The sequence below is a fragment of the Bradyrhizobium niftali genome (genome assembly GCF_004571025.1).
Classification (GTDB): Bacteria; Pseudomonadota; Alphaproteobacteria; order Rhizobiales; family Xanthobacteraceae; genus Bradyrhizobium; species Bradyrhizobium niftali.
This window is the reverse complement of sequence record NZ_SPQT01000030.1, coordinates 57171-111662: the sequence shown is the minus strand read 5'-3', so window position 1 is coordinate 111662 and position 54492 is coordinate 57171. Positions and strand designations below refer to the sequence as shown.

Here is a 54492-nt window from a genome sequence, read left to right as displayed (position 1 = left end):
CCCGGCTTCATCGAACCGGCCTTGGCAACCGCCGTCGAAAAGGTGCCCTCCGGCGCCCGCTGGATTCACGAAATCAAGTTCGACGGCTACCGCGTGCAAGTCCATCTGGCCAACGAGGAGGTCAAGGTGTTCACGCGACGTGGACACGACTGGACCAACCGCTTCAAAAAGGTCGCCGAGGACGCCTGGCACATCAAGGCGGGATCGGCCATCGTCGACGGGGAGATCGTGGTGCCCGCAGCCGACGGCACCACCGATTTCTCGGTCCTGCAGAACGAGCTCAAGGGCAAGTCGACCAGCATCGTCCTCGTCGCGTTTGACCTCCTCTATCTGAACGGCCGCGACCTCCGGAAGCTGTCGCTGGTTGCGCGCAAGGCCGAGCTCAAGAAGATTATCGCCGGCACCAACGTGCAGTTCAGCGAGAGCTTCGAAATCGAGGGGCGGTCCATGTTCGAGCACGCCTGCAAACTCGGCCTCGAGGGCGTGGTCTCCAAGGTACGGGACAGCGCCTACGCCAGTGGCCGCGGCAACAATTGGGTCAAGAAGACCTGCGCGCAGCGGGAGACCCTGGCGATCGCCGGCTTCGCGCTCGACGAAGGCAAGTGGGACGGCATCTATCTCGGGCGGCACAAGGGAGCCGACCTGGTCTACGCCGGCAAGGTCGACCATGGCTTCGACAAGGTCTCTGCCGCCGAGTTGCAGAAACGGCTGAAGCCTCTGATTCGAAAGACGCAGCCCTATGCGAAGCGCATCGCACACAAAGGCATTTGGGTCGAGCCCAAGCTGCTCGCCGAGATCGAGTACCGCGCCAAATCGGCCGAAGGAAAAGTCCGCCACCCGTTTTTCAAGGGGCTGAGGGAGGACTTGTGATAGGCCTCGATGTCCAACCGGCGGCGACCACTTCCTTCGATCACGATCGTCTCTCGCGATCGCTTCGCTCCGATTTAAGTCGGGGGCAATCTCGTAGAACGCCGGCCCACCTAGGAGGTGAGGCAATGAGGCTAAACGGGAGATCGTGGCAATCGTTCCTCACTGCTTAATTTGCTCAGGCTCGCTTTAAAGGGAGGGAATATGGGGTCACTCCCCGTCTTCGCGCCCTAGCAACCAATTCGAATCTTACAGGTTGTCGCCGGCACATTCACCGCCGGAGAACAAAAAATGAGACGTCTTACCGTATTAGCCGCAACCTTGCTGATGCTCGGAGCCGTGCCCGCAGGCGCGCAGTCGCAGCCCGCACAAAGCGGGCCGGGCAACAACGCCGTCAACAGCTCGGACCAGAACAACTCGAACAAGCCGGTCGAGGGCCGCAACAGCTTCACCGAGGGACAGGCAAAATCGCGGATCGAGGGCGCTGGATATTCCAACGTCTCCGGACTGCACAAGGACGATCAGGGCGTCTGGCGCGGCAAGGCCGACAAGGCCGGCACCAAGACCGACGTCAGCCTGGACTTTCAGGGCAACGTGAACCCCGCCAAGTAAGGAATCATGCAAATGACAACGACCATCTCTCGACTTTACGACACTTATGCCGATGCCGAGCGCGCCGTGACCCGTCTCGAAGGAGCCGGCGTGCCGCACTCCGACATCAGCATCGTCGCCAACAATTCGGACAATTGGTTCGGCTCACGGTCCGGAAAGGTCGACCGTGACCGCGACGGCGTCGACGATCGCGCCGAAGGCGCCGGCACCGGTGCCGGCATCGGCGCCGGTCTCGGCGGCGCGGCAGGCCTCTTGGCCGGCCTCGGCCTGCTTGCGATCCCCGGCCTCGGGCCTGTCGTGGCGGCGGGTTGGCTCGCCTCGATGGCCGTCGGCGCCGCAGCCGGCGCGGCCACGGGCGGAATCGTCGGTGCCCTGACCGAAGCCGGCGTCTCCCGCGAAGACGCCTCGCGGTATGCCGAGGGCGTCCGCCGCGGCGGGACGCTGGTGACTGCAAAGGTGCCCGACCAGGACCGCGCGCGCCTCGATGCGCTGCTCAACGAGAGAGCGGTGAACCTGCAGGAGCGCAGCGCGGCCTGGCAGAAGTCCGGCTGGACCGACTTCGATGCCGCAAGCCCACCCTTGTCGCCGGAGGACATCGGCCGCGAGCGCGAGCTTTACGGCGCGGCCGTGCGGCGATAAGGCTCCTCAGCCTCGACAAGACAAAGGCCCCGCGATGCGGGGCCTTTTTGATGTGGACCAGTACACCTTGCTATGCACGGGGCTTCGACGAACGCAGGCTAAGATGATGTCGGCTTCCGGCCCGTCGCTCCCGCTGGCGTGGTGCCGCGGAGAGTCCGGCTTCGACAAGATCGCCTCGATAGTTTGCTTTAGCACTTGGAGCTCGCACGGTTTGTGCAGCACTCGTTTGCGCTTGAACTGCTCCGGCACGCCGCCCGATCCGTAACCGCTCAGGAAGAAGAATGGTCGCTTCCTAGCCGCGATTGCGGGCCTCCGCGACTGGCTCGACATTGAGGCCCTGCAAATTGATGTCGAGAATATCCAGGTCGTATTCCTCGATTTCGGCAAGCTGTTGCGCTTTGTCCCTTTGCCCCGCTGTCAGCGCGGTGAAGCGGACTAGATTTGCTCGCGTTGAGTTCTTCGCATTTTGACCCGTTGCCGAAGAAACTGCAGTTCTAAGTCGCGCAGCCACTTCTCGATGTCCATGTCCCACCTCCACAGTGGCGACGTAGGATAACTCCTTGATCGACGCTTTAGCACGGCCGTGCCGGAGCATACCACGATGTCAGGACAGAGTGGCCCTGCCCGGAGAATTACTTCCCGTCGATCGACAGCCGAAAGATCCTTTCCGTATTGTCATTCAGCTCGAGCCGAAGCCGCTGGAAGCGGCGGCGTCAAGATTGTCGCGCGTCAGACCTGCCGACAGAACGGGACCCCCAGGATCGTCCAGCGCCACGTTTCAGTTGGCTAGACTGGCGTTTCCCGCCGAGCTTGAGAAAAGACCGCGCGTGTGCAGATTATTTAGTTAACGTCATGGACGTCGGCTCCTGGCCGATATTGTTGCAAAAGTCGTTTTTCGCCGATGACCAAAATTCTGCGGGCCGTGGGCGCGCCTTTCGCGTACAAGATGCGAGGGACCTCACGGCCTCACGCAAAATTCACAGGCGACTTCGGTAACGCGATTGAGGTCATACCAATCAGCGGTCGCTCGCTGCGTAGTGTTTTCGCGAAAAATCTTGAGCCCTGCAACTTTCGACTTTTGCAACACAATCGGCCCGTGGCTGACCTCAGCTTATGGCGCCGCGAGGTCTGCTTTCCGATGGTGACCCGAACAGGGTATGCAAACTGGGCCAAGGTAGCCTTTGACCCACAACTGACCTCACGGCGATCCATGTTGCGACCGGCTTGCAATCACCCCACGGTTGCGATTAAAAATTACGATAGTTCGGGTTTATAAGTAGACATCCTAGATCATGGGGATGCCTAGGGAACTTTGGCTAACGGGTTCGTAGTCTGGTTCAATAAGTTTAAGGGTTACGGCTTCATAAGGCCCGACGGCGGAGGCAAGGATGTATTCGTTCATATGTCCGCCGTCGAGGAAGCCGGCATTTCGACGTTGATTGAAGGGCAAAGAGTGAGCTACGAGCTCGCTTCCGTTGCAGGCAAGGTAATAGCCAGTCAGCTCCGAGTCGGTATCCAGGAATCTAAACCGGAATCTAGTCAGCTGATCAGCCGATAGACCGTCGCGGCTTTCTTCCGCGCGGTCGCCGGCCATTTCCGAAGTTGCGGGTAGACCGGACCTGACTGGCTACCGCCGAAACCGGCGCTTTTGACCCGATTCGGACATTCGGGCTGCGTTTGCCGAAATGCGTCGCGCAATCGGCGGTGGAAGGGGAGCAGGAACCATCTGTTCTTCGACCGATTGATACTGAGCTAATCAGGTCCGCTTGCGCGAATACGGGGCGGAAGGTGTGTGGAAACGGTGCAAAACGATACGCCGTCCGAGGTCCTGTTGAGCATCAGTGAGGATCGGCGTCATCGAGGAGATCGCAGAGCTCCTCAGCCAGCTATCACGTGGGCACAGCATCATCCTGGTCGAACAGCACATCGAATTGGCTCTCCGCATCGCGGACCGCGCCTATGTGCTCGACCGCGGTCATTTCGTCCTCAGCGGCTCGTCTGCCGAAATCCGCGGCCACCCGCTGCTGCCCCGGTATCTCGCTCCTTAGACCTGCCGAACGACACAATCCGGGCGCTCGCGAGGGCTTGCTGAGCGCAAAGCGATTATCGATCGCGAGCATGATCTGCCGATCACCATGCAGGCGGGAATTTTGCAGCCAACCGGACCTTGGTCCTATCCTGGGAGGTGCGGCTGCCTGTGAAGACACGTCCCAGCTCTTCGTAGTTGGCAGCACTCTCCCTCCACAAGCTCAACCATGACAAGTAGGTCGGCATCGAACTCGTCGCCTTCTACAGGCCATCTCGCTTAGGCACTACAAACGCGGCGGAGGCTATCATCCTCCGCCGCGCGCGCTCGGACTTTCGATCGCCACCGCCGCTGATATGCTCTCTGGCACGCGCTGTAGGACGGGATGCGAATTTTAGAACGCGCAGTTTCGGGAGTCTCGACCAACAAGGTCAAATTGTTTGGACTTGCAACTAATCCCTTGCCTTGCCCGTTTCCAAGCATCGGAGTCTGGCTAATGACAATTTTCGGACGAAAACCTCGTTCTCCCCGCAGAAGGACCAATCAAGAAGCGTGGATGGCAATCGACGGCGCTTTCGCGGCGAGGAGATGTTCGGTGTTGGACATATCCAAAGACGGCGCGAAAATCAGGGTTGAGGATCCAGCGTTCGTTAGGCCCGTGTTTCAACTTAAACTCTCGCGCGCGGACCAGGGTAAGCGGTGCAAGGTTTCTTGGCAAAAAGGTCTCCTGATCGGCGTCGAGTTCTGTTGAGTGACTATGAGGTGATATACCCGCATGCAAACACTCGAGACGACTAATCCAAAGGTGGCGAGGCGCTGCCGCTATGACCAACATCGTGGCCAAAAAACAACCTTGAAGATAAGGGGATCGCTCGTCACGGGGTTGGTCCGGTCGGTCATGGAAGTTAAATCCCCCAGCAATCCCACACGCTGGATCATCACCGTTCTTGCCAAACCGAGGATTGCGCCTAGCGGATCAAATCCACCATTCGCGGCAGTGTTTAGTCGAGGAATATGATGGGAGCGTTGAACCATTTTATCTGAAAAGTTACAGCAGTCGTGCCAGACCTTGCCGCCCTCGTTGGCCTTTTCCCGCGAAGGCGACGGCCCGGCTTCAACGGCGCCCATCGCCGTTGGCGACCACCAACAGAAGCAGTGATTGGTAAGCGCCGAGATCTTCGATGCGTCGCTTCAGGCTGATGTGCAACTCCTGCTCTCGACTGCGCCCAGCCACGTTCCATCGACGAACGACAAGTCAGATCACCTGTATTGTGATCGGCGTAGGCGGTTTTCTCGGCACTGGCGAGAAAGATGTCATCGTGCCCTTCACCGCGGTCAAGACCGCCAAGAAGAACGACAAGTGGTGGCTGACCCTAGACGAAACCAAAGATGATCTGAAAGGCGCACCGGGCTTCAAGTACTGGCCTCGGACTTGAAAACGCCGACTGCCGAGACCAAGCCCTCGACTTCCGACAATAGGACGACGGGAAATGCGGCAACCTCGGCTACGGCATCGCCTCACCGCCGAGTAGCGCACCCAGATGACCTCAGCGATCAAGCAAGAGAAGGTCGAGGAAGTAACAACGTGAATTTCAATCTCTCAATCGGAACGGCTGTCCCAGCCGATGTCCACAGAGCTGACGTTGATCTCGCCAAGCACGTAGCTATCACTCCCGTCCGCCTGAACGGGTCCCAGCATGAAATCGGCGTCCCAGATCGCGGGCAGGTCGTCTCGCGCGATCCAGCAACGAGGTCAGCTGCGGCGTCCACTCGTCTTCCATCAGCCGACGCAGCCGCTGGAAGCGCGGGTCTGCGTTGGACGAGTAGAGACGCGGTCCGGCCTCGGCGCGCGCGGCCGGCGAGTCGACCAGGGCCTTGACCTTGTGGTGACCGAAGCCGGCGCGCGGTCGCCTGCCATATAGCAACGCACCACGCCCTCGCTCAGGCCAGGCTGAAACGTCTGGTCGATCACGCTGCCATTCTCGAAATACTCCGCACAGCGACGGAGAAAATCATCCAGCGTCAGTTCCTCAGGGGTGTCCTTGGTCGCGTCCAGCACCGTGATCATCGGGGAAGTCGGCAACCTTTCGACCTTCCAGACGCCCTGGCCACCGTTACAGCGGTTGCGCTTGATCACCGCGGACCGGCGGTGAGTCGCGTCGGCAACTCGGCACGCATCGCTGCGGCGATCTGATAGAGCGCCGTGTCGCATCCCCAACCCATCGAGCGGGTTTGATAGAGCCTGTCCCCATCTTTAGGATGACGTCCGGATGAGCGCTCACCCACACGCCCCGGTTGGCGACGTCAAAGAGATTGCTGCACGGACAAAATCTGACTGAAGCCCACCAACGCGTGGCTCTGGTCCCGATTGGCCGGGTAAATGTGTCGTGTGCGCGCGTTTTAGTCCGTCGAGTTGCAGGGAGGCGCGGGGCTACTTCTTCAACAGTATCCCTATCGTTCGCGCCATTCGCCTCACTGATCCTGCGTGACGGCCCAGCTCGGCTGCTATCTTCGATACGCCAGCGCGTGCCCGGGCCAGTCTGACCAATCGTCGGACTTCCTGCTCGTCCCATTGTTTTGGCTTCGGTGTTTTCATGGTGCGGCGCTCATGCCGCGCTAGTTAACCAGCGAGCCTGCTAGCCGACACTTGGGAAATTTACGGGTGGTGCCTGCCCCACGAGGCTCGGCGGTGCGGCGGCTTTTGGCGCGCGCAAGATGGGCGTGCGCGGCGTCCCGATTATCGCGCGAACTCTATTGGGAATAGGACCGGTGTCGTTGGCGTAGGAGGCCCGGTATCAAGGGGAGATCGGACGTGCCGTATGAGCGCCGGGCCGCCGCTTTTGACCCGAAGGCGACTATGCCTAGACGAAATAGATACTCACAATCGCCACCGCGATGAGCAAGGCGCCACCGAGAACGGCAACGGCAAGACAGATGCGTGCTGGGACCGAGTAAGGGTCGAAATGAGGTTGTTTGATCACGACTCCCTCCCTTGCTGGGCAGGTGGGAATGCAACCGGCTTTCTAACCAAGCTCCGACCGATCAGTTTTGTCGTCGTTCCTCATCCGCGAGTGTATGACGCGCAGCGACCCTGCTCCGCTGATCGCGCGGTAGGGCCGCCTGCCTCTCCGGGCTGGGGCTGGAAGGGGCTAAGCCAGCCCGGTTGGCGAGCTCAATATATGCCGATGAAAGGGGAGCATGACTGCCCAAAAGGGGCAGCCCAAAAGGGGCACTCCGTTGGAGCCCAGAGGACCGATCTTAGCGGACTGTGCGCCGTAGCGATGAATCGACAGAACGGACCTCGCGCAATGTCCGCGTCTGCGCCGTTGTTGGCACATCGGCGAAGTGGCGGCATCGTTCCACCCGGTCCGCTCGCCGAGGCATCGCGGACGAGCTTTGCTCAGGGCTGAGTCCTTCGCATTTTGACCCACAGCGGTCGTGCCTAGGCCGCCGCAGGATCGGCAGTTTCAGTTCGAGCGCTACCGTTCGCGTGACGATCAGTACTTCGCGACGACCGGGCCACCGAAGCGGTAGTTTAGACGAACAAGGCCGATGTCGACGTCCTGACTAATACGGGCTGCTCCTGCAAAAACGCCCGCCGGAAGACCAGCGTTCCCGACGAAGAAAAAGCTCACATCGCGATGGCCCATGAACAGGTGGTCGTATTCGACGCCGACAGACCAGTTCGGCGCGAAGCCAAATTCAAGGCCGGCTCCCACCGCACCACCCCAGCGAGTTTCATTTCCGTTGACGATGGTCAGCCCGCTTGGAATATCGAACACTCTGTATTTGTCGCTAGCGACTGCGGCGCCGCCTTTCACGTAAAGCAGCACATTATTCCAGGCATAGCCAACCTGGCCTGTGAACAGGCCGAACGCATCGACCTTGGTTTCATCCTGGATGCCTGCGACGGCAAGGTTGGCGTTGGACCCTTTGAAATCGGCCCAGTTGCCCTGCGCTTCCACGCCGAACACCCAGTTCGCCCTCTGCCAGCGGTAGCCGATCTGACCGCCGACCGTGCCTCCGGTTGCATCGTGGCACCCAAGGGCAACAGGCGGCGCGATGGGCACGCCACCGGCGTTATTCTGATCCCAGCACTTGTGGGCGGAGCCGCCGCCGCCATTGATGCCGATGTAGAGGCCGCTCCAGTCGTAGATCGGAGCGACCACCGGAGGCGGCGCCTTGGTGTAGGGCCGTGCCGCCAGATCGGCGGCCGAGGCAGGAATGGCGAGTGCGATGAGGGCAACCGTGCTCAGCAAGATTTTCTTCATTGTGTGTCGACTCAGGTTTCAAATCCCTTGCGCCCCAGTTACAACCTACCATTGTTCTCCTCAGTGTCTGTCACCCGCGCGCTACATCACCGGAGAAACTGAGGGATTCGACAACCTGACATTGTTTCCGCCGCCGCCGGCTTGTTGCACAGCGGTCGCCTTTTGGCCCTTCGCGACGGTTTGGTCGGCGCCCGGCCATGTCCGAAGTTGCGGGTAGACCGGACCTGACCGGCCACCGTCGACACCGGCGCTGCCTGCCTGGTTGAGGGGAATTGCCCTAATTTGAATCTAGCGGCGACCTAATTCACTAACGACGCGTTAAATTCCTGGGGCATGTGAGCAATACTGACCAGCGCCGAACGCAGCGGAGGTTCCACAGTGATTCATCACCGCCCACCACGGCAATTACCGGTGACTGAGAGTTCTGTAACGCTCCCGCCTGATCAAGGCGTGCAACATGCTCCACCATCCCCGAACGCTATGTCCAACGTGTCGAACAGAAGCGGTGCTGGCTCGGATTACGCCCGGCCACTTTGGCTTCGATATCCGGACATTTGAGTGCCCCGCGTGCAAGGACGTCCACCAGCTTGTGGCCGATCTGGTTGATCCGATGAAATCCCCACGAACAACCGGCTGGCTTCACGGTCAACTGCACGCGCCGACGTAGCGGCTGCACCTTATGGGGCCGGGTTTTCGTATGAGGGCCTTGAATACACGGGCACGGTGCCAATCTCACGTCCGTCATCGCTAATTATGGCGATGCGACGCTCAGGATCATCTTCGGGCTTATCAAGTGAAACGCCGATGGCCAGCGTCGCCGCCCTGGTGATTGCAGCGATATCGTCGTCGCAAACAAAGCCCGATGAATCAAAAAGCCTGTGGCCATCCTCAACATCAAAAAAGTAGCGGGGCATTGGCAACCTCCAGATTGCCAAGTTGTTGGAGATGGCATCGTTCCGATTGAGGCCTTATCAGTTGGCGCCTCTTTCGTAACCCGACTAAACCCGCCATGTCGCTTGATGACCCTAGGTGGGCGCGGCCTTTTGGCTTAATGCAATTGGCCCACATGCAAGAGAAACCGCCCGCAGGCTGCCTTGCAGTCCTTGCGGCCGGGCCAAAATAGCTTCGGGATCAAACTTTGTCAGGCCGGTCTGATCGCAAGCTAACCACCATCGAATGAGGGGCGCTCACAATTAAAGTGTCGGTCCTGAAATGAATGCAACTGCGCCTTCCGGACGGCGCCAACTTTTGCGACCCGGAACTCGGACGCGCGCCGTCCAAGTAAATATTTTCGAGCCGCTACAGCGTCCTCATTTCGTCTTCTGCGTTATTTCAGTGCAATGCCTCAGACGGACGCTGATAAATTCTTGAACAATGCTGAAGAATGCCTTCGCCAAGCAGAGAGGGCGATCGGCGACCGTGATCGAGATGAGTGGTGGCGACTTCTCCTAGATTTACTTACGGCGCGCCATTGCGGGGGGCGTCTTCCTTCAACAACTCTGCCAGGGGTGAGATTGTTCGTGACGCCGAGGCAGGGACGCTGTCCAGGATTGCCGCCCTCTGGTTCCTGCGCAGACCGCGTGTGCGGTGCACAACCTCTGCCCCGGTGCCTCCGTCTTTGGCGTACCACGGCGAGGTCGAAAAGCCCCTCAGCCTAGCCTGGGCTTCATTCGGATAGCGCTAGGAACGCTGAATTTTCTGATGCGTTGTTCGTTATCCACGATTGAAGGGAGAGAGTTATGGATCGCGAGCACGTAAAGGGTGTCGCCGACAAAGCCAAGGGCGCGATTAAGGAAGGCGCTGGCAAGCTGAGCGGCGACAAGGACCTGCAAAGGGAAGGCAAGGCCGACAAGGCCAAGGGCGCTGTGCACAATGTCGCAGGTGATGTTAAGGATGCGGCGAGGGACGCAGCAGACGCCGTGAAGAAGTGACTTCATTTACGTGGACTGACACTCGCCGCTCTTTCGGGGCGGCGCTTTTGTTGGAAGAAAGGGCGCGCACTATGTAGCGGCTTTATCTTCTCCGCCCCACGATCTTGAGCACGTAGTTTGGCAACGGCCGTTGCAGCGCCTTCGCCTTCGCCTGGTCCTACCGCATGCGCATCCAAACGTCGCCCCGATTAAGGGATTGGTTGCTGGTCACTGTCACTATTTACATATTGATCGCATTAAGCGGCAGCGCATTCTGAAACAGTATACGACGGCATGCCCGGTTGCGGTCTCTTGTAGGAGAGGCCCAATGTTTAAGGGCTTTATTGGTCTTCTTGTTGCGCTGATCAGTACAGCGCAGGTGGATCAATATCTAACCCACGGTGGGTACACCGAGGCGGCCATGGCTATGCTGCGGCAAATCAAGCATGCGTCGGTTTTTTAAAGATGTCATCGGGGGCAACCTTGAGGCGCGTGACGGAAGGCATTACATGGGCTGATCTCGCGCGGATGAGCAACGCGCCATTGCAGTACTGGGAGCCGGACTTTCAATCGAGCTGTGTGACCCCCTTGCTCTCCTGACCTTAAGGCGGCTCGGCCTGGTCGTGGGGCTCATTTGACCGCTGCTGCGCACGAGTTGCGAAGAGCCGAAGTTTTAGGCGAACTCGGGAAGCGTGATCGCTGAAGATATGAATGAGCCTCGGAAGGTATTGGAGATGTCAGGGGCTGTTGAGCTGATCGTGGAGGGTTATGTCTCGCTTTCAGGACCACGAGTCTCTCGATGAGCTTCGGATGCAACACCGGACACTTATTGCAGACCTCAACGCGTGCACCGGGATCGACTGCACGAGCACTGTCCGGCAGATCGAGAAAGACATGGTTGTGATTGAGACTGGGCTGGCGCGGTTGGATAGCGCGAAGACGAGATAATCAACCCGCTGCTGGCGTTCAGACTGCCCCACCGATCTTCTTTCCTCGCAGCCATCGATCTTGGTCCATGAATGGCAACGGCGTTCGCAGCGCCTCGCTCAATCCGACGACCCTTGGGTTGAGAGGGATCGGCTCTCGACGGCGCGCGCCGAGCTATTTGGTTGCGGTGAAGAGTTGATGAGCATCCATTCATGGAACAGCCCAGTTTCCAAGCCGTTGGTCGGGAGGGGTTATCTGAGGAGGAAACGAAAATGAAATCGATGATTGTTGCAGTTTCGGTCATCGCCCTTATAGGGACCGCGCCGACCGTGTTTGCTCAAGGTGTATCGAGCAAGACGCCAGGCCATGAGATGCAAACCAAGGGCTAGCATACGCCCCGGGACACGAGATGCAAGCCATGGGCTCGAAGAAAGGTCATCCTGGTGCGTCGGGTTATGCCCCTGGTCAAACCACTGGCGCGAACACGAAGCGTAGCTACTGACGACAGTCTCACAATTGCCGATAGCAAGAGCCGCCGGGGTCTCAACCCGGCGGCTTTTTACGTTCTGAGCGACGAGGCTGTGACGACGAATGTTACGGCGGCTTCGTGGCGATGATGCTGCTGTAGAGCTTGGACATGGAACGTGAGCGGTACGAAGAACGCTGCGGCCGCCGCAGAGTAGATAGTCGTCGTGGGTTGCCGGCCTGCAACTCGATCAAAGGTTCAATTCAGGAGCGCCTCTAGCCTGTCTGTTGGATCGAGGCATGTTTGCAAGGGTGAAGTGTTGCACGCGGCCTCGGCCCACCAGTCGGGACGACTGACCATACGCAAAAGCTCGCTCGAAGTCTTCCAAGGTTGGGAAATGACGTGGACGGGTGCGGCCACCAGTTGGAAGTCTACGAGTTGTCTCCTCGGAAGGCGCCCCGATTTCGCGGGGATTTTGCTTACTAGGGAAGCTTAGCGGTCCTGGATCCGAACTGCCGGCTGAGGAGCGCCTGATGACCGTTTATCCGCCAATAGCGGCGCAGATGAAGGTCACAGAAGGGGCCCAGAAGGAGGCGCTGTTTCCGCACTACTCCTCTCCTCAGCGCATTGAGAATTTCATCAAACTCCCGCGATTAAGGATGTCGGCCGCAAGTGTCAGCGCGCGGAACTAACCGGCGCGAGAAAGCTGTCCTGCGCGCCGGGCTTGGCGACGGGAAAAGCCGGGAACGGGCTGGCGCGACGCAGGATTTCGATCGCCTCACGGTCGAGCACGTTATTGCCGGAAGACTTCGTCACCGAATTCGACTCAATGGGCCTCGTTGCGCGCCATTGGGCGCCTTCGATGCCCTAGGCTCATGCTGCAGCTAGGTCTGATCCCGGCCCCGACGGCCGAAGCCGCCACCTCCCAAAACGCGCGTACGCGTCTCGCGCGGCTCAGCCATCTTCACCTCGTCTCGCTGGGCAACAAGCTGTTCCACCTTCGCCTGCATCCGTGTCAGGAGCGCTTCAGCCGAAGCCGTCCCTATCCCGGCCCGTTGAAGCTGGAGGATTTCCTTGCGTTGTCGACCAATCTGCGTGCGCATGCGCTCGATTTCCGAGCGGAGATATTCGAGTGTGGGCATGACCAAACCTGGGATTTTGCCCAATAGAACGACACGCGAACCCAGAGTCAATCGGGTTCGGGTATCAGAAAAAAACGCCGCCCTACCTTGCGTGCTATCGTCGAGAACTATCATGCCCCGGCAGATGCGCTTGAGCAGGATGAGATGTCGGAGACGTCTGGCTCAGCAGATGACGCCCCTCCAAGAGGCCGGTCCCCACGGCTAGCTTGCGATCGAAGTACCAGACAAACTAAGTGTCAAATTCGAATCAAGCGAACTGCCGCTGGACCAGTAAACTGTCGCTTGACGTCTCCACTCGTGGCTGCAGCGAAAAAGCTTCGTCAGCCGGCACCTCTTCAGTCAGTACTTTGAAGCGCGCAAGTCTCGTGGGGCCGAACGCAGTTGAGATTGCCACGTCCGCGGCATCCCGACCGCGCGCAATCACCACTCGACCAATGCGGGCGTGGTTGTGCCGCGCGTCGAAAGTGTACCACCGTCCGCCGATGTAAGCTTCAAACCAGGCGCTAAAATCCATGGGCGCCGGATCAGGCGGAACGCCGATATCACCGAGATAACCGGTACAATATCGCGCTGGAATGTTCATGCATCGACACAGTGCCACAGCCAAATGCGCGAAATCTCGGCACACCCCTACTCGCTCCTGGTGGCCCTCAGAGGCCGTGCGATCACTCCGGGCAAAGTGGTACCCAAACTGAATGCGGTCGTGCACATAGTCGCAGATGGCCTGGACGCGCTGCCAGCCGCCGTCGATCTGACCAAACGTCGACCAGGCAACGTCTGTTAGCTTCTGCGTATCGCAGTACCGGCTGCCCAACAAATACATCAACGCCTCATCCGGCAACCCGTGGACGGGGTCTTGAGCAGCATTCGGCGCGGCCGCATCGGGCAGACCGCTATCCGCGACAGTGAATTCGTTGCGAATCTCGATCAGGCCGGTCGGTGCAACAAGGCGAGTGCAAATATTGCCGAAGACGTCCGTGTAATTTTTGGCCAGCACCTTCGGTGACACCTGGAGAGTATGGTCAGTCAGGATATCTGCATGTCGCGAAGGATGGACGGTGAGCATGAGCACCATCGGAACATCCTGAAAGCACTCGAACGCGATATCGTAGCCTGCCCGGATCTTCAAAGCCGTCTCCCTGCCCGTCGCCGTTGACCGTGACAGACAAAGCGCGCCCAGCCCTGATTTGTTCCTCGCTCTACTTCGGCTATGCTGCTGAAATGAAGGACAGTTGTGCGGGACGAATAAATCGATTTCCGCTTGCGGACTACGGGCAAGACCGGGTCTTATCGTGCGGTTCCGAGCGCATGCGATGACCATTTACACCGTCCACCACAGCACTGCTTATCGCTACCCCAGGCCAGTAAAGCTTGGCCAGCATCAAATGCTTTTTCGTCCGCGAGACAGTTTCGATCAGCGGCTGCTCGACTGCCAACTTGCGATAAAGCCGGATCCCATCGAGATCCGTTGGATACACGACGTGTTCGGCAATTGCCTAACGTTGGTTGACTTCAATATCTTGGCAGAGGATCTGGAGTTTGAAACCACGATCCGTCTCGAGCATACCCCGGAAAATGCTCCAGACTTTCGGATCGAGGAATACGCTCGGGAGCATCCGTTCGCTTATGACGACAATGAGCTGCCGGATTTAGACCCATACATCCGTCGCCATTATCCAGCGGATACAGCCGTCCCCGAGTGGCTTTCCAAGTTCGTGCCGCTCGGCGTTAATCGCCCTACGGGGCAGTTGCTCATGACGCTCAACGAGGCTATCGCGGAGGGATTTTCCTACCAGCGCCGCACAATGCGAGGCACCCAAACACCTGCGGAAACCATAGGTCTTCAACGGGGGACTTGCCGCGACTTCGCGCTGCTGATGATGGAAGCCGCGCGCTCGCTCGGGTTCGCCGCTCGCTTCATCACTGGATACGTCTATGTGCCCGATCGCGATGGACCAACCCGGCTCGGAGGCGGATCGACGCACGCCTGGTGTTCAATCTATGTGCCGGGTTCGGGCTGGGTCGAGTTCGATCCGACCAACGGCATAGTAGGGAATCGGGACCTTATCAGGGTTGGCGTTGCTCGGACCCCGGCTCAAGCTATCCCCCTTTCAGGCAGCTATTGGGGCGATGCCGGCGATGATGCCAGCATGGAAGTCACCGTCAATGTGAAGTCGGAGCCGATCGCCGAAGCCGAGATCGCATCCAACGCAATGCCTTAATCTCACCGCAGATATTGAGAGACGTCCTTAGCCCGCGAGGCCAGCTCGCCCTCGCTTGGTTGCGCTCAATGAAGGCCGGTGGAGATCGACGAGACGGTGACAGGTGATACACGGACATTCTACACTCTTGTTGGCATTGCTCCTCTCGACGAAGAGCAACCTAAAGACTAATCGCGTTGCTAGCTTATACGCCGAAAAGGCGCGGCTTTCTCCTTCGCCGCAACGCCAGCCAACCGGCCGACCACGTTTAGCTTTTTTTGCCGTATCTCCTCGGGCTCTACCTACAGCGAGCAGGCGCTAGGGCTTTCGTAATGCTGCCTCGATCGCCAGGACGCCTCGCGCGCTTCTCGCCGAACATGTGCCAGCGCGCATATGTCTCGGTGGCTTAATCAGAAGCCCTAGCGATGTAACGGCGTCCTCTTTGCAGCCGCGGCACCAAGGAGCCTCCTATGTGCCAGGCAATGGAGGGATCCCGATCAAGACCGAGCGAACTCGGACCGCACAATCGGGAGACCTTTGTTCTGGAGGAATAATCTCAAAGCCCACATATCAGCTGAAGCCCCGCGGATCATGTCGGCTAGCTAGGGAACGGGCCGCTTCCTCCTGCACCTGACGCATGCTAGAGAGTTCCATTCCTTCTTCGTCCTCGGCAACGTCGTGACCGTCGCGATTCCAGCAATGAAACTCGTCACCGAACGCCCCTTCGCCGATCCGGAAGTCGCCGCTCGCCAGCTCGTTCAACTGGCTTCGAGCATCGAGCCGGTACAGGACAGCCGGGTCCACATCGAGAAGATCAACTATCCCTTCCTCTACACGCTCAAGGGAAGCGGCGCGGAGTTCGGCGCCGGCATCAGGTGCGCTGTCGAGAAAGGCTGGCTCGAGCTGCACGAAAGCGGGACCTACGTGCGGCTGCTGAGTCACGGCGAGGATCTGCTCCGTCAATAGATCAGCGTGAAGGACAACCACGCCGCGAGTGACGCGCAGAGACAAATTCCAAGATAAGGCAATGCAGGAATCTGGGGTTGCAATCGGCGCGCCTTAGGAACCCACGCGCGGGACGCGGCTTGATAAATGCTGGCTCGCCGCCTGAGCTGGCGGAGCGGCCCCGGCGTCCCCCCTGCATTAGCCCCCAAGCCGGGGCCGTCTCTCTGTTTGATTTTCCTCAGGTGTTTCCGTGACCAAAACGAATGGTTTGATTGTGCGAGCCTCCGGCAGAAAACTGGATCAGCTGCGTGGTGACGCCTCCCGCATTGCAAAGGGGAACAAGGTCGATTGGTGGATCGAGCAAGCTGACAAGGGCACGCGCTTTTGCTTCGAGGATGCTGAAGCGAAAAAGAGCTTTGCCTCGATTTGCGAAAATTTCGCCGTCCCGTGTGTTGAGGCGTAGCGAAACAAAGGCCGGCCAGAGTGAACCGGCGGGCCCGGCTTCATCCTTCCAGCATGCCAACCGCCAGACGCTTCCGGTTGCGATGGGCGCCGGCGCATGGCTAAGGATCTTTGGAGCCCCCTCCGCGTTAAGGCAACGAACCCCGGGGTGAGGAGATTTTCCGATGTCCGCCGTCCCTCTGGACGTTCAACGAAGGTTCGAACAGCGGTGGTCCGCGAGGTTTCTCTGCCCGAAGCAACCAACCAGAGCACAAGAACAGCGGCCTGAAAACAGGCCCCAGGTTGCCGCGCCCGCAAAAGCCAAAAGAAAAGCCCGCTTGGCTAAGGCAACAGGACCGATGTCTGCACCGGCCGCGTGAGCGCGGGGTTCGAAGCCCCGCGCCCAAAAAAGAAAGTCCGCCGACCTTGTGAGCCGGCGGGAGTTAACTGAGATATTGGCGACCGGCGGGCACCGATCGCTCGATTTGCTTAGCAGAGTCGCTAGCCCGGCGCGAACCGGCGGGCCTGTGAGGCGCTAAACAGCCTCACCAGATTATGGATGCGAGCGGGACCAAAGCCACCGCTGCCATCGACCAGACGACCACATGGTATAGCCATAGCCGACCGCGCGTCATGGAGCGCCTCCCCATGTAGCAGGTGCCCGGCGGCAACAGCGTCATTGAGATAGATCAATGGCGGCTACCGCATGAAAACAGCGATCGCGGCGAGGATTATCGGCACCGTCCCGAGCACAACCACTAGGACGCGAAAGACAAGGTCATTCCCCATTGGGAAAATCTAGCAAACGAAAGCCCCGCGAGGATGTGCAGTCTGTGCCACCTCTTCTAGAAGCGGTAGCGGGATGCGGCAAAAGCAAACCAAGACACCGCAGCGAATAGATCAGATCGAGTGGCACGGGCGTTGCTGATATCAACGTGGCTGGGATTGCTGGACCCAGTTTAGTACAGGGCGCCGCCGAGACGGCGTATTTCGAGCTCGGCGGCGTATCTTTTAGGGACTAGCGGCACAACCGCCGACGGGCATAGTACGGAATTTTTTGATGATGGTCTGCTTGCCCACAATCGTGGTCATCTCGCCCGACGGGGAAAGGTCATACTGGGTTGCATCGGTCAAACCTGAGAAGGCGACCGAAGCGGTCGCGCGGGTCGTCGGCGACGGGCACAACATGAGGCTCTTGCAGCACCGCCTGCGCGTGAAATCAGATGCGCTTCCACCAGGCGAAGTCCGCCGGCTCAGGCTCTGACTAGAAAACCTACCCACTAAGGGCATTCATCTGCCTCAAAAGATCTGCGTTCCGGGTTCCACTGCTGGTCTATTGATCGGGACGCCCACATTGGCGGAGTGAGATCGAACGCTCTCGCTACCGTCCCTTGGAGGGGAGTTGTGCGGATGACCCGGTTCTTCTTCCACATTCACAACGACATTTCCGTCTTCGATGACGTCGGACTTGAGCTTCCGGACATCGAATCTGCGGAAGCAGCCGCGATCGAATTGAGCGGAAAAATTCTCAACGATGGAGCGGACGGTCTGTTGTGGCAGAACAACACATGGCGCGTCGAGGTTTCTGACACTCCCGGGATCCTCGGGCGGACTTTCCTGATCGTTCAGTTTTCGATCACGCGCACAGCGATCCGGAGCGGGGCGGCCTCGCCATTTGTAACCGCGTTGGCGGGGCCGCCGCCCACAGACGGACATCAAGACCGCACGAGAGCATTCCGGGAAAATGAGAACAAGGGCCGCAGGCGCCGCCTATGACAGCTCCTGCGGCCCGTGCCGCGACGTTCCGCACGATCGGCGCGGCACGCCAAGATGCTAACACAGGCCCGCCAGCGCGAACCGGTGGGTCGCCAATTACGTTGAACCGAATAGCCGCGTCGGCCGACCAATCGATCGGTGTCCAGCGGATCGCCTTATAATGAGGTGCCCGATGTCAAAGGCAACAGAATTTGCCGACCGCGCCCGCGCGTTTGAAAAGCGAGCTGAGACGGCGATCGATCGTTCCTCACGACAACACTATGGTGAGATGGCGGCTCACTACCGCGTACTTTCCGTCGAGCATCTCGAAGCTGAACAGCTGCAAAAGCGCTCCCCGGCTGAATTCGCGCGGCAGGCGATGAGGAGCAGCCCTCCCTCGTTTTACAATGCCGATAGGCCGACCTACATGCGCGCTATGGCGGCGGGCGTAGTGCTCTGCGTCGCTTTTGTCGCGATCAGCTTTTCACTGCGACCGCAGCCGGCTGATGATCGCGTGCTGGTAAAGGCGGACCGCCTGGTGCGGACCGCCGGCGATCTGCCTAAGGCGAAATAGTCTCCGATTTGGCGGGCGATTTTGCCAGGCAGGCGTTCAGCAGAACAATTGGCGAAACCAGAACGTGTATTCAATTTTGACACACGAGATCAAACCGAGCACGGCCGACGTCCACGCGCCTCTTCTTTGTGCGCGTTGCCCAACAAATCTGCTAGCTGCGAAACGTCAAGCGGCGTTGGCTATAGTGGGTCCTTGGCGTGACACCTAGACGCCCCGGCGCTAGCCTCAGGCCATCCACCTGCGGCAGCCCCTGTCGTAAATCGGCAGGGGTTGCTCTATTGGTGACAGGCCCCCAGCGTGAACCCGCGCCGGCAAACTCCCCGCCTGTCTGGTGGTCTAGGCCGGGAATAGACGGGGAGTTGGTTGGCCACTATACGCCGAACGTTCGTAGCCATTGGCTTGCCGGTGCGCTCGTTGATTCCAACTTCGAACCCGACGTGTACGCCAACTTGGAGCTTCGTCGTGCCACGCGGAAGCGCCGAGGCATGGCAAAAGATGTCGTACCCATCGACGCGCAGAAATCCGAACCCGCGTTCGTCGTTCCAGCTTTTTACTTCGCCGATTTTGGTCACGACACCGACACCTGCACGTAACCGGTGATCGCGCTGACCTTCACTATGACGCGTGGGTCCCTCTTGAGTAGCTGCTCGGGAAACTGCAAGACAAAATGTTGGTTCCTATCATGGGCGCTCTGCCAAACATGCCGCGATTTGCGGAGCCCGAGGCGCCGCCACTGCCTAAAGGGGGTTAGAAGCTCGTCAGCGAATGCGCATCAGGCGGCAGGCGTCACTGACCGCGTCGGTGCCAAGCAGGTTTTGCATTGCCTTGTTGATCTGCTTCTGGTGCTCGGCGTCGCGAATGTCAGCGACCCTAAAATAGATATGCATGCGCCGATGCGGCGTCGTTCTGGTGGTTGCAGGGATGATCTGCTTTCCTTGAGGATGGCATCGACGCGCTCGGCATCGACGGCATCTCCGACTTCAACGCCCTACATTTGCGCAAGCACGACGAGGAGGTACACCTCGCCGTCGGCGGCGAGGATCTGCGGCCGCTGCCGCTGTCGATGCGCAAGAATGGCGACGGCTAGCACTACGGAAATAAGCGTTCCACCGCTGGAACCACTCCCACCGCAATATTGTTTCCCTAAAATCATTGGAGAAACATCATGATTTACAAATATCTTGCAATAGCCTTCCTGGCCACCGCGTCGATGACCGGCTCGGCGGCGGCTCAAACAGCTACAGCAACGGCAACCAGTGCTACCACGCACAAGGAGGGTGAGTGGCGCGCGTCCAAGCTCGCCGGCGTCGATGTGTACAATGAAGCAAACGAGAAGATCGGCGACATCCATGACGTGATTTTGGATAGGTCAGGCAAGGTGGCCAATGTCATTCTGGGTGTGGGCGGCGTTCTCGGCCTGGGCGAGCATTACGTGGCGGTCGCCTTCGATAAGCTGAAGTGGGTTGACCAACCCGTGACCTCAACAACTGCGTCAACAACGTCCCCACCAGCGAATGCGCCTGCAACCACTTCCGCTCCAGACAGCACCACGCGAACCACCACCGGTGCCGCAACCACCACCACGACAACCACCACAACCAGCGCCAGTACGCGTTGGTATCCCGATCACGCGGTGTATAACGCCACCAAGGACGAATTGAAGGCCATGCCGGAGTTTAAGTACTAACTTTGGTGCGGGAATGCGCCTGATACGGCTACTGATCGCTCGTTACTGAGACAAAGGGCCTGCCGGTTCACGCTGGCGGGCCGTTCTGACCGGCTCGGGCGTTTATGGGCGCCGGCAGTCGCCGAGTGCGCCCACGGGGATGAGCAAAATTGCTCAGACTTGGTCTGCCACAAGCGTTAACAACCTCCATCACCGTCCGGCTCATGGCTTCTATCGGTGACGAGAACGCCAGTTGCGCTCCGCCGAACCGAACATTGGAGCACTCATGTTCAAGCAATCCTCGATATTTCAATACCGCTTAGAGGACGAGGCAGTTGACTTGCGCAAGCAGGCTGAGGGTATGCCTCATGGCATTCGACGCGACGAACTTCTACGGATGGCCAGCCGGATCGATAACTCGGTTACCGTCAATAAGTGGCTGGATTCACCCGGTCTGCGCGCTCCGACATAAGCCTCCCAGCGCAGAGAGGCCGCCTCATGTGTGGATGTATATGGACCTGCGGCGCCTGCTGCCGCGGACCACGTCCGCGCAGGCCGACGGGCAAGATACCAAGATCGGCGTCCTATTGGACACCGAGACGACCGGTCTCGATCAAGCTATCCGCCGATTGAAAGCGAAGCCGCGAAAAGGCGGGTCGCAATGACTCGATTGCCGACCGAAAAGGCGATTTCCCGTTAGCAAGAACCGCTGAATTCCGGTACACTTTGGTGGTACACACAATCGTTCGGCTTGTCCGGAAGCTCCTGATTTTGCAGCGGTTCTCGATCGGTTAGGAGGGGTGGCTGAGAGTCCCACTCTCTCCGCCATCGAGGCTCAGAAGCAGTTCTGTCCTTCGCAGCTATCGCCGACGGCGACTGTATTCGTCGCGCGAAGTCACGCCGACTGTTACGTTCGACTGCACAACAATTTCGATCGGAAATGTAGCCGGCCTATTGGGTATTCGTGCCTCGGCTAGTCCTTTTCTGTTGCTACGGGAACGAAACTAGATTCCTGCACCGGTGAAAGAGGGGCCACGACGGGGACTCTCGGCAAGTCATCGTTAATCTGAATACGTGGCTCGCTCCGGATCGGAAGCTTACCACCTGCCTCATAGTAGGCTTGCAGTAGCTTCTCACTCCAGAGCTTCATTGCTTCGCGCTTCAAGTCCATGTGCTGAGCCGTAAGGTAATAGTCGAGCGTCGTCTTCGACATCCGGCGCCAGTCGATTTCTCGGTCGCTCGGCAGTACATGACCGAGCATCGCGGATGAGGCTGCCGCGGGAAGCGTCTTGCGATGCTGCGCGAAGAAGTTCGTCGTTATCGACCGGATCAGGTGAGGCCAGAAGTCCGGCAGGTCCTTGAGCAGGTCGGTCTTGTTCTTACCGCTCTTTTTTCGGCCACGTAGCGCGCGCAGGTGGGCGTTGAGGCTGTTCGGATAGATACCTGGATCGGGATTCTCCGGATGGCCGCGGCGAGCCTTTCGTCTGGTCGACGCAAAGACCCATTGGGTTGCCCTCTTGAAACCCCGTTTTTGCGTTACCACTGCTTCCCAATCCCACATGCAACAGCAAGCGATGTGAATGCCGATTGGCGGGATAGGGAGCATGAACGGATGTTTGGCCTTTGCAAACTCGGGCGGCCATTCGGCTACGCCCCAGGGTTGGTCGGGGGTGGAGTAGGGATTCCATTCATCGGGCCATGTGAGGGACGAGCGGCTCAGCCTCGTTGCCGTGAACCGGCGGTTGGCGCTCAATGCCAGCCACCAGATGCCGTAACGCACACCTGGCGAGATTTTCTCGTTGCCTTCGCGCCCGGCGCAGTAATTTTCGTGAACGACAAGCAGCTCGGCCAAATGTTTAATGGTCAGGGCGTCCTTAGCCGCGGTCAGCGCTTGATGGCGGATTTCGATCTTCTTGATCTCCTTGCCGTCGGGTTGCGGCGGCTTCATCGTCGCCCACCACGCATGCGTTTCGCCGAGCCCGCTTTCCAGGGTCTTTTGTCCCTGCGCCCAGGTCAGCGCCGCTTTCACGTAGACCATGGTTTTGACGCAGGCGGAGTAACTACGTCGCTGGATGTCGTCGATGAGCTTGCGTAAATGGAGCGGCCCGATATCGGAAAGCTTGAGCTTCTGCCAGCTTTGTAACTCGGGCTTGTTGAAGTGCCGCCGGACCTCATCCTGGGTGGCGTGGACCGGGGGCTTGATGCGATTGCCGACCTTGCGCGGATGCGAGAGCATCTCCTGGTACTCACGATCGAGATCGGCCCAGGTCCAGGCTCCGCCGCTCCGCGGTATCGCACCGCGTGGTTTCATGCCGTAATAGATCTGTCCGGCCTTCGTGCGTGCCTTGTCCGGCGAGAGATAGTTAGGATCGTTCGGCCGGACGCTTCCGATCCGCTCGGTCCGCCCCTTGGCGCGTACGAACCAGCCGAGCGCTCGACCGCGTTGACGCAGCAAGAGGTAATGCAGGTCCTCGTCGAAATAGTCGCAGACGAATTTCGAATCCTTGGCGAGCGATGCGCGCGCGATCGCCTGTTTCACGAGCTGCGCATCCAGTTTGACCCGCTTTGTCTCGTATTTCTCGGTGCCCTGCATCGGAGCCCTTCCGAATTCCCGTAGCAAATTCGTAGCGATCCCCGTTCCGCCGAAGTCGATTTCTCGGCCTGCAAGGTGCTGGTTAGACTCGCATTTTCGGGCTAAAATTGGGTAAATGCTACCAAACGGGGGGCGGAAAGGACTCATACCGTTGGAGGCCGGGAATCATAATCCTGGGGTCGGGGGTTCGAGTCCCTCCCCCGCTACCAGATCCAGCGTAACCCTTTGATTTCCCGGACTTGGCCGATCGATGTCTCGACGCGAGGGATATCTCATTGATACATCCGGAACGCTCGCTGATCAAATTTCACTGCTAGATTGATCGCACGGCTGCGACATAACCTGTTTCAATCATAAAGGCGGACCAGGCGAGGCCAGAGATTTCGCCGTGGACGTCAACGCGCTGATCGAGTGGCTGAGCAAGTCGTAGGTCTTCCAATCCGGCGAGATCTCCGGACCATGCCTTCAAGGCGCGCGTTCCTTGAGTGCAATCAGACGACCGGCGATGCCAGATAACCGACATCGCCTTTCGCTACATGAAGAAGCGAAACTGATAGGGTGTCGAACCCAGCCCGTCCATCCGCTTCACGACGCGTGCGAGCACTTTCGCGTAAGCCATCGTCACCGGCAGCATGTCGTACAGCGCGTCGTTGTTCCAATCCATCTTCGCGAGAGCGAGAGCCGAACGCGCCGTTTCGTCCCAACTACCATGACCCGCGTGGCGGATCAGACGGATCGGGCGCGGCGTGCTACGACCCCCTTGGTAGTATGAGCGTTCGGCAACGCCCTTCACGTCGCCGTGCATCCAAAGCAGGCACTCCCGATCCCCAAGCGGGATCAGCGTGCCGCGCTCGACCGGATAGCCGTTGGGCTTTCCCTTGGCGCCGCCCTGCCGGTCGCGTTCGATCCTGACGCCGCGCCAGCCCACGTCCTCAACGACCTGTACCAGGTCGACCGCCTCGCACAGATGCCGCGCCTCCATGCAGCCGTCGATCTCGTCCTTCTTGAACTCGGTCGTCTTGTGCACCGTGACCCTTCGAGGCGTGCGGCCCGAGTGCCTTCGCCGGTACAGGTCTAGCGATCGGCTCATCACACGGAACATCTCGGTTCGAGACATGAACGGGTTTTCGCGCTGGACGTCGATTTCGTGGGCGTCATAGGCGACGAATTCGAGACCGGCGCCTTCCGCATCGAAGACCTGACTGCAGCAGGTGACAAAGCGCGGCCGGTCCGATTCGGTCGGACGCACAGCGTAGGAGAGACCGATATAGGCGGCCTCCGGATCGGTATCCGCGAGCTTCCAGGGGACGCCGCCCGCCTTCGCGTAGATCGCGAGCCCGATGCGCCACATGACGCTCGCGCGATCCGGATAGGCGAGCGCGCGGTCTTCGCGCACCAATTGGATCGGAATGCGTCGCGCTGCGGTCGCGGCCTTGAGGTGGTCGTGGAGATCGAAATCGTCACCGGCGGCCCCCACGAAGCCCGCAGCCCAGCTTTGCGGTATATAGATGAAGACGATGTCGAACGCGTCGCGACGCGCTTCGAGAGATTGGATTGCGCGGAGCAGCCTATCGGCCAGCACGACGTGGGGCGTGGCCGAGTCCTTCATCTCGGCCTCAAGCCGATCGTCCACCTCGACGTGGCAATCCTTGACGGCGCCTCGCATATCGAGATTGAACGCCTTACGGAAGCCGGGCCAGGCCGGCAGGTAGTCCTTGCGCTCGGTCGGCTTGAACTCGGCCGCGAGTTCTTTCATGAAGCCGTAGAGTCGCGCCCCCTGCCGCGCCGGCGCGATCGTCGCGATCCGAATGGGATCTGGCACGAGGCCGGACGAATAGGGGCCGAACCGCAACAGCCCGCGCAGAGGATGCAGGTCGACGTCGAACGTTCGCTCGGGATGGAACGCGAGCTCGGCTTCCGGGATGAAAATGTGAGGCGATATTTCGCTCGTCATGGGCGGGCTCTTCCTGAGTAGGCCGTCGTATCGCCGAGCCTGAAAGCTGCATCCACGCCCGCGCTGATGCCCAGCGCCAAGACGTCACGCTGCGGGGAGGCGAACAGTGTCGACCAGAATGAAAGAAGGGCGTTGAGCGTCTGATTGTAGCGCCTTACCGTGCGCTCGCGGGCAAAATCGGTCGCCGCGGTTCTGTTCGCCTGCGTGATTCCTTCGAACACGGTGCGCGGCTCGAGCAGAAGCCAGAGCCGTTCGTCGGCCCAATCCAGTCGGATGCCCAAGCCTTCCCGCCAGCTCAGTTCGGGATGCCTCGCTACCGTTCCGCCAAGGCTTCCAGCCAGACTCTTCAGCGGCCCCACTTCGCGTCGTCGATGGATGATGGCGTCAGAAGATCGCTGCTCCGGCGACGGTCGGCGTTCATCGCATGCGCACGAGTCAGCGCGCGGGTCAGGGCCTCGCGGAGCAGACCGCGCTCCTGGCTTTCGTAGCGCAGTCGGCGGACTTCGATCGCATGCAGGTCGAAGCTTTCGATGTCGTACGCCGAAAGTACGGCCCGCACGTCGTGGTCGGAGCCGAAAGCGAGCACTCCGGCTCGCGACCGCGTCGCGAGCACCGGCAGGTCGGCGGCTTCGATCGCCGACCTTACCTCCGCCACGCCGCCGATGCCGCAAACGAAACGACGACAAACGGTCGGCGTTTCGATCAATTCTAGCGCATTGAGGCGGACGACCGGAAAACCGCGGTTGCCGGTCGGACGCCGTGCGGAAGACCAGATCCGTCGCTCCGAAGCGAGTTCGTCCAATGCCTTGGTGTCCAGATCCTCCGCGAGGCGAACGAGGTCGCGCAAGACCTCGTCGAAATTCTCGATCGGCACCAGTCCGCCATCGACGCTTTTGCTGGCGGCGGCGACCAAGAGCCGTTGGACACGCGGCAACGGCGGGTCCTCGCCGCGATGGAGCCAGAAGAGACCGGTCGGAAAAGGGGTGTCGCGTTCGAGAGCTGCTTCCAGCGTGTCCATGATGGAATCGTCTCGGCCGCTGTAGCCGGCGACGATCAGGCCCCACCGGCCGCAACTGTCGATCAACAACGCCCTGAGCTTCGCATCTTGTTCGCGCAGTTCGTCTCCAGTGTTTTTCAGCCTGCGCGATCGGAAGTCGCCGTGCAATTTGACTTCGACGGGCCAACGCCCCTCGTCGATGACTTGGCGTCCAAGACTTCCAGTCTCGATCGCCACCGTCGTCAACTGGCCCGTTCTGCCATAGACCTTCGCACAGCCGTCGGCGATCAAAGGGTCGAAGTTAGTCGTCCAGGCGAGGCGAGCACGTCCACCCCGCATCATCGTCGCAAGAGCGACATGACCGTAGGAAGGCTTGGCGCCGCTGATCTTCGACGCGATATAGGTTCGACGGTCCGCCTCGCTCGGATAGACGGCTTCGAAGAGCGCCGCGTATTCTTCGGGAGCGCCGGGCCGCGGCAGATTTCCGATGCCATCGATGAACGATTGGAGTTCGCGCCGGACGGCCGGGTTGGCGAGGTCGGCGACCATCTTCGGGGAAACGCGCCGCTGACTTATGTAAAGCTGCTGCTTGAACTCCCAGATCATGTCCCACGCCGTCGGAATGCCGGCGGCCGCCGAACCACCCGCTCCGAGCAACCACATCAGGTTTCCGCCCCGTTGCGAGAAGCGGCGCGCAAAATCGTCCGCAGCAACGGTTGGAAAGGTCGAATCGGCTGACATGCGGATATTCTAGTTGTGGGAGTTACGTTATACGACTTAGGCTTGGCCTTCGGTCATTCTGCCCACCGGAATCTTTCAGTCGCCCTCGTCACATCGGCTTTGCGCGGAGCCGTACGCCTTCGCCCGTCTGGTCGTTCGCGAAGGTAAACTCGATGTCGCATTCGACTTCGAGGTAGTGCCGCAGTGTATCCAGCACGGCTTTGCGGCGAGGATCGAGCCGGTCCGAGGGCGCTGCCGTCTCGAAGGTTGCGATTGCCTTCCGCGACACGCCCGCCTTCCGCCCCAATTCGGTCTGGCTCAATCCGAGCAGCGCGCGGGCTGCTCGGAGTAGAGAAGGGGTGAGCGGGTGGTCATCCATCGAGCCGTTGCTTCTATGAGGCAGAATCTATGAGTTCTTCTGTTCAGGTTTCCGATGGGGCGAGTCGGACAACCCATGGCCGACGAGTAGAATCCTCCGTCTCCCGTTAACCGCACGTTAAGGTTAACAAAAACTTTCTGGGGTTTCGGGGACAATTTGTCCCCAAAATCCAGAATCTGTGCTATTCGTCCCCGCGCAATCAACGGGGACAACGATCGATGGTGGACTACCAGAAGCATCTTCGCAGCGCCGCCTGGCGAGAGAGCCGTCGCCGTGCGCTCGCGGCCGCAGGCCATCGCTGCCTGCTCTGCCCGGCAACCGAGGAACTCGAGGCGCATCACCGCACCTACGAAAACCTCGGCGACGAGCGCAAGGGCGATCTGACCGTGCTGTGCCGTGAATGCCACGAGGTGGTGACGAGCATGCTGCGCGCGCGCAAGTACGCGAACAAGCCGGCGTCGTACGCCGACATCGTCCGCAGCATCGCGGAGACGACGCCGCTCTTCGATCCCACCGACGGCGAGGTCTGATCATGGCGGTGGAGAAGATCACGCTGCGCCTGGTCGGCGTCGGCCCGATGCTGATGCACTCCAGTCGCCTGGCGGACCCACTCGATCCGCAGGCGAAGGCTTTGAGCAAGGTCACGTCGAAGCGGCACAAGGTCGACGCCGATCATCATCGGATCGCCGAGCTCGAGTTCTTCGGCTCGATGTGGCTCCACGAGGGCCGGCCGTGCCTGCCGCCCGCTGCGATCAAGGGCGCGCTCGTCAACGGCGCCAAGACGGTGCGCAAGGGCAAGGCGGCCAAGGCTGCCTTCGTCGCCGAAGGTCCTGCAATCCTCGAATACGATGGTCCGAAGACGGTCCCCGAGCTGTGGGAAGACCCGCGTTTCCGCCATCGGCAGATGGTGCGCATCGGAGACTCGCTGGTGGCGCGCACCCGTCCGTGCTTCGACGGCTGGAGCGCGATCGTGCGCGGCTCCTTCATCACGACCATCCTCAACCGCGAGGACGTCGTTGGCTATTTCCGGATGGCTGGCCCCTACGGGATCGGCGACTACCGGCCCGATTTCGGTCGCTTCTTGATCGAGGAGTCGCAGCTCGAATAGTTCTTGGCTTGGCTCGACCCCGCGACGCTAGGCGTGGTCCGGCACGTTGTGACGTGTTGGGTCGTGTCCCGGCGAGGCAGGGCAGGGCCCCCCAAGGGCCCTCCCTCGCCTAACCTTTTTCGAATTCCGCTTTTCGGCATCACGCGCGGTATTCCGCGCGAACGACGGAGATTGCCCGATGAACGAACGCGAACGCCCGCGCGGCGAGACGTTGCCGCCGGTGCTGTTCTACTGGCGGACGAAGACCGCCGAATCCTTCGACGAACGTGCACGCGCGGAGGTTGCGCCTTCGTCGCCGGTATCTCGGCGACGATGCCGGAGTGGCGGGCGGCTATCCGCGGCGACCCGGCCGCGGCCGTCGGTCTCGTCGTCGGGCGGCGCATTCCCGAGCACATCGGCCTGCGCGTCGATCTCAGCATGACGGTACTGCTGGCCTGCGCCTTCGTCGACCCCGCCGCGGCGCTGGTGTTGTCGCACACGTTGGCTCGCATGCCGCTTGAGCCGCGCCAGCGGGCGCGCCTCTCGGCCTCCTGGTCGATGCACAAGATCTGGCTCGGCAGCCGCCGTGCCGGTGCGCGCGAGCCCAAGACGCCGCCCGGCCTGAACGGGAACGCATCATGATCCTGCAGCCGATGAGCGATCTGCATTCCGATTTCCCCGGCTTCAAGGGTTATCCGGCGCCGGTGTCCGGGGCTTCCGTGATCGTCGTCGCCGGCGACACGCGGCAGGGTCTCGCCACCGCCCTGCGGGAATTGCGCGCGGCCTATCCGCCGCCGCTCGAAGTCGTCGTCGTGGCCGGCAACCACGAGTTCTGGGCGCGCCCGGCATTGCCCGCGGCGATCGACGAAGGTCGTCGCGTCGCCGCCGACCTTGGGCTGCACTACTTGGAGAACGAGGTCGCGATCATTGGCGGCGCGACGGGCGTTCGCTTCGCCGGCTGCACGCTGTGGTCCGACTACGGGTTGTTCGGCGAGGTGTCACGCGCGGCGGCGATGCGCGCAGCCCTCGAAGGCATGCGTGACCACAAGCGCATCAAGTGGAGCTCGAATCCTTGGGCGCGTTTCCGCCCACAGGAGGCGCGCGCGTTGCATCAGATGTCTCTGACATTTCTCGAGGCCGTCCTCGCGACGCACCACCCCGGCCCGACCGTCCTGGTGACGCACTTCGCACCGACGATCGACGCCGTGTCGCCGTCGCATCGCGACAGCCTGCTGGCCGCGTCGTCCTGCACCGCCCTGGTGCCGCTAGTTGATCGCTTCGGGCCGGCAGCCTGGATTTCGGGCCACACGCACTTCGCCTACCGCATGACCCGCGGTCGCACGCTGATGATTTCGAACCCTCACGGCTATCCGGACGAGCGCCTCGGGTTCGATCCTCTTCTGACCATCGAGGTCTAGACATGAACGGGACGACGAGCATGACGCATGTCTTGGACGCGCACGACGGCGGCACGCCTTCCTTCGAGGGCGCCGGCATCGGACCCATCGAGCTGCGGGTGTACGGCGAGGCTTGACGCGAGGGGCTGCGCTTCCGGCGGGACGCGAGCGGCGGCCCCGATCGCCAGTCGCGCGCCCGATCGCCCGGGTTTGGCGGGCTCCCGCGCATGTTGTCCGAGGTGGACGACGACGACACGGGCTTCGAGGAGAGCGCGAGCCGCGAAGGATGCCCTCCGAGCGCGACGCGGATCGCCGCGGCGCTGTTGCTCGCACGCGCCTTCGACAACTCGCCGGCCGGGGCGCAGGACCTCGTCTCCGGTAGCGGCCCCGTCGTCGTCGACGTCGCCGACAGCGGGGCGCTCGATGCACTGAAGGGCACGTGGCGCCGGATGTTCTTCGACGATACGTTTAAGATGATCGACCTCGTCAGGACCGCTCCCGGCCGCCGCGCCGGCCTCGACGGCGCGTACATCGAGCTAAAGGAGCCGCTCAAGAGTGCGGCGAAGGCGCGGCTCGAACGGGTCGCGGCCGACATGTGCGTACGCGCTGCCGTTCGTCGCCTTCTCGCCCAACGGCCGCACCTATCTGCCGACGGTCGTCAACGATGCGGCGAAGCACCGGATCGAGCTGGCGCTGCTCGACTCCGCGACGGTCTCGCGCACGATCCGCGCCGTCACCGGTGTCAGGACGACGGTGGAGGTGCCGGCCGAAGCGCTCCGCGATCTCGGCGTAGCCGACCTCGCGGCCGCGGTCCGCTTCGACCGGACGCCGGAGGCGTGCGTCGACGAGCTGCGCCGTCTCGCTGCCAAGAAGAGGGCCGCCCGCCCGTCGCGCGGACTCTTCCTCTCCGAGATTCACGGCATGGCGGCGGCTTGTTCTTGGGCCGGCCACGCGATCGCGGATCTCGCAGCCTGGCGACGGGGTGGTCCTTGGGACGCTGTTTCGAACGCCGTGATGCTCGCCGGCCCGCCCGGCGTCGGCAAGACGCTTTTCGCGGAGGCCTTCGCGCGCAGTGCGCTGGGTGAGGATTCGAAATCCGGCATCCCGCTCATCGTCTGCTCGTTTTATGCCTGGCAGGCCGAGGGGGCGCTGAACGATTTTCTGGCAGCCATGCGCCGCGACTTCGCCCTCGCTCGCGCGAAAGCGCCATGCGTGATTCTGCTGGATGAATGCGACAATTTTGTCGCACGCCGCGGGCTCAAGGATTCCTCATCGGCGTATTTTCGAAGCTGCGTAACGGCTCTCAACGAGGAACTGGACGGCGTCCGTCAGAGAGAGGGCGTTTTCCTGATCGGCTGCACCAATGAAGTCGAGGCCGTCGATCCCGCACTGCTCCGCGCGGGGCGCTTCGAGAACGTGGTGCGGATCGGCCTGCCCGATCCGGGCGAGCTCGAGAAGATCTTCCGGGTTCGGTTGAAGGGCGATCTCGTCGGCGCGGACATCTCCACCATCGTGATGACGGCGGCCGGCATGACCGGTGCCGACGCGGAGCGCGCGGTGAAGGACGCGCGCCGCGTGGCGCGGCGCGAGAACCGCGAGGTCAGGCTCGAGGACCTCCGTCTTGCTGTTGTCGGCGACCACGACATCTCTGACAAGCTGCGCTGGAGGACGTCGGCCCACGAAGCAGGCCACGCGCTGGTCGACGTGCTCCGCTTCGGCGCCGACGGCGTCGTCGCCAACACCACGCGCACAGGCCGGCGACTTGGGATGTCGATGCGCATCACCCGCCAGGTCTTCGAGGGCACAGCGAGCGACTATCGGTCACGCATCGAGGTCTTGCTCGCCGGCCGTGTCGCGGAGGAAGTCCTGCTTGGTGAGGCGTCCCACGGCGCCCAAGAAGATCTTGCGGAGGCTACCAGGCTGAGCTGCGCGATGTTAGGTGGACTTGGTCTGGCGGGGCCGTCGCCCTTGACGCACCTCGGCGACCCGCGCCGTGCGGAGGAGTTTCTCCGCTACGCCGACATCCGGGCGGCGGTCGGCATCGAGCTCGCCGAGGCGGATCGCACCTGCCGTGAACTGCTGGAAGCAAACCGGACCGTGTTGATTGCGGCCGCGCGCCGGCTGTTCGAGCGGGGGAGCCTCGCCGGCGCCGAGATCGCCGCGTTGCTTGAGGCCGAGCGTTCCGCGGCTGCAAACGTGCAGGCGGCTCGGGGCGAACACGATGCATCAGCGTCGGGCGAGCAGGGCGGCACGGTGATTGCTTTTCCGAAGCTCAGTCCCGATTAGATTCACGATCATGGCGGCGGTCGCGCATGAGCGAGCTAAGATCGAGGCTGAGGACGAATATGGCGCGTTGGATATGGCGCCACGCGCTTGATGCGGCTCTGCCTCAGGCCCTCCGCCGCTGCACTCTCGCGAGCTTTGCAACGGCTTAGCTTGCCGAACACTTTCAGCCGGGCCCTAGAATTTCGGGCGGTGCTCGATTCCGTATTCCTCCAACAGGGCCAAGGCCGCCTGGAGACGCTCGTCTCGAGCGGCGAGTTCGCTCTCCAGCTTGGCGACCGTCGCCCGCTCTTCGGAAATGCGGTGGAGGGCCTTCTGCTTCAGCGCCTCGATGCGCTGATGCATCTGCATCACGACGTCGTTCACGCGGGCCTCCGCCGCCGCCTCCGTCTTCGCGACCCGGTCGTCGATGATCTGCTTCGCCTGCGCCTTCGCCTTCTCGAGATCGGCCATGAGGTTGGCGCGCGTGCTCGCCAAGTACTTGGCCTGGCGCTGCTGCTCCAACCACTCCTCGCGGTTCGAGCGCTGCCGGCGCGGACCCAGCCTGGTGAGCCCGCAATGCGCAGCGACGTTCACGTAGTAGTCATCCTGCAGCGCCTTCATGGCGGCCTTGTAGGCCTTCTTCTGCTCGCGCTTTGTTTCGCCCCGTGCCTTCGACGCCGCGTTCGCCTCATAGCCGGGATGCACGCTCTGGATCTGGAGCAGGCCGTTCTGCTGGAGGTCCGGGATCACGACCCAGTGAAGATGCGGGTGCGGCTCATCCAAGTGCTCGACGATGCACTGGAGCTTTTCGCCCCACTTGCTGGCGAGCCACGCGATCGTCAGGGCGCGCCAGTGTTCGTATTCGGCCATTTTCTGGGGGTTGTCCTCGACCTCGGCGACGGTGTCGGGCCAGCTCGCGACGCCGACCGCGACGACCGGGCTGTCGCAGCGCAGCTTGTGCCCGCGCTCGTTGACCGCTTGATCGGCACGGGCTGATGCCAATGCAAACGCCTCGATCGGAGACCGGCCAAACAGCACCCGCGGCTCTCGGGGCTCTGCCACGTGGCTGCATGCATGCGGTGCCCGAACCATCTCGTCGCGGATATCGAACAGAGACGGATTTCGCTTCTTGGATCGCAGCTTGTGGGCGCCGCGGCGGGCGTATACGTTCTCGCGGAAAAACTGGTAACCCATGGTGAGTGTGCTCCATTTGGTCCCCACCATGGTCGAAGCGGCAGCAAGAGGGAAGCGAAGCCAAATCCACCGATCCGCGAACATCTAGTCGGTTCACTAGATGTCGTTGGCTGCCCTCCCTGATGCTCCCGTGCACCCCAATTCGATTCAGGCGTCCCCCTCGAGCGGCAAGCCGGCCGGACCCTCGCTCGGGTTGCTCGGTCCGTTCGTCTGGAGCCGCTGACGCAGGGCAGGGCGGCTGACAGCGCCGGGAAGGGCGCCCTGCTGTACCAGCAGATCCTCAATCGCGACGACGAGGAGGTCATTCAGTCGGCACCCCCGGGTAGCCGCTAAAATGCGGAGCGCGCTATGAAGATTCGGCCTTATCGTGACGGTCGTTCGCAACGTTTCGCCGCTGGAACCCGGAGAACCGTCGGGCTGCGAATAAGTCAGAGCATTGCGAAGATGCCGGGTTCCTGCATCCAGCGCTTCCTTGGGGTTACGGCTCATTGATGATCTCCAGCCGGCGCAGGATCCAATCGGTGACGATCTGCACCTCGGCGGCTGCCCGGCCCTCCGGCTCGTATTCAACGACGCCCAGACCGACCGCGATCGCGTCCTGATAGGCGAAGCGATAGGCGAGCTGTCCCTGCACAACGGTGCCCAACAGGCGGTGGTTGTCGATCCATTGAGCGAGGCGGGCACTCAGGGTCGGCGGTGTCTGGGACAGGAGGATCGCGAACGGGATGTCATGCTCAAGGAACAGGCCCCTCAGGCGCATCGCGACCGACGTCGCCAGCATGGTGGGCTGGGTGACGATCAGAGCAAGATCGGTTGCCTTGACCGCCTCTGCGATCGTCTTGCCGTCGTGCGCCGGCGTATCGACAACCGCGAGATCGAAGAGGTGACGATGGCGTGCGAGCCATGGTGCAAGTTCGCCAGAGCCTAGGGGGAACACGCGTGGCCAGCGCCTTCTCCGCAATCCCCTCCACAACTGCAACGACCCTTGCGGGTCGGTCTCCAACAAGGCGACGATCATGACGCGGGACCGTTCGTCGGAAGCGCTTGCGATCAAGCGCTCACGATCCCGCAGATGGATCTAGGCCGTGCTTCTCTCGCCATTTCGGCCCGCGGCCCCGAATATAGCGCGCTTCTGGGCGATATCGCATTGGCGCGGCGTCATTCCCGAGAAGAAACCGGAATATCGCCAAAGCTGCTCTTCGAACCAGGCTCTTCGGATCTCCGGCGCAGGATGAATTATCTTCTATCTCCATCGCCACCATGGGCGAATGTTGGTTTGGAAGATGAACGCGAAGGCATGTGAATTCGAATAAGAGCCAGCCAAATGCGAGGAGCCAGAGAGACAGGAGCCTGGTACCGACCACGTGCTGACTGGTGCAGTCACGCAACCATCCCCGGTGACGCGGAAATCTCCGAACTCAGCGTACCTCGGTCCTCGATTCCTATGTTGTCCTTATATTCGAGAGTTGGTTCCTCTATCGAATTCGTGCGTTGACTGGTCAACGGTATGGCCCCCGCCATTCTGATGTCGACGGCCGCATTACGGACGTGTGAAAAACGTCGTTGGAGTCCCTATGTACGCGTTCGTGGTCGATCAGGTCCTTGGGATCAACGGTCTGATCAACCTGTCAAACATCGTGTTCCTTGTGGCGTTCTCGGCGCGGGGCGTCCTCACGCTTCGTGTCCTGGCGATCGTCGGAGAGGGACTGACTTTGCCCTATTACTATCTTCAGGACGACAAATTATGGCCGCCGATCTTCTGGGGCGCGGCGTTCATGATGGTCAACGCGATTCGGGTCGTGGCGATATTTTTGGAGCGGCGGCCGGTCGTTCTCAGTGACAGGGAAGAACGGCTCTACCAAGTCGCGTTCAGCTCGATCGACAAACGGGAATTTTTGAGGTTGGTCAGCCTTGCCCGGTGGGCCGACTGCTCACCAGGCGAGGTTATCCTCAAAAAGGGGCAGCACATATCCGAGACCATCGTCGTCATTGCCGGTGACCTCGAAGCCATTCTCGGCAACGACACCAGAATGGCGCTTCGGCCCGGTCAACTCATCGGGGACGTGAGCGCCTACAGCGGCTTGGCCAGTCCGGTGGACGTCGTGGCCCGCGGCCCCGGAACGGTTGCAAGCTTGGACCTCCAGCATATGAGAGAATTCACCGCGAGCAGACCAGAGCTCCGCGCCAACCTCCTGCGGATTGTGAGCGCGGACCTTGCCGCCAAATTGCGTGACGTCACCACCGTCGGTCTGGGGCTCGCTGCGGAAAGACTTGCGTCGAAGTGACCTAGACTAGACGGCGTAGGCGGGCGCATCCCGTGTCGTGCGGCGATCCTATGCGGCTCATATGAGCAGGGAGTAGAAGCGCTCTCGAAATTATATCGCCTCCGGCAGATATTAGCCGAGCGCGTTGCGCAAAAGATCACGGTTTTGCCCAGTGGGCGAGACCTATTCCATCGGTGAAAACGGCGTGTAGTGCATTGGACCGCTAAACGTCGAAACCGGCACACGATCCTGCCGCGCCATCGCGGTCTCCCGTCAGGCGGGAGGCGATGCGCGGCAATCCGCTCTGCGCAGTTCCGCTCGCGGTGCTGTCGGATACGAACCAACGGCCTATCTTCTCGGCCGCGCGGCGGCCGCCACCACCACCCGTGGCTTCGGAGTCCGCGTCGAAAGCGCCGCCAATGCCGCCGAGCCCGCCGCCGGCCGAGCTGCGGCTCGTGCTGGTCGGAACCGTCGTCGGCAGCGATCAGAGCGTCGGGATCTTCGTCGATCAGACGACCAAGGCCACGCTGCGCCTGAAGCTCGACGGAGACTATCAGGGCTGGCGACTTCGCTCGGTGCATCGCGGCGAGGTGACGATGGCGCGCGGCGAGCTGACCGAGACGCTGACACCCCCGAAAGCAGCCGAGGCCGCGCCCGCATCCCGGCCCGCGGTTGCGGAAAGTGCGGCGGGCCGAGGCAGCTCGCACACGCCTCAGTATGACTGAGTGAGCCAATCCCATCGATGTCGCCATCGAGGATCGGATGCGCGGCAGAATCCACCATCCGACCAGTTTCCGTGTTCAGGCGGACGATCGGAGGAAATATCGCGGATTTGACCCATGTGGGGAAAGGCGGTAGCGGTCTCCCGCTACCAAATCCAGCGTAACCCCTTGATTTCCCAGACTTGGCCGATCGATGTTTCGCCATGTAAGGCGTTCTTCAAGAGAGTTGACGCTCCCTCGTTGTGAGCGGCGCTCCCCAGCCGAAAGCAAGCAACGTTGATCGGCGCGTGCGTGATCCGCATTTGCGTCCATCCTTTGCCGCAGCAGGTTTGCAGTTATCGTTCCGGCAGAGCCGTGAGCTCTCGGGGCGGCTTGATGCGCCAGAACGGATATGCCGCCAGTTCGTTCGATTGTTGCCCGAACATATCGACCCGTCTGCTGGTAAACTCCGTAATGACGCCGAAAAATTCAGTTGGTGACCTGATCGTCGCAAGTCTCAGGCCGAATTCAAAGGCAAATTGCGCGTTGGCCCCGGCTATCTCAAGAAGCTTCGCTTGATACGCCTGCATGTTTGCCGTCGCCAAAGCAAAGCCTTTCGTTGAATCGCTATCGGTCATGCTCTGACTGAGGTCATCTGGTAAGGCATCCACCCGAGGCTCAATGATAGGAACCTCGTAGTTAGGATCATCATGAAGCTCAGGCGGGCTTCTAACAATGGCCTGCTTGTTCCGTTGGGCCCGCGCGGCCATTTTCGGATTGCGGGCGCGCTTTGGCGCTGTCGCCGGTTTGCGTTTGCTCATCTGACGCTCCAAGAAATGGGGAGGCGACCACAACGGTCATTTCTGAGAGAACAACAGGCTTTGTGACGTGGTGTTCCAAACCGTGCGTTGTTGGAGTCCCGCATGAACTGAGATCATTGCACGTTCTGCGATGCCGCCGATGATTTTAGGTAGCAACTCCAACCAACGAACGTCTAACTGGCGATCTTCCTGACCTATGTTCAACGGGCCGAACGTTGCCGAGAGGATGATCCCAAACGCCCGGTGATCTAAGCGACCTGTTTCTCGCCCGTCGCGCCCCGCGCTGGCGGATAGAGGCCGGCTTCGGCGACGCCAAGCTGATCAGGAAACTCGGCGATGTGCTCGAGGACAACCTGAGCGCCCAGTGAAGCCAGATTACCCACCGAGCGAATGCTCGAGGAAGAAGCGCAGCATTTCCCTCGTCGCATCCGGCCCTTGCGGATCAGTGTAGGACCCGGCGGGGCTGCCGCCTGACCACGCGTGTCCGGCGCCATCGATGTTCCAGTGTTCGGAAATCGCCCGACCGGCCCCGTCGATCAGGATGGTGCGAGTATAGGCATGGCCGTGGGGTACGCGTCCGCGAAGTACCTTCGTCGTCGGCCTCGTTGCCCTGGCGGACTGCTCGATAATCTGATCGCCATTCTTCGGATGCACCGTAGTGTCGCGATCGCCATGGAAAACGATGGTCGGTACAGAAGTTTTGCCGTCCGCAACTGCCTTGGAGCCGCCTCCCTGCCGCATGGCTGCGAACGCGGAGGGAAGATCGCTCGCGGCTCCACACGCGAGGCCTGAATGAATACCGACGGCCGCGTACAGGTCGCTATACGTTGCGCCCATGATGGCGGCAGCGGCCCCGCCGGCCGACAGACCCGCGACGTATACGCGCTTCGGATCGATCACATGGTTGCGCATGATCTGGCGGGTAATGCCGGCGATCATCGAGGGCTCGCCCCCGCCGCGGCGCTGGTCGCCCGTGCGAAACCAGTTCCAGCACTTCGACTGGTTGGCTCCGCTCGGCTGCTCAGGATAGACCACGAAGCAATTCTGCTCTTCTGCCAGGAAGTTCATTCGGGTGCCGGCCGCGAAATCGTCCGGCGACTGGGTGCAGCCGTGAAGCATGACGATCAGGGGAAGCCGTTGTCCCTGACAGCGGCTTGGGATGAACAGCTTGTAGGTCCGGCTTCCTGCGGCGTTACTGAAGGTACCGGCGATAAACCGTGTGCCCTCGGGCACGATGTCCGATGGGGACAGAGGAGCGCGCGTGATCGGACTTCGCAGGCCGAGCCCGGAAAAATCCCGCATGCCGTCGAGCGGTAGGGAGCGTCTGCGTCCCTGTGCAGAGCGGATCGGCGCAATCTGCGGAGCTTCCCGCTCCTCGACGACGTTGGCCGTGGCGTCGATGGTAAGCGGATCGAGCTGCGGGAGCCGAGCCTGAGAGGCGCTGCGAGACTCCGGCGTTGGAGCGCTACCGCCCTGGAGCATGCGCTGCAGCAGCGCGGTGGCCTCGACCAGTTGGCCGGCACGCGTGAGGCGGGTTGCTTCGCGGACTATGTCTTGATTCAGCATCGTTCACCTCGTTCTGTCGGCGAGAGCGGCCTTGACCGCGGGAGTGGCGTGAAGGGCCCCCAGCACCGAGACCGACGCGATTGTGGCGCGAGCCAACTCGGGAGTGACGTCCTGGGCGATGGTGGCTAAGCCCAAAACATTGATCTGCAGCATCTCGCCGGCGCGCCGCGCCGCTTCGAGATCCTCGCGAGTGTAGTTGCGCAGGCCGAGGTCCAGGTTCTTCCGGGCCGTGGACTGTCTGACGACCTCTACGTGTCGCTCGAGCTGGTTCCGGATTGCTGTCCGGATGAAATCGGTCCGGTTCGAATAGAACCCTTCCTGCACCATAAGATCGACATGACCGAGGTCGACGTAGCCAAGGTTGATCGTGATCTTCTCGGTGTCGGGGGACTTGGATCGCAGCTCGTGCACATTAGCGGCCATAGAGAACCATCCATCCATCTGCCATCCCACTGGATGGTATAGGGATGTTATCTAGATGCTCCGGGACGCCTTTCAAGGGGGGATGGTGCCATCCAATGACCTTGGACGAGCAGCTCGCGCAAGGCGGGGCGTCACGTCGAGAGCGGTCACCGCATCGTGGAGGGCAAGAAATTCCTGGCGAAACTCGCCTCCGATCATCGCAAGCCCAATGGCCAGCTCGTTCAAAGGCTTCAAACGAAAACAGGTCCGTCGTGCTCCCACGCCGGGGCACACCAAAATCGAGAGCACCGTCCGGTACCGGGGAATTGAGGTCGATGATGCACTCGCAATAGCAGAGCAGGTCGATGTCCGAACTATCATCGGCGTCTTGACCGCGTTTTTCAACTTTTCGGACTAGCGCTCGCCTTTCTGCGCGATGTGGTCCGGGAGACCCCACTGCCGTCGCTCCTCGTCGCCTTCATGCTTGGCTATCTGATAGCGCGTCGTTAGCTGGGGAGATCGCGGTCGAGCGCAAGAACGTCGAGCAGGGGCGAAGAGCCTCCTGAAAGCAGCGTGCACAGCAGTTCCGCCGCGAGGAAGCTAAAGGTAATCCCGTTGCCGCCATAGCCGAAAGCGGCAAGGATATTCCTGTAGCCGGGCACAGCGCCAATTAGCGGCAACCCGTCACGGGTGGTATCGAACGCGCCGGACCAGTTGAAGGCCAGCTCGGTGGATGCGCGGGGCCAAAGCGCATTCAAGCGCTCCTTGAGCGCTTTTACCTTTGCCGGCGTCGCGGCAGCGCGAGCTTCAGGATCGATGATTGCATCATCGTCCTCGCCGCCAAAGATGGCGCGGCCATCCGGCGTAGTGCGCGCATAGTGATAATTGCGGGTCGCTTCCCAGATCAGCGCTTGCTCGGGCCACAGAGCGTTCGGCTGCCGTCGGGTCGCGATTGCCCAGCTGGAGGCCGGCTGGTGCGATGTGGAGCCTACGATACCCGGCATCACATAGCCGGTCGCGAGCACCACGTGGTGCGCTTCGATCGAAAGCCCGTTTTCCAGGCCGACGGTCACAGTTGACGCCGCGCTGTCGTACGTAACCGCGTTGGCCTTCAGGAGGCGGGCGCCGCGCTGAAGAGAGACCTCAAGCAGGCCACGTGTGAGCTGTACCGGATCGGCGTCGGCTGCGTCCCTTGACAAAAGGGCGCCCGCCCGCGCGATTCCAAACCGGTTGAGCAGCTCGGCATGATCGAGAAACAGTGTCGGCAGATCAGCGCGGCTCCTCAGCGCATATTCATCCCGAACAACCTTCGGGCTGTCATCGACGGCCAGATAGAGAGAAAGGCGTGGCCGCATCTGGCACGCAATTCCGTGACGTGCGACCAGGGACAAAAGGCCCTGCGCGGCATGGTGGCTGGCCCGATAGCAGCGGACGGCTTTCTCGAAGTTATAGAGCTGCGCGAGTTCAAAGAGAGGACGGTCGGTCTCCCAGAGCAGCATCGCGGTGCTCGCAACTGTACTGCCGAGGCTGGGAAGCTCGCGATCGATGATGACCACCTGATAGCCTTGTCGTGTCAGGCGTTCGGCCACCAGAGCGCCGGTTATGCCGGCGCCGATGACCAGAGCCTGGCAACGAAAGCTGTCGGCGATAGCCTCCATTGGTGGCGGAGGCAGGGCTGCCCAAGGTGTGCGGGAGCTGCGCAAATCATCTTGCTCGATGTCTTCGTCCTTGAAGATGAAACTCTCCTGAGCATGGAACCAGTTTCGCTAGACTTTCACGGGTCGCAAGGCAGCCACGGCTGGCGCATTGATCGGTTGTCCGTTTGGCGCAAAGATCGAGCCGTGGCATGGACAGTCCCAGCAGGTCTCGAAGCTGTTCCAGTGCAGATGACAACCAATATGCGTGCAGCTTGCCGAATGAAGGTGCAGTTCGCCGGCCATGTCCCTGTAGGCGGCAATCTTTTCGAAGCCCCGCCGTAGGATGGCGCCCCCACCCGGCTCAATCTTATCAAGGGAGGCAATTTCACCCGGTGCCACATACTCGGCAAGGTTTTGTAGGATGGTCAGGTTCTCGCGCAGGAAATTCCTGGCGGCCGCAAGTGGTGTGCGGCCAGGCGCATATACGGCACTCCAGGGGTTGTGCTCGCCGAGAATGAGGGACGTGTTCAGCATCGCGCCCATCACGCCATGGGTCAGCCCCTGACCCGAATCCCCCATCGCGAGGTAGATGCGTTCGCTGCCAGGCTCGCAGCCGATGAAGCCGGCATAGTCAATGGTGTCGAGAACCTGGCCGGACCAGCGGTGTGTGATCCTGCCAAGGGCAGGGATCAATTCGCGCGCCCAGCTCTCCAATTTGGCAAAGCGCTTCTCGGCGTCATTTGCTTCGCCGCTCTTGTGGTCTTCGCCGCCGATAAGGACGACGTCATGCTCGTCGGAACCTGGTTGCAGCCGCACATAGTGATAGGGATCCTCGGTATCCCAATAAAGCGCGTCGGGGAATTCGCTCCGTGCGATCGCGAAAGCAAGCACGTAGGTGCGGTAGGGAGCGACTTTGGAATGCAGTTGATAGCGGTCGGCAATTGAGGCGTTGGTCGCGATCACGGCGTTACCGGCCGTGATCTGTCCTTGTGCGGTTCGCAGCGTAACCGCGCCATCCCCTTGCGCAACCTCTTCGACCGGACTGTTAGCGAAGAAGCGGACGCCGTGGGTCTGGCAAACTGCGGCTACGCCGGCGAGATATTTGAGCGGGTGGAAGGTCGCCTGGCGCGGATAGCGAAGCACATGACGGTTCTCACATCCCTTGAGTGGAACGCCGACCAGCCGATGGACGGGCGCACCGACTTCGCGCACCGCTTCCAGCTCCTCATCGAGCACATCGGCCGGCATGCCGTGGCCCTGAAAGAGATACCCATCGAGACGCCGAAAGTCACAGGCGATGGTTTCGCTCGCCTGAATTTCCTCGATGCGGTCGACGGCCGCCGCCTGACTTTCGTAGAACAGCTTTGCGATTTCCGGGCCACGCAGCTTCCTGAATTCACTCATCAAATCATCGCAAAGCGGCGCAAGATGCGCCGAGGTGCGCGCCGTCATGCCGCTCGCGATGCCCTTACGGTCGATGACAATCACCGACCGATCAAGCTTGGAGAGCTCGTAGGCGGTCGACAGGCCGGCAATCCCCGAGCCGACAACAGCTACATCGCAATGCACATCACCTTTGAGCGTACTCGCCTCCGGCAATATCTCGGTATCCATCCATAGCGAGGTGCTGACCATGCAAGACTCCGCAAAAAAGCAAAACACCGGCTTGATGCTAGAGTTCCTTCTTGCCACGCGGCCGGCCGCCGCAACCCCGTTCCCGTGCAGCGAGATTCGTCAATCCCGAAGACGCGAGGGGTGGTCCTTGGGCGGACCCGCGGAGGAACAAGGTTCGCAAGCGCGCGTTCCCATGCTTTAAGAACGAGGAGCGAAGCCATGGGATTCTTCACGAAAGACATCAAGACAATGGATGACCTGCTGCTACACGGTTTGCAGGACATTTATTACGCCGAGCAGCAGATCATAAAGGCGCTCCCGAAAATGATCGAGAAGGCCACCAACCGCGATCTGGTAGCTGGCCTCAAGAACCATTTGGAAGAAACCAACAAGCAGATCGAGCGTCTCGAAAAGGCTTTTGAGAAGCTAGGCAAGGGGCCGAGCGGCACGCAATGTCCCGCTATCGATGGTCTGATCAAGGAAGCGAATGAGACGGCTGGCGAGATCGAAGATAAAACGGTGCTTGACGCGGCGATCGTCGCGAACGCGCAGGCCGTCGAGCATTACGAGATATGCCGTTACGGTACGCTGCTTGCCTGGGCGGAAGAACTTGGCCACGACGATATCGTGCGCTTTTTGACCACAAATCTTAACGAAGAGAAGGCGGCGAATACCAAGCTCAATACCGTCGCACTGCGCAAGGGCGTGAACAAGAAAGCGTCCACCGCCGCGTGATGTCAGCAGGGGGCCTGACCGACGCGACTTCGTCGGGCCCGTCCCCGTTGCCGGTGCGAAATGCGTGATTGACTGTTGCGATGACCGATCTGACGAAATTGCCAAGTTGGGCCGACGACGATAATATCTTCGCCGTCGTCGAAACGCCGCGGGGCAGCTCGTGCAAACTTGATTTCGATCCCAAGCTTGGTGTTTTTGCTCTGGCGAAGCCGCTGATGGCAGGTCTGATCTATCCCTACGATGGGGCTTCATTCCCTCGACCAAAGCCGAGGACGGCGATCCGCTTGATGTGCTGATCTTGCATGACGCGCAGACCTATCCGGGCGTCGTGCTCCGCTGTCGCCCGGTCGGCATTCTCGAAGTCGAGCAAAAAAGCAAAGGCAAGAAAGAGCGAAACGACCGGGTGTTCGCCGTGCCTGACCGATCGCCGCTCGAAACGGATCTCAAGGATATTCGCAAGCTGCCGTCCCATGCGCGCGACGACCTTGAACAGTTCTTTCGAGCGACGAATGCGCTTGAGAACAAGGAGCTAAAGTTTCTCGGATGGCATGGTCCACGCCGGGCGGCTAAGGCAATCCGACGTCTGGCTCGTTAAAGGTGTAGGCTTGTTAGAGGTGTGGGCTTGCTGAACACAGTCGGATGCTTGTCGCAATCAGGGCTCGTTCGAACCCTTTGGGTGGTTCGCTTCTTTGGAAACGCGGAGCGCCGCGGCGCGCCTTTCATAGTCCTCAGCCAGCGCCTCGATCTTCGCGGCTGCATCTCGATCATTTATGGACGCAGCCAAACGCCGCAACGCCTCCTCAAGTAAGCGGGTACGTTCGTCCGGCATTTCTGCTTACCATGCAAACCCGCGACATGTTTCAGATCTTGAAGCGTAGTCGAAGTCGCCGCGAACGAACTCAGACCAAGAGCGCGGACCATCAGAGCCGACCTTGCAATTTTTTTGATCGAAACTCCTTTCACGTTGCTCGCGCCCCTCCGATAACGGAAAAAATAGGCGATGGTTGCTATCGGTGGGCGTGGGGGCGATGGGAGCTCGCCGCCAGGGCAGCGTCACTTGAAAGTGTCGAGCTCGAGCTCATGGAAGCCAAACCTTCCGAGACGCGGACGGGGATCGAGATGCCCCTTGTAGGCCGTCGGCTGCAGCGCCTGCGCCCCGCTTCTTGCCTGCCGAAGGTCCGGCCGAAGCCAACGCCTGCAGCGCCGTCGAGCCGCACGCGAACGGGCCAGAGCGAAGGCGCCCCGACCTTCTTGAGCCTTTACTCTGCCGAGCCCGCGACGACCGGGAAAAACTAGAAACTTTCCGAACTCTCTTGAGTTGCCAGCGATTGGTGCGGTCGCCGGAGGTGAAGATGGTCGACGAAGTCGCCTTGAAGAGGGCCGCGGAGACCGCCTGGACGGTGTACCGGGCGAGGCACTCCGACGTCGATCCACAGGACAGCCGTCGCTGCCTGCTCGAGCGCCACCTACAAAGGAGAGGGGAAGAGCGAGAGAGCGATTCCGAAGCACTCGCCAGCTACGGAATAGCCTACCTGCACGGGCTTCCCCAAGACGAGTGTTGATGGGGATGAAGATGCTCGTCGCGCGCGTGGTTCGCGGGAGCATAAGGCCCAGTTGGACGCTGCTTGCGATTTCATCCCTTGTTTCCGCGGGTATCGTGACGATCCTGCGGCTCATGTTCGGGGCCTAGCCGATGCGGATTGCCCAGCTCGCCCCGTTGGCCGAGAGCGTTCCTCCAAAGCTTTATGGGGGCACGGAGCGGGTGATCGCCTGGTTGGTGGACGAGCTGGTCGGCCTCGGACACGACGTCACCCTGTTCGCGAGCGGAGATTCGAAGACGAAAGGAAAGCTGCGCCCGGTGTGGCCGCGCGCACTGCGCCTGGGCCGGAGGGGCGCGGACCCGAACGCCGCCTGTGCGTTGCTGATAGAAGCCATTGCCGAGCGCGCGAGCGACTTCGACGTGATCCACTCCCACGTCGATTGGTTGCCACTTCCCGTGCTCAGCCGGACCCGGGTGCCTTTCCTCACGACGATGCACGGCCGCCTCGACTTTCCCGGTCTATCGAAGGTGATCGGGGCCTTTCCGAACGCGGGCTTTGTTTCGATTTCCGACAACCAGCGTCGGCCGCTTCCGGATGCGAACTGGATCGCGACGATTCGGCACGGCCTGCCCAAGGATCTGTTACGGCCCTTTTACGACCATGGTTCGTACCTGGCTTTTCTCGGCCGGCTGACGGCGGACAAGGGACCGGAAGCCGCCATACGTATCGCGCGGGCCGCGCGGATGCCGCTGCGGATCGCCGCCAAGATACCTCGCGCGGAGACGGCCTACTTCAAGCAGAAGCTCGAACCGAACATCGATGGCGAAGAGGTCCGGCTTGTTGGCGAGGTGGACGAAGTCAGGAAGCAGCTCTTCCTCGCCGGGGCCGCCGCGCTGCTGTTTCCGATCAATTGGCCGGAGCCTTTCGGGCTCGTCATGATCGAAGCGATGGCGTGCGGGACGCCCGTCATCGCCTACCGCTCGGGCTCGGTGCCGGAAGTGGTGGAAGACGGCGTGACCGGCTTTATCGTCGAGAACGAGGAGCAGGCGATCGCGGCGGTGAACGACCTGGGCCGGCTGGACAGAAGAGCAGTCCGCGCCCGGTTCGAGGAGCGCTTCGCCGCGAGCCGGATGGCGGGGGAGTACGAGATCCGATATCGCGAGTTGGTCGCTCGCGGAGGTCGCGCAGCTGAGAGTGTTCAGATGCCTGGAGGAGACGAAGGATTCGCGAAGGGGGCAGCACAGTCTTCTCGACCCATCGGAACGGCTTCGGACTCCGATCGTTGAGTTAGCGATCGAGGAGACACGCATGAAAACCATTATTTCCGCGACGGCAGCTTTCGTTCTGCTCGCAGCGACGGCGGCTCTTGCGGATGAGGCGTATCCTCCGCAGCCGCAGGTCCAGCCGGCAAGCGATTCCGGGAAGGAAGCGGGAGACTGTTCGAAGCAGGTTTGGCCGCATTTCTCGGAAGCTTGCCTCCGCTCCGACGGTAAGCGCATTCCCGTCCGGCTTGTAACCACCGAACGTCGGTAGCCCACGCCGGGGCCGCCGCGCTTATCGAATCCTTCGCGAGAGCACCGTTCTGAGCAGAGTCAATTCAGGAACAAGTGGCAGCCCCGGGCGTTGGCGCCGGCATCTGTACGGATGTTGGCTCACGTTGGAGGAGATAATCGATGAAAAGCTTTCTTGCCGTCGTTCTGCTTGGCACTGCTGTGATCGGCGGCGCTGCGTACGCGCAATCCACTCAGCCGGCCGAGCGCGCCGCGCCGGCGGCTACCCACCCAGCCGATGCGAAGATCGCGCTCAAGGGAAATTGGCGCGCCTCGAAGCTCATGGGCCTGAACGTCTACAACGAGGCCAACGAGAAGCTCGGCGACATCAACGAGCTGCTCGTCGACAAGAGTGGCAAGATCAACGCGGTGGTGATCGGCATCGGCGGTTTTTTGGGGATGGGCGAACACGACATCGCCGTCTCGATGGATAAGCTGAAGTTCGTCGAAGAGCCGGTCCGGACCAGCTCGACCAGCACCTCGACCACGTCGCGCGACACCACCACCGGCGCCGCAGCGACAACCACCACGAACCGCAGCGCTAACGATTGGGTCCCTGACCACGCCGTCATGAGCGGCAACAAGGAGCAATTGAAGGCGCTCCCGCAGTTCAAATACTCGGACTACAACTAAATAGGACGAGAGTTCACGGAGATGAGGGCCCCGTCACGGGGCCCTTTTTTGTCCGCCGTGAGCCACCGACGGTTGTCGGGAAAAAAACCCGCTCGGATCATCGGGCGGGTCGCTCACGCGCGCAGTCGTTCAGTGCATGTAAATTAAGAAATAGCCGAGGGCGGCAACAACGAGGACGACGGCACGAACGGCCCACAAAATGAGTACGGGCATTTACTCCTCCAACTGCTGCCCGAACGCTTTTCGACGGGCCGCCTGAGGCCCGCGATATTTACTGTTCGGTGCACACCTTGGTGGTCTTCAACGCGGATTCGGCCTCGACCTTGGTCTTGTAGACGCCGTTGCCCACCACTGTCGTGGTCGTGGTGGTCGGCTTGGTGTCGACGACAGTACACTTCTTGGTGGTCGCGTCGCGCACGATGTAGAACTCGGCGGCGCTGGCGGCCTGCGTGCCGAGAGCGAAAGCGGCAAGCGCGCCGCACACGATCAGCTTCTTCATGGTGTGTCCTCCTCAAATGATTCGTAAGTAGTCGCTGCCAACGGCGTGGTTTGACCGAAGTTCCGTTTGTTAGCGGTTGCAGCGCCCCACCGCCATTTCGGTACAACCGCGATCTCGGTCTACCGGAAGAAATTCACGTCCCGACGCCACGAGAGTTGCCGAGTTTTCCCGAAAAGGAACCGCGCGCCGCATCGGAGGTTGATCGACATCCGCATTTAGGAGGTTCAGATGAACAAGCGTTTATTCTTGGCTACGACGGCCGCTGTCGCGATCGCGACTTCGGCTCTTGCGCAATCTTCTCCAAGCACGTCGAACTCCAATCCGTCAGCTACGCAGCGTCAGCCGGATTCCACCTCGACGACGCCGTCCTCTTCAACACCTTCGGGATCCGCGCAGACCAATCCTTCGACCAATTCGGCCCAGACGCAGTCTCCGTCATCGACCGGCCAGAGCGCTGCAGGCCAAACGACCAATTCCGGTACGGGCACCAACACCACGCAGGCGCCCACCTCGAACAACTCGACCAATCAGGCGCAGACCAGCCAGCCCTCCAACCAGACCAATGTGCCTTCGAACCAGACGCAGACCAACCCGCCTACGGACAACAGGGCGCAGAGCGCGAACCCGCCAGCTTCGGGCGCCAGTCAGGCGCAGTCTCCGACGGGTAGTAACTCGACGAACACGGCCCAGCAGCCGAGCACCCAGCAGAATACGGCCGATCGTTCGTCGAACACGAACGTGAATGCCTCGGTGAACATCAATGATCAGCAGCGGACGCGGATCAGCACGTCGATTTCGCACCTCAACGTGCAGCCCCTCAATAACGTGAATTTCTCGTTGGCCGTGGGCACTGCCGTGCCGCGGGATGTCCGTCTGCAGCCGCTGCCGGCGGAGGTCGTCGAGATCGTGCCCCAGTACCGGGGCTATAACTTCGTCCTGGTGAAGGACGAGATCGTGATCGTGGAGCCCTCCAGCTACAAGATCGTCGCGGTCCTGCCGTACTCGGGCCGGTCCACGGCGGCCGCTCCGGCGCGCACCGAGCGAAAGACCACGTTCAGCGATCGTGATCGCGAGGTGATCCGCAAGCACGTCAAGGCGCGTCCCGTCGAGCGCGAGCGGCAAACGACCGGCAGCACAGTGCGAACCGAGATCCGCCGGGGCGAGCGCCTGCCGGACGGCGTGGAAATCGATGCCTTCCCCGACGAGGTCTATCGCGAGGCGCCGAGCCTGCGGGAGTACCGATACATTCACCGGGATAGCCGAACCTACATCGTCGAACCGCAGGAACGTCGCATCATCGAAGAGATCGACTGACCTCGCCAAGGAAGGAGAACATTCATGAAGACCATTGCACTGGGAATGCTCGCCGCCTGCCTTTTGGGATCGGCTGCGATCGCGGCACCGCTCAGCCCAACTGCGGTGGGGCCGACCGAGATCTCCGGGGTGGACCAGGTCCGGCTCGTCTGCAACGAGTTCGGCCGTTGCTTCCGAACTCGCGGCCCCCGCTATTTCGGCGGAGATGACGGGTACGTAGTGCGCCGCAGTTACGGCTACTACGGCGGCCCCGGCTACTACGATCGCGGCTACGGCTACTACGGCGGCGGGCCGAGCATCGGCTTCAGCTTCGGCACCCGTAGCTGGTGACCAAGAAAGGGCTGCTCTCCGAGCGGCCCTTTCGATACGGTCGACATTGCGGTGATCGGATGTCCGCTCTTGCGAAGCTGCTGGGACAGAAAGAGCAATTGCTGGCGCGGCTTGAAGCCGGACCCGGCGCGAACGAGCGCGCCGAAATCCAGGCGCTCCTCGCCAAGATCGATACGGCGCTGAAGCTTCTCGGGTCCAGGAGCGCCCCGGGAGCAGAGCCGACGGACTAAGGCCGGGAAGTTTCGAATCAGCCGCCAAGACAGCCAGGCCAGATGCTGCAAGCTCGCTGGATGCGCTTAGCGTCCCCTGATCCACGCACTCGCACGTTCCGGCGACACAGCGCTCGCAAAGCTTGACGGCGAGCGGTCTCCGCGGCTATTCCTGCGGCGGTTGCCCGTTAGAGGCGGACACGCCTCCGTCCACCGCTACGTTAGCGCCGGTCATGAAGCTTGCGTCTTGACTCGCGAGGAACGCGATCACGGCGGCGACTTCCTCCGGTTCGCAAACGCGGCCCAACGGGATCCGCTCGGCGAACTTCGCGAGCAGCTCCTTGTCGCCCATCATGTCTTCGGTCATGCCCGTGCGCGTGAGACTCGGGCAGACCGCGTTCACGCGGACGCCCTTCTTGCCAAGGTCGAGCGCGAGCGCGCGCGTCAGATTGACGACGGCGCCCTTCGCAGCGTTGTAGGGGCTCATGCCCCAGTCACCACCGGTCCCGGAGACCGATGCCGTGTTCACGATCGAGCCCCTGGTCTTCTCGAGGTGGGGCAGTGCCGCGCGGCAGCCGTAGAACACCCCGTCGACGTCGCTCGACATCACCGTCCGCCATTCCTCGTCAGTGATGGAAGCAGGGTCGCCCCCTACATGAACGCCGGCGTTATTCACGATGACGTCCAACCGGCCGAAACGGTCCACGACCGCCGTGACCATTCCGTCGACGGCGCGCGACTCCGACACATCGACGGCGCAGGCCATCACCTGATCGGCCGGCAAACTTTTGGCGACCTTTTCGAGCGTGTCTTTGTTGCGGTCGACCAGGACCACCTTCGCGCCCTCTGCAACGAAGCGGCGTGCTGTCGCTTCTCCGATGCCGGAAGCGGATCCCGTGACGATGACGACCTTGCCTTTGAACCTATCCGCCATTGGGCAACTCCTGGGTGGTCAGTGCGACCGCGATTTGCGCGCAATCTAGGCGGCGCGCCGCTTTCTGGTCCGCGCGGCCTTCTTGGCCGATCGCGACCGTTCCGCAGGGGGGCGCTTGGCAGACGCAGCACCGCCCAAGCGGCCGCCCTTCTTCGACGGCGAATGGTCTTCTTTGGTCCCGCGGCCGGAGCCGCTCTTCTTCCCGCCATGGGTTTCCTTGTTCACGGTCGCCCAGGCGCGTCGTTCGGCCTCCTTCTCCGGAACGCCGCGGTGTTCATAGCCCTCCTCGATGTGTTCGGCTTGGCGTTTTTGTTTGTCGGTGTAACTGGACTTGTCGCCCCGGGGCATGAGGTCCCTCCATCGATTGGAAATATTCGGTTCAAGATCGGAAAAGCCTGTAGGTTCCATCGCGCTGAGGCTGTCCGGCGGCTCGAGCAGCCTAGAAGCGGGACCCGGAGGGCCGGGGAATCCCAAGCCCCGCAACCATAACAGCACGTGAGTGCGCATGCCGCTCGACGCACCTCCAACTCTGCTCTCGCTTCGCCAGTTCGCCGTAGCCTATCTCGACTTCGCGTGCGGCCCAAAAGCGCGCCCGCAACAAAGGGCCTCGACCGCCGGCAAGGCTAGAAGCCGGAATAGTAGTCGTTCACCGCTCTCGCTCGCGTTGGGTCGTCCCAATTCCAGTCGTTATCGTTGCCGTAATGGGGCGCTCCTCGTAGCCTGTCGGCGCTGAGATTGGTCCGATACCCGCCAAGGTTCGTGTCGTACTTCAGTGACTGCCATGGCAGCGGGTAGTGGTCGTCGCCGATGCCCAAGAACCCGCCGAAGCCGAGAACGGCATACGACACCCGCCCGCTTACCTTGTCGATCATCACGCGCTCGATCGACCCGATTTTCTGGTCGCCCGCGCCATATACCGCCGTGCCTTCGACCTTGTCGCTGCCGATCAGCGTTCCCGTTTCACGCCTTTCCGTTTCCATAGCCGTCCTCCTCTTCGGTCAGGATCGATACGAGACAACGGAGCGTGGCCCTCACTCGTTCCTGACTGGTCTCCACTCGCAGGAGGGTGAGGAACGGGCCGTCGCTGCGACGATTGACTTGGAAGCAAATTCGGTGAGCCGTCATGAACGCCATGCTCATCGGCGACGCTCTCGCCTCCTCCGGAGCCCCAGGCGAATGGAAGCCTCGGCGAAAGGAACCATCGCGGGAGCCATCGTCGGCGGCGTCGCGGGCCCATGCCCGGCCACGGCAAGCTTGGCGCTGCAGCCGGTTGCGCCATCGGCATCACGAGGCGAACAAGTCCGATTCGGGGCGGCTGGTCCCGGTTGGTCCGCCGACGGGAAGCTGCCTCGGGGAAAAATCTCGTGGCCCGTGACCTCTCGACGCCACGGCGTGGCAATCGACCCTTCGGCAACGGACTGAATCACGTTCGGCGAGACCATCGGCCGCGCGATGTGTCGGTCGCGCCCGACGCTTCGTCCTGCTGCTTCGTCGCCGGCCCGACTTCTTCAACGCAATGCGCCGACATCCCGCGTGCGCATGCCCTCTAAGGATCAGGCTTCTTGGAACGTAATTGGCTTCGCCGCTTTTCCTGGTGTGAAGGGATGCTGCCGGCTCGTTGCCTATGTCTCGGTGGGGGTCTGCGAAGGAGGAGCTTTGATGAAAGCGACAGCTCTGGCGATGGCCATTTTCGCTGTCTCGGCCGCTTCGGTTTCGGGGCAGCCCATAAGGTGGACGACCTACCGCATTCCACAGACGGGCACGTCGGTCGACTTCCCTTCTTCGATCTTCACCGAAGAAGCGGGCCGGCCGGACGGTTACGGGCAACGCTTTCGAACTGCCGACGGCCGCGCCGACCTCACGATACAGGCTGCTCCCAACGTCGGGAGCGATTCGCCCGCTGTTTTCCTCGCGAAGAAAGGACCGCCTTCGCGCATTCAGTACAAGAGAGTGACGCCGCGGTTCTTTGCGGTTTCCAGCTACAAGGGCGACAAGGTCTGGTATGACCGTTGCAACTTCTCTGGCGAGCTGGTCCATTGCGTGCTGATTAATTATCCGGCCAGCGAAGAGCGCGCGTGGGACGGGATCGTTACGCGCATCAGCCTCTCGCTGAGTGGCGGGTGATCCATCCGCCTTCGTGTCGGGCGACGGTTTCTGGAATCTTGGGCTCCGTTACGGCGCACTCAGATCGTCCGGAACCTCGCCGAACTTAGAGTCGCGGACCTCATTCATTCGCGCCTTGCCATGCCCCGACGACCTTCGTGCCGACTACCGGCACAATGGAACTCCGAGGAACATGGACCGTTTCTCCTCCCTTTCCAACGGGAGACGCGAGCGTGAATCGACGGCAACTTCTTCGCGCGTCGGCGGCTGTTTCAGCTGCCGCTATCCTGCCGCGTGCAGCGGAGGCCGAGGCGGGCACAACCCCTCCCTTCAGCCCCTCCTTGTCCGCGAGCTTGCCCGGACTCTTGCGACGAAGCCATTCGAGCCCCCCGACGAGAAGCTGCCGGATGCGCTGACAAATCTCAACTACGACCAATACCGGTCCATTCGCTTTGCGCCGGAGAAGGCGCTGTGGCGCGACGAGAAGCTGCCGTTCGAGGTGCAATTTTTCCACCGCGGCTTCTTCTACAAGAACCGGGTGAACATCTTCCAGGTGGTGAACAGAAGCGTCATGCCGGTGCCCTACCGCCGGGAGGACTTCTCGTTCGGCGAAGGTCTCGGACAATGGCCGGATGGTAACATTGGCTTTGCTGGATTCCGCATCCACGCTCCGATCAACAGACCGGACTACTACGACGAAGTCGGCGTATTCCTCGGCGCAAGCTACTTCCGGGCGGTCGCGAAGGGGCAGACCTACGGTCTGTCCGCGCGCGGACTGGCGATCGACACCGGCGAAAGCAAAGGCGAAGAGTTCCCGTTCTTCAAGGCGTTCTGGCTGGAAAAGCCGGCGCCGAATGCCTCCTCGATCGTGGTGCATGCGCTGCTGGACAGCAAGGGCGCCGCGGCGAGCTACCGCTTCACGATCCGACCTGGGCAAACCACTGTTTTCGACGTGGAGATGGCGCTCTACCCGCGCGACGTGGAGCATGCCGGGCTCGCGCCGATGACCAGCATGTTCTTCTTCGGGCCAAACGAACCGCAAGGATTTCGACGACTTCCGCCCTGCGGTTCACGATTCCGACGGACTTGCGATCTTCAACGGGAGAGGCGAGCAGCTCTGGCGTCCGCTCAACAATCCGCACGATCTGCAGGTGAGCAGTTTCGCCGACCTCAAACCGGGGGGCTTCGGCCTGATGCAGCGGGAGAGGAATTTCGCCGCCTATCAGGATCTCGAATCCAGCTTCGAACGGCGCCCAAGCCTCTGGTTCGAGCCGATCGGGCGATTGGGGCGAAGGGGCCGTGAAGTTGTTCGAGATCCCGACCAAGGAGGAGGTCCACGACAACATCGCCGCGTTCTGGCAACCGAAGCAGCCGCTGGCGGCCAAGAGCGAGCATATCTTCACCTATCGCCTGCACTGGGGACCGGATGCACCGAAACCCGAGGCGCTCGCGCGATTCATGCGAACGGGGGTCGGCAGCCGGGGCGAGGACAGCAAACTGTTTGTCCTGGAGCTGATGGGCGAGCAACTCAAAAGCGTCGATCCCAAAACGATAAAAGGGGTTGTGACCGCCGAAAAATCCGAGATCAGCAACGTCGTGACGCAACCCAATCCGGCAACAGGAGGGTGGCGTCTGAGCTTTCAATGCTCGGTCAAGGGACAGACAGCCATCGAGCTGCGCGCCTTCCTGGCGCAGAACGAGCCGCCGGTCTCCGAGGTGTGGGTTTATCGATGGACGCCCTGAACCAGTCGCCGGCTCCGCGGCGCACCGACGGCCGCCGATTCCTGCCGCCGGAAAGCCCGCTATCGATGGTGCCGTGCCGGCTGGACCGCACGGCAATGCCCGGGCGGGCGCCGACCGGTTCGACCCGCGTTTCGACGTTTCGCCGTCTCTTCATCTTCCTGGGCACAATCCTGCTGATGCTGGCGGGCGGCTATGGCATGCACGATGTCGTGAAAGTCGGTGGTGTGACCGTTCTCGAGGCGGTGCTGCTCGGTCTCTTCCTTGTGCTGCTTGCCTGGGTTGTCTTCTCCTTCATGTCCGCGCTCGCCGGGTTTTTCGTGCTGCTGATGCGCCGGACGCCTGGCCTGCCGGTCGACCCCGCCGGCCCGCTCCCTGCTGTCACAGCGCGCACGGCGATGCTGATGCCGACCTATAACGAGGACCCACCGGCGCTCTGCCGATTGGAGATGTCATGCTCGCCGAAGCGGCCTCAGTCAGTTCCTTGGTGAACCTAGTGGTACCCACCATGGATCACAGCGCTTGTGAAGCGCATGAGAAACCGCTGTGCCGTTGTACCAGTAACTGTCGTCGTATTCCCTAATCCCTAGAAGGGCGCCACAATTGGTATGTGTATTTGTAGTACCGGGCCGCGATGCCCGCGTCCGCCATCGCGACGTTGACGAGCGCCAAGAGACGCGCCAAAGCCGCCGCCCGATCGTCCCCGTTCACATTGTTCCCAATTATCTCGCGAACGATTTGATTATATGGTCGGGTTCATGGACGGTCGAACAGGGCTGAAAGGAAAACACGGCGGCCATCGCAGGCAAGCCGGTCGGAATCTTGAGAACCTTAACGGCAGATCACTCCCAAGGGTTCACCTTACCAACGA

The 54492-nt window shown here is 61.2% G+C and carries 59 protein-coding genes and 3 pseudogenes (1 of these 62 cut by a window edge); 34 read left to right on the top strand and 28 right to left on the bottom strand.

The features are described from left to right. The 3 genes from ligD to E4K65_RS37200 all read left to right on the top strand — a co-directional run. A protein-coding gene (ligD, locus tag E4K65_RS37210; protein ID WP_135178328.1) for a non-homologous end-joining DNA ligase crosses the window boundary here: on the top strand, window positions 1-870 show its 3' portion. It extends 51 nt beyond the left edge of the window; the window shows 870 of its 921 coding nt (coding positions 52-921); the start codon falls outside the window, past its left edge; the stop codon is at window positions 868-870. 288 nt (window positions 871-1158) lie between these two features. Next, window positions 1159-1479, top strand: coding sequence for a hypothetical protein (locus E4K65_RS37205; RefSeq protein WP_135178327.1), 321 nt, complete (start codon window positions 1159-1161; stop codon window positions 1477-1479). A 12-nt stretch (window positions 1480-1491) separates the two neighbouring features. Then, window positions 1492-2118 (top strand): hypothetical protein, encoded by a 627-nt coding sequence (locus E4K65_RS37200; protein ID WP_135178326.1) that lies wholly within the window; start codon window positions 1492-1494, stop codon window positions 2116-2118. 292 nt (window positions 2119-2410) lie between these two features. Here the strand turns inward: E4K65_RS37200 and E4K65_RS37195 are convergent, their stop codons facing one another. Beyond that, window positions 2411-2629, bottom strand: coding sequence for a hypothetical protein (locus E4K65_RS37195; protein ID WP_135178325.1), 219 nt, complete (start codon window positions 2627-2629; stop codon window positions 2411-2413). 801 nt (window positions 2630-3430) lie between these two features. Here E4K65_RS37195 and E4K65_RS37190 point away from each other — a divergent pair. The 3 genes from E4K65_RS37190 to E4K65_RS37175 all read left to right on the top strand — a co-directional run bounded on the left by E4K65_RS37190 (window position 3431) and on the right by E4K65_RS37175 (window position 5580). Then, complete coding sequence (locus E4K65_RS37190) at window positions 3431-3676, top strand: cold-shock protein (RefSeq protein WP_135178324.1); 246 nt, start codon at window positions 3431-3433, stop codon at window positions 3674-3676. Window positions 3677-3959: 283 nt separating this feature from the next. Then, entirely contained in the window at window positions 3960-4166 is a 207-nt protein-coding gene (locus E4K65_RS37185) for an ATP-binding cassette domain-containing protein (protein ID WP_135178323.1), read from the top strand. Window positions 4167-5325: 1159 nt separating this feature from the next. Beyond that, window positions 5326-5580, top strand: coding sequence for a PRC-barrel domain-containing protein (locus tag E4K65_RS37175; RefSeq protein WP_235885901.1), 255 nt, complete (start codon window positions 5326-5328; stop codon window positions 5578-5580). Window positions 5581-5744: 164 nt separating this feature from the next. On the opposite strand, the pseudogene E4K65_RS49840 reads toward E4K65_RS37175, so the two are convergent. The 4 genes and pseudogenes from E4K65_RS49840 to E4K65_RS37150 all read right to left on the bottom strand — a co-directional run bounded on the left by E4K65_RS49840 (window position 5745) and on the right by E4K65_RS37150 (window position 9329). Then, a pseudogene (locus E4K65_RS49840) lies at window positions 5745-6015 on the bottom strand (Cj0069 family protein). After that, window positions 5925-6212, bottom strand: coding sequence for a hypothetical protein (locus tag E4K65_RS49070; protein ID WP_235885900.1), 288 nt, complete (start codon window positions 6210-6212; stop codon window positions 5925-5927). Before E4K65_RS49070 ends, E4K65_RS49840 begins: the two are co-directional and overlap by 91 nt. A gap of 1429 nt (window positions 6213-7641) precedes the next feature. Further along, a complete protein-coding gene (locus tag E4K65_RS37155; protein WP_135178321.1) occupies window positions 7642-8415 on the bottom strand; it encodes an outer membrane protein in 774 nt (257 codons plus the stop codon). A gap of 677 nt (window positions 8416-9092) precedes the next feature. Further along, window positions 9093-9329: a DUF6894 family protein gene (locus E4K65_RS37150; RefSeq protein ID WP_135178320.1), complete on the bottom strand. Its 237-nt coding sequence runs from the start codon at window positions 9327-9329 to the stop codon at window positions 9093-9095. Between the two features lie 825 nt (window positions 9330-10154). On the opposite strand from E4K65_RS37150, the gene E4K65_RS37145 reads away from it, so the two are divergent. Next, window positions 10155-10346 (top strand): CsbD family protein, encoded by a 192-nt coding sequence (locus E4K65_RS37145; RefSeq protein WP_135178319.1) that lies wholly within the window; start codon window positions 10155-10157, stop codon window positions 10344-10346. 307 nt (window positions 10347-10653) lie between these two features. Then, window positions 10654-10788 carry a hypothetical protein gene (locus E4K65_RS49600; protein ID WP_283813921.1) on the top strand — a complete coding sequence of 45 codons (135 nt, stop codon included), beginning with the start codon at window positions 10654-10656 and terminating at the stop codon, window positions 10786-10788. Window positions 10789-12393: 1605 nt separating this feature from the next. On the opposite strand, the gene E4K65_RS37135 is transcribed toward E4K65_RS49600, so the two are convergent. The 3 genes from E4K65_RS37135 to E4K65_RS37125 all read right to left on the bottom strand — a co-directional run bounded on the left by E4K65_RS37135 (window position 12394) and on the right by E4K65_RS37125 (window position 13989). Next, entirely contained in the window at window positions 12394-12549 is a 156-nt protein-coding gene (locus E4K65_RS37135) for an energy transducer TonB (RefSeq protein WP_283813923.1), read from the bottom strand. Window positions 12550-12602: 53 nt separating this feature from the next. Beyond that, on the bottom strand, window positions 12603-12860 hold the full coding sequence (locus E4K65_RS37130; protein ID WP_135178317.1) for a hypothetical protein: 258 nt from the start codon (window positions 12858-12860) through the stop codon (window positions 12603-12605). 247 nt (window positions 12861-13107) lie between these two features. Then, on the bottom strand, window positions 13108-13989 hold the full coding sequence (locus E4K65_RS37125; protein WP_135178316.1) for a transglutaminase domain-containing protein: 882 nt from the start codon (window positions 13987-13989) through the stop codon (window positions 13108-13110). 184 nt (window positions 13990-14173) lie between these two features. Between E4K65_RS37125 and E4K65_RS37120 the strand changes: the two genes are divergently transcribed. After that, window positions 14174-15082 (top strand): transglutaminase family protein, encoded by a 909-nt coding sequence (locus tag E4K65_RS37120; RefSeq protein WP_135178315.1) that lies wholly within the window; start codon window positions 14174-14176, stop codon window positions 15080-15082. A gap of 549 nt (window positions 15083-15631) precedes the next feature. Here E4K65_RS37120 and E4K65_RS50095 read toward each other — a convergent pair. Then, window positions 15632-15865 carry a DUF6894 family protein gene (locus E4K65_RS50095; RefSeq protein WP_430649049.1) on the bottom strand — a complete coding sequence of 78 codons (234 nt, stop codon included), beginning with the start codon at window positions 15863-15865 and terminating at the stop codon, window positions 15632-15634. Between E4K65_RS50095 and E4K65_RS37115 the strand changes: the two genes are divergently transcribed. The 4 genes from E4K65_RS37115 (at window position 15761) to E4K65_RS49065 (ending at window position 18776) form a co-directional block, all read left to right on the top strand. Further along, the gene (locus tag E4K65_RS37115; RefSeq protein WP_135178314.1) at window positions 15761-16027 is read left to right on the top strand and encodes a hypothetical protein; all 267 of its coding nucleotides are present in this window, start codon (window positions 15761-15763) and stop codon (window positions 16025-16027) included. The two genes, E4K65_RS50095 and E4K65_RS37115, sit on opposite strands and share 105 nt — an antisense overlap. Before the next feature lie 229 nt (window positions 16028-16256). Continuing rightward, window positions 16257-16469 carry a hypothetical protein gene (locus E4K65_RS37110; RefSeq protein WP_135178313.1) on the top strand — a complete coding sequence of 71 codons (213 nt, stop codon included), beginning with the start codon at window positions 16257-16259 and terminating at the stop codon, window positions 16467-16469. 1388 nt (window positions 16470-17857) lie between these two features. Then, on the top strand, window positions 17858-18223 hold the full coding sequence (locus E4K65_RS48265; RefSeq protein ID WP_209312126.1) for a DUF6894 family protein: 366 nt from the start codon (window positions 17858-17860) through the stop codon (window positions 18221-18223). Window positions 18224-18395: 172 nt separating this feature from the next. Continuing rightward, complete coding sequence (locus tag E4K65_RS49065) at window positions 18396-18776, top strand: hypothetical protein (protein ID WP_135178311.1); 381 nt, start codon at window positions 18396-18398, stop codon at window positions 18774-18776. 275 nt (window positions 18777-19051) lie between these two features. On the opposite strand, the gene E4K65_RS49430 is transcribed toward E4K65_RS49065, so the two are convergent. Continuing rightward, the gene (locus tag E4K65_RS49430; RefSeq protein ID WP_135178310.1) at window positions 19052-19348 is read right to left on the bottom strand and encodes a cold-shock protein; all 297 of its coding nucleotides are present in this window, start codon (window positions 19346-19348) and stop codon (window positions 19052-19054) included. Between the two features lie 186 nt (window positions 19349-19534). Beyond that, a complete protein-coding gene (locus E4K65_RS49595) occupies window positions 19535-19663 on the bottom strand; it encodes a hypothetical protein (protein ID WP_283813920.1) in 129 nt (42 codons plus the stop codon). 68 nt (window positions 19664-19731) lie between these two features. Here E4K65_RS49595 and E4K65_RS50090 point away from each other — a divergent pair. Both E4K65_RS50090 and E4K65_RS37080 read left to right on the top strand, forming a co-directional pair. Further along, window positions 19732-19848, top strand: a pseudogene (locus E4K65_RS50090) (ATP-dependent DNA ligase); the annotation flags it as partial. Between the two features lie 93 nt (window positions 19849-19941). Continuing rightward, on the top strand, window positions 19942-20463 hold the full coding sequence (locus E4K65_RS37080) for a PRC-barrel domain-containing protein (protein WP_135178309.1): 522 nt from the start codon (window positions 19942-19944) through the stop codon (window positions 20461-20463). Between the two features lie 952 nt (window positions 20464-21415). Here the strand turns inward: E4K65_RS37080 and E4K65_RS37070 are convergent. The 5 genes from E4K65_RS37070 to E4K65_RS37055 form a co-directional block, all read right to left on the bottom strand. Further along, complete coding sequence (locus tag E4K65_RS37070; protein ID WP_135178307.1) at window positions 21416-23035, bottom strand: hypothetical protein; 1620 nt, start codon at window positions 23033-23035, stop codon at window positions 21416-21418. A gap of 532 nt (window positions 23036-23567) precedes the next feature. Further along, the gene (locus E4K65_RS37065; RefSeq protein ID WP_135178306.1) at window positions 23568-24989 is read right to left on the bottom strand and encodes an argonaute/piwi family protein; all 1422 of its coding nucleotides are present in this window, start codon (window positions 24987-24989) and stop codon (window positions 23568-23570) included. Next, window positions 24986-25270, bottom strand: coding sequence for a hypothetical protein (locus E4K65_RS49050; protein WP_235885898.1), 285 nt, complete (start codon window positions 25268-25270; stop codon window positions 24986-24988). Before E4K65_RS49050 ends, E4K65_RS37065 begins: the two co-directional genes overlap by 4 nt. A 65-nt stretch (window positions 25271-25335) precedes the next feature. After that, window positions 25336-26727: an SIR2 family protein gene (locus E4K65_RS37060; RefSeq protein WP_235885896.1), complete on the bottom strand. Its 1392-nt coding sequence runs from the start codon at window positions 26725-26727 to the stop codon at window positions 25336-25338. Window positions 26728-26815: 88 nt separating this feature from the next. Continuing rightward, on the bottom strand, window positions 26816-27085 hold the full coding sequence (locus tag E4K65_RS37055) for a helix-turn-helix transcriptional regulator (RefSeq protein WP_135178305.1): 270 nt from the start codon (window positions 27083-27085) through the stop codon (window positions 26816-26818). Window positions 27086-27303: 218 nt separating this feature from the next. Here E4K65_RS37055 and E4K65_RS37050 point away from each other — a divergent pair, with 218 nt between their 5' ends. The 5 genes from E4K65_RS37050 (at window position 27304) to E4K65_RS37030 (ending at window position 31855) form a co-directional block, all read left to right on the top strand. Then, window positions 27304-27615, top strand: coding sequence for an HNH endonuclease (locus E4K65_RS37050; RefSeq protein WP_135178304.1), 312 nt, complete (start codon window positions 27304-27306; stop codon window positions 27613-27615). Between the two features lie 2 nt (window positions 27616-27617). Continuing rightward, window positions 27618-28193: a hypothetical protein gene (locus tag E4K65_RS37045; protein ID WP_135178303.1), complete on the top strand. Its 576-nt coding sequence runs from the start codon at window positions 27618-27620 to the stop codon at window positions 28191-28193. Window positions 28194-28364: 171 nt separating this feature from the next. Beyond that, a complete protein-coding gene (locus tag E4K65_RS37040) occupies window positions 28365-28814 on the top strand; it encodes a hypothetical protein (RefSeq protein ID WP_135178302.1) in 450 nt (149 codons plus the stop codon). Next, window positions 28811-29590, top strand: coding sequence for a metallophosphoesterase (locus E4K65_RS37035; RefSeq protein WP_135178301.1), 780 nt, complete (start codon window positions 28811-28813; stop codon window positions 29588-29590). The genes E4K65_RS37040 and E4K65_RS37035 overlap by 4 nt, the downstream gene beginning before the upstream one ends. A gap of 534 nt (window positions 29591-30124) precedes the next feature. Beyond that, complete coding sequence (locus tag E4K65_RS37030) at window positions 30125-31855, top strand: AAA family ATPase (RefSeq protein ID WP_235885894.1); 1731 nt, start codon at window positions 30125-30127, stop codon at window positions 31853-31855. Window positions 31856-32029: 174 nt separating this feature from the next. Here the strand turns inward: E4K65_RS37030 and E4K65_RS37025 are convergent, their stop codons facing one another. The 3 genes from E4K65_RS37025 to E4K65_RS37015 form a co-directional block, all read right to left on the bottom strand. Continuing rightward, window positions 32030-32836: a plasmid recombination protein gene (locus E4K65_RS37025; protein ID WP_135178300.1), complete on the bottom strand. Its 807-nt coding sequence runs from the start codon at window positions 32834-32836 to the stop codon at window positions 32030-32032. 339 nt (window positions 32837-33175) lie between these two features. Beyond that, a complete protein-coding gene (locus E4K65_RS37020; protein ID WP_135178299.1) occupies window positions 33176-33517 on the bottom strand; it encodes a hypothetical protein in 342 nt (113 codons plus the stop codon). Then, window positions 33507-34046 (bottom strand): hypothetical protein, encoded by a 540-nt coding sequence (locus E4K65_RS37015; protein WP_135178298.1) that lies wholly within the window; start codon window positions 34044-34046, stop codon window positions 33507-33509. The genes E4K65_RS37020 and E4K65_RS37015 overlap by 11 nt, the downstream gene beginning before the upstream one ends. 556 nt (window positions 34047-34602) lie before the next feature. Between E4K65_RS37015 and E4K65_RS37010 the strand changes: the two genes are divergently transcribed. Together E4K65_RS37010 and E4K65_RS37005 are read left to right on the top strand one after the other, a co-directional pair. Beyond that, window positions 34603-35313, top strand: a complete 711-nt coding sequence (locus E4K65_RS37010; RefSeq protein ID WP_135178297.1) for a cyclic nucleotide-binding domain-containing protein — start codon at window positions 34603-34605, stop codon at window positions 35311-35313. Between the two features lie 266 nt (window positions 35314-35579). Then, entirely contained in the window at window positions 35580-36017 is a 438-nt protein-coding gene (locus E4K65_RS37005) for a hypothetical protein (protein WP_135178296.1), read from the top strand. Window positions 36018-36349: 332 nt separating this feature from the next. Here E4K65_RS37005 and E4K65_RS37000 read toward each other — a convergent pair whose 3' ends face one another. The 5 genes from E4K65_RS37000 to E4K65_RS36975 all read right to left on the bottom strand — a co-directional run bounded on the left by E4K65_RS37000 (window position 36350) and on the right by E4K65_RS36975 (window position 42054). Then, on the bottom strand, window positions 36350-36814 hold the full coding sequence (locus E4K65_RS37000; protein WP_135178295.1) for a phasin family protein: 465 nt from the start codon (window positions 36812-36814) through the stop codon (window positions 36350-36352). A 375-nt stretch (window positions 36815-37189) separates the two neighbouring features. Beyond that, window positions 37190-38380 (bottom strand): extracellular catalytic domain type 1 short-chain-length polyhydroxyalkanoate depolymerase, encoded by a 1191-nt coding sequence (locus E4K65_RS36995; RefSeq protein ID WP_135178294.1) that lies wholly within the window; start codon window positions 38378-38380, stop codon window positions 37190-37192. 3 nt (window positions 38381-38383) lie between these two features. Beyond that, the gene (locus E4K65_RS36990; protein ID WP_027544978.1) at window positions 38384-38803 is read right to left on the bottom strand and encodes a CopG family transcriptional regulator; all 420 of its coding nucleotides are present in this window, start codon (window positions 38801-38803) and stop codon (window positions 38384-38386) included. 485 nt (window positions 38804-39288) lie between these two features. After that, on the bottom strand, window positions 39289-40440 hold the full coding sequence (locus E4K65_RS36980) for an NAD(P)/FAD-dependent oxidoreductase (RefSeq protein WP_167771449.1): 1152 nt from the start codon (window positions 40438-40440) through the stop codon (window positions 39289-39291). A 108-nt stretch (window positions 40441-40548) separates the two neighbouring features. Then, window positions 40549-42054, bottom strand: coding sequence for an FAD-dependent oxidoreductase (locus tag E4K65_RS36975; protein ID WP_167771448.1), 1506 nt, complete (start codon window positions 42052-42054; stop codon window positions 40549-40551). A 198-nt stretch (window positions 42055-42252) separates the two neighbouring features. On the opposite strand from E4K65_RS36975, the gene E4K65_RS36970 reads away from it, so the two are divergent. The 6 genes from E4K65_RS36970 to E4K65_RS36950 all read left to right on the top strand — a co-directional run bounded on the left by E4K65_RS36970 (window position 42253) and on the right by E4K65_RS36950 (window position 46492). Further along, the gene (locus E4K65_RS36970) at window positions 42253-42768 is read left to right on the top strand and encodes a YciE/YciF ferroxidase family protein (protein WP_135178291.1); all 516 of its coding nucleotides are present in this window, start codon (window positions 42253-42255) and stop codon (window positions 42766-42768) included. An 80-nt stretch (window positions 42769-42848) separates the two neighbouring features. Then, complete coding sequence (locus tag E4K65_RS49040; protein ID WP_235885892.1) at window positions 42849-43064, top strand: inorganic diphosphatase; 216 nt, start codon at window positions 42849-42851, stop codon at window positions 43062-43064. Further along, a complete protein-coding gene (locus tag E4K65_RS49035) occupies window positions 43058-43363 on the top strand; it encodes an inorganic diphosphatase (protein ID WP_235885890.1) in 306 nt (101 codons plus the stop codon). Before E4K65_RS49040 ends, E4K65_RS49035 begins: the two co-directional genes overlap by 7 nt. A 757-nt stretch (window positions 43364-44120) precedes the next feature. Further along, window positions 44121-44330 (top strand): hypothetical protein, encoded by a 210-nt coding sequence (locus E4K65_RS36960; protein WP_135178290.1) that lies wholly within the window; start codon window positions 44121-44123, stop codon window positions 44328-44330. A gap of 131 nt (window positions 44331-44461) precedes the next feature. Beyond that, window positions 44462-45595, top strand: a complete 1134-nt coding sequence (locus E4K65_RS36955; protein WP_135178289.1) for a glycosyltransferase family 4 protein — start codon at window positions 44462-44464, stop codon at window positions 45593-45595. 387 nt (window positions 45596-45982) lie between these two features. After that, window positions 45983-46492 (top strand): PRC-barrel domain-containing protein, encoded by a 510-nt coding sequence (locus E4K65_RS36950; protein WP_135178288.1) that lies wholly within the window; start codon window positions 45983-45985, stop codon window positions 46490-46492. Between the two features lie 271 nt (window positions 46493-46763). Here the strand turns inward: E4K65_RS36950 and E4K65_RS36945 are convergent, their stop codons facing one another. Next, the gene (locus E4K65_RS36945; protein ID WP_135178287.1) at window positions 46764-46991 is read right to left on the bottom strand and encodes a hypothetical protein; all 228 of its coding nucleotides are present in this window, start codon (window positions 46989-46991) and stop codon (window positions 46764-46766) included. Window positions 46992-47219: 228 nt separating this feature from the next. Here E4K65_RS36945 and E4K65_RS36940 point away from each other — a divergent pair, with 228 nt between their 5' ends. The 3 genes from E4K65_RS36940 to E4K65_RS36930 are packed head-to-tail and all read left to right on the top strand — an operon-like array spanning window position 47220 to window position 48865. Then, on the top strand, window positions 47220-48305 hold the full coding sequence (locus E4K65_RS36940; RefSeq protein ID WP_135178286.1) for a DUF1236 domain-containing protein: 1086 nt from the start codon (window positions 47220-47222) through the stop codon (window positions 48303-48305). A 24-nt stretch (window positions 48306-48329) separates the two neighbouring features. Continuing rightward, the gene (locus tag E4K65_RS36935) at window positions 48330-48635 is read left to right on the top strand and encodes a hypothetical protein (RefSeq protein ID WP_135178285.1); all 306 of its coding nucleotides are present in this window, start codon (window positions 48330-48332) and stop codon (window positions 48633-48635) included. Next, entirely contained in the window at window positions 48632-48865 is a 234-nt protein-coding gene (locus E4K65_RS36930) for a hypothetical protein (RefSeq protein WP_135178284.1), read from the top strand. Before E4K65_RS36935 ends, E4K65_RS36930 begins: the two co-directional genes overlap by 4 nt. 145 nt (window positions 48866-49010) lie before the next feature. On the opposite strand, the gene budC is transcribed toward E4K65_RS36930, so the two are convergent. From budC to E4K65_RS36915, 3 genes are all read right to left on the bottom strand, one after another. Next, on the bottom strand, window positions 49011-49778 hold the full coding sequence (budC, locus tag E4K65_RS36925) for a meso-2,3-butanediol dehydrogenase (RefSeq protein ID WP_135178283.1): 768 nt from the start codon (window positions 49776-49778) through the stop codon (window positions 49011-49013). Window positions 49779-49823: 45 nt separating this feature from the next. Further along, entirely contained in the window at window positions 49824-50126 is a 303-nt protein-coding gene (locus tag E4K65_RS36920; RefSeq protein WP_135178282.1) for a plasmid stabilization protein, read from the bottom strand. A gap of 275 nt (window positions 50127-50401) precedes the next feature. Then, window positions 50402-50758: a PRC-barrel domain-containing protein gene (locus E4K65_RS36915; RefSeq protein ID WP_135178281.1), complete on the bottom strand. Its 357-nt coding sequence runs from the start codon at window positions 50756-50758 to the stop codon at window positions 50402-50404. Window positions 50759-51437: 679 nt separating this feature from the next. Between E4K65_RS36915 and E4K65_RS36910 the strand changes: the two genes are divergently transcribed. The 3 genes and pseudogenes from E4K65_RS36910 (at window position 51438) to E4K65_RS36900 (ending at window position 54112) form a co-directional block, all read left to right on the top strand. Further along, window positions 51438-51902 (top strand): hypothetical protein, encoded by a 465-nt coding sequence (locus E4K65_RS36910; protein WP_135178280.1) that lies wholly within the window; start codon window positions 51438-51440, stop codon window positions 51900-51902. A gap of 212 nt (window positions 51903-52114) precedes the next feature. Continuing rightward, window positions 52115-53624 (top strand): annotated as a pseudogene (locus E4K65_RS36905) (glucan biosynthesis protein G). Then, on the top strand, window positions 53612-54112 hold the full coding sequence (locus E4K65_RS36900; RefSeq protein ID WP_235885888.1) for a glycosyltransferase family protein: 501 nt from the start codon (window positions 53612-53614) through the stop codon (window positions 54110-54112). Before E4K65_RS36905 ends, E4K65_RS36900 begins: the two are co-directional and overlap by 13 nt. The last annotated feature ends 380 nt before the right edge of the window (window positions 54113-54492 follow it).

What these genes read in the sequence shown, in the direction of transcription:
- E4K65_RS36915 (WP_135178281.1), bottom strand. Translation starts at nt 50,758, where the DNA reads ATGGAAACGGAAAGGCGTGAAACGGGAACGCTGATCGGCAGCGACAAG.
- E4K65_RS36955 (WP_135178289.1), top strand. Translation starts at nt 44,462, where the DNA reads ATGCGGATTGCCCAGCTCGCCCCGTTGGCCGAGAGCGTTCCTCCAAAG.
- E4K65_RS37115 (WP_135178314.1), top strand. Translation starts at nt 15,761, where the DNA reads ATGAAACTCGTCACCGAACGCCCCTTCGCCGATCCGGAAGTCGCCGCT.
- E4K65_RS37175 (WP_235885901.1), top strand. Translation starts at nt 5,326, where the DNA reads ATGCGTCGCTTCAGGCTGATGTGCAACTCCTGCTCTCGACTGCGCCCA.
- E4K65_RS49595 (WP_283813920.1), bottom strand. Translation starts at nt 19,663, where the DNA reads ATGCATATCTATTTTAGGGTCGCTGACATTCGCGACGCCGAGCACCAG.
- E4K65_RS36900 (WP_235885888.1), top strand. Translation starts at nt 53,612, where the DNA reads ATGGACGCCCTGAACCAGTCGCCGGCTCCGCGGCGCACCGACGGCCGC.
- E4K65_RS36920 (WP_135178282.1), bottom strand. Translation starts at nt 50,126, where the DNA reads ATGCCCCGGGGCGACAAGTCCAGTTACACCGACAAACAAAAACGCCAA.
- E4K65_RS37060 (WP_235885896.1), bottom strand. Translation starts at nt 26,727, where the DNA reads ATGTCAGCCGATTCGACCTTTCCAACCGTTGCTGCGGACGATTTTGCG.
- E4K65_RS37050 (WP_135178304.1), top strand. Translation starts at nt 27,304, where the DNA reads ATGGTGGACTACCAGAAGCATCTTCGCAGCGCCGCCTGGCGAGAGAGC.
- E4K65_RS37205 (WP_135178327.1), top strand. Translation starts at nt 1,159, where the DNA reads ATGAGACGTCTTACCGTATTAGCCGCAACCTTGCTGATGCTCGGAGCC.
- E4K65_RS37070 (WP_135178307.1), bottom strand. Translation starts at nt 23,035, where the DNA reads ATGCAGGGCACCGAGAAATACGAGACAAAGCGGGTCAAACTGGATGCG.
- E4K65_RS37150 (WP_135178320.1), bottom strand. Translation starts at nt 9,329, where the DNA reads ATGCCCCGCTACTTTTTTGATGTTGAGGATGGCCACAGGCTTTTTGAT.
- E4K65_RS36945 (WP_135178287.1), bottom strand. Translation starts at nt 46,991, where the DNA reads ATGAAGAAGCTGATCGTGTGCGGCGCGCTTGCCGCTTTCGCTCTCGGC.
- E4K65_RS37145 (WP_135178319.1), top strand. Translation starts at nt 10,155, where the DNA reads ATGGATCGCGAGCACGTAAAGGGTGTCGCCGACAAAGCCAAGGGCGCG.
- E4K65_RS37055 (WP_135178305.1), bottom strand. Translation starts at nt 27,085, where the DNA reads ATGGATGACCACCCGCTCACCCCTTCTCTACTCCGAGCAGCCCGCGCG.
- E4K65_RS36990 (WP_027544978.1), bottom strand. Translation starts at nt 38,803, where the DNA reads ATGGCCGCTAATGTGCACGAGCTGCGATCCAAGTCCCCCGACACCGAG.
- budC (WP_135178283.1), bottom strand. Translation starts at nt 49,778, where the DNA reads ATGGCGGATAGGTTCAAAGGCAAGGTCGTCATCGTCACGGGATCCGCT.
- E4K65_RS36970 (WP_135178291.1), top strand. Translation starts at nt 42,253, where the DNA reads ATGGGATTCTTCACGAAAGACATCAAGACAATGGATGACCTGCTGCTA.
- E4K65_RS36940 (WP_135178286.1), top strand. Translation starts at nt 47,220, where the DNA reads ATGAACAAGCGTTTATTCTTGGCTACGACGGCCGCTGTCGCGATCGCG.
- E4K65_RS37155 (WP_135178321.1), bottom strand. Translation starts at nt 8,415, where the DNA reads ATGAAGAAAATCTTGCTGAGCACGGTTGCCCTCATCGCACTCGCCATT.
- E4K65_RS37010 (WP_135178297.1), top strand. Translation starts at nt 34,603, where the DNA reads ATGTACGCGTTCGTGGTCGATCAGGTCCTTGGGATCAACGGTCTGATC.
- E4K65_RS37000 (WP_135178295.1), bottom strand. Translation starts at nt 36,814, where the DNA reads ATGAGCAAACGCAAACCGGCGACAGCGCCAAAGCGCGCCCGCAATCCG.
- E4K65_RS36935 (WP_135178285.1), top strand. Translation starts at nt 48,330, where the DNA reads ATGAAGACCATTGCACTGGGAATGCTCGCCGCCTGCCTTTTGGGATCG.
- E4K65_RS36995 (WP_135178294.1), bottom strand. Translation starts at nt 38,380, where the DNA reads ATGCTGAATCAAGACATAGTCCGCGAAGCAACCCGCCTCACGCGTGCC.
- E4K65_RS36980 (WP_167771449.1), bottom strand. Translation starts at nt 40,440, where the DNA reads ATGGAGGCTATCGCCGACAGCTTTCGTTGCCAGGCTCTGGTCATCGGC.
- E4K65_RS36960 (WP_135178290.1), top strand. Translation starts at nt 44,121, where the DNA reads ATGGTCGACGAAGTCGCCTTGAAGAGGGCCGCGGAGACCGCCTGGACG.
- E4K65_RS49070 (WP_235885900.1), bottom strand. Translation starts at nt 6,212, where the DNA reads ATGATCACGGTGCTGGACGCGACCAAGGACACCCCTGAGGAACTGACG.
- E4K65_RS36910 (WP_135178280.1), top strand. Translation starts at nt 51,438, where the DNA reads ATGAAAGCGACAGCTCTGGCGATGGCCATTTTCGCTGTCTCGGCCGCT.
- E4K65_RS49040 (WP_235885892.1), top strand. Translation starts at nt 42,849, where the DNA reads ATGACCGATCTGACGAAATTGCCAAGTTGGGCCGACGACGATAATATC.
- E4K65_RS37005 (WP_135178296.1), top strand. Translation starts at nt 35,580, where the DNA reads ATGCGCGGCAATCCGCTCTGCGCAGTTCCGCTCGCGGTGCTGTCGGAT.
- E4K65_RS37020 (WP_135178299.1), bottom strand. Translation starts at nt 33,517, where the DNA reads ATGAGCCGTAACCCCAAGGAAGCGCTGGATGCAGGAACCCGGCATCTT.
- E4K65_RS49065 (WP_135178311.1), top strand. Translation starts at nt 18,396, where the DNA reads ATGTCAAAGGCAACAGAATTTGCCGACCGCGCCCGCGCGTTTGAAAAG.
- E4K65_RS37035 (WP_135178301.1), top strand. Translation starts at nt 28,811, where the DNA reads ATGATCCTGCAGCCGATGAGCGATCTGCATTCCGATTTCCCCGGCTTC.
- E4K65_RS37130 (WP_135178317.1), bottom strand. Translation starts at nt 12,860, where the DNA reads ATGCCCACACTCGAATATCTCCGCTCGGAAATCGAGCGCATGCGCACG.
- E4K65_RS48265 (WP_209312126.1), top strand. Translation starts at nt 17,858, where the DNA reads ATGACCCGGTTCTTCTTCCACATTCACAACGACATTTCCGTCTTCGAT.
- E4K65_RS49600 (WP_283813921.1), top strand. Translation starts at nt 10,654, where the DNA reads ATGTTTAAGGGCTTTATTGGTCTTCTTGTTGCGCTGATCAGTACAGCG.
- E4K65_RS37015 (WP_135178298.1), bottom strand. Translation starts at nt 34,046, where the DNA reads ATGATCGTCGCCTTGTTGGAGACCGACCCGCAAGGGTCGTTGCAGTTG.
- E4K65_RS37045 (WP_135178303.1), top strand. Translation starts at nt 27,618, where the DNA reads ATGGCGGTGGAGAAGATCACGCTGCGCCTGGTCGGCGTCGGCCCGATG.
- E4K65_RS36950 (WP_135178288.1), top strand. Translation starts at nt 45,983, where the DNA reads ATGAAAAGCTTTCTTGCCGTCGTTCTGCTTGGCACTGCTGTGATCGGC.
- E4K65_RS37080 (WP_135178309.1), top strand. Translation starts at nt 19,942, where the DNA reads ATGATTTACAAATATCTTGCAATAGCCTTCCTGGCCACCGCGTCGATG.
- E4K65_RS36975 (WP_167771448.1), bottom strand. Translation starts at nt 42,054, where the DNA reads ATGGTCAGCACCTCGCTATGGATGGATACCGAGATATTGCCGGAGGCG.
- E4K65_RS37065 (WP_135178306.1), bottom strand. Translation starts at nt 24,989, where the DNA reads ATGACGAGCGAAATATCGCCTCACATTTTCATCCCGGAAGCCGAGCTC.
- E4K65_RS37120 (WP_135178315.1), top strand. Translation starts at nt 14,174, where the DNA reads ATGACCATTTACACCGTCCACCACAGCACTGCTTATCGCTACCCCAGG.
- E4K65_RS37200 (WP_135178326.1), top strand. Translation starts at nt 1,492, where the DNA reads ATGACAACGACCATCTCTCGACTTTACGACACTTATGCCGATGCCGAG.